The organism is Bradyrhizobium sp. ARR65, assembly GCF_000472385.1.
Taxonomy (GTDB): domain Bacteria; phylum Pseudomonadota; class Alphaproteobacteria; order Rhizobiales; family Xanthobacteraceae; genus Bradyrhizobium.
The window spans coordinates 57,672-115,342 of sequence record NZ_AWZU01000021.1; the positions used below are offsets into that span (position 1 = coordinate 57,672).

The following is a 57,671-nucleotide window of genomic DNA, read 5'->3' on the forward strand; positions in this document are numbered from 1 at the left end:
GAAACCGGAAGGAGAGCGGTTTACGCCGGAGGGCTTTTGGAAAACCGGGAATGATGACGCAGGACTTTCTGTCCGCAACAAATCCTTTCTCTACGACATCAATTGGAGGGGGACGGAGATCATCGACGCTGCCTCATACGCGGCGTACTACATCGTTAACACTCCGATCCGGCTGCGGGGGGAGCCCAACCAGCGAAGAGGCCTTGAACGCAACTCCCTGGTGGACACAATCTCTGACCTTGGAACTTTCTCCTATATCGAATATCCCTTCACAGGCGTGATCGCGCCCACGCGCACAAGTGACGCGCGGCACGCACTCACCGATCAGGCGACGTGGGGGTTCTTGAACAGCCAGAAGCTTTTCTGCGAATATTCTGCTGCCAATCCGATGTCCGCGCCCGGGGCTTGGGACCAACTGCGAAACTTGGCGGTGCAGCTCCCGAGCCACCTTTGTCGTTATGTCGAGGGCGGCCACTTCTTCTTCATCGGACGCGAAGGTGCCGCACAAACCGCATCGCATATTGCAGATCTGTGCAAGAAGCTTGAGGATTTGCAAGTCACGATTGCGCAGCTCCTGAGACAATAAGGGAGCTTTCGATAAGCGGAGGAATCCAAGAGTAGTTGATAGTTTTCGTTTTGAGAGGCAGAGCCTTTCCCGTTTGGAGAGTCCGCCGAGAAACGCAAACTCAGGGCCTTGGCGGAAAACAATGCGCTCGTCAAAAGGATCGCGTGAACCCTGAACCGAAGCGTCCCCTCGACAGGGACACGCCAAGCTCGGCATAGTCCTCACCGACGAAGGAGCGTGAGCCTTCATTGAACCCGCGGAGGACTTTCTACTCACGGATCAACCCTAACCTTCGCTAAGTCATGACGTCGATTCCGCCGAGGATGCGGGTCTCTGCGCCATCTAGATGAACCGTAATCTTCGGGGCGTGGAGAACTTCGAGGAAATTTTCGCAAGCGCGCGATCAAGGATGTACCTAGCTGGTCAATGGCTCCACAGCGCTCGCGCTGAGCTAGCCCCGACTATGGGACTCGTCGGCTCGGCGCGCAGGCATTGCGGCGCGAGCCGCGCCGCGGCAGATCGATGGTGTCGAACTGGCGATTTCGCTTGGATTTTATGTCGCTTCGGTTGAGCCGATCGGCAATTACGCGTTGCGCCTGTCGTTCTCCGAGGGAACATGACCGAGGCATCAATCCTTGGTCGTCTTTGCGCGAACCCGCCGATTTCGCCGATCTCACCGAAATCGGTCTCTTGCCCTGACCTCTGCCACCTATCTCGATCGTGGGTTTGGGCCGACGATGAGTTTCCTCAGTTACTCGGCTTCCGAGACCACCCACCGGTGTCGCAGCTTTCACGATGGCCTCCATTTCTCGCTAGTCGCCCGTTGTTGCCTGGCTTCACGGCAGGATTGTTCCGCCAGCGCGGCGGGGCGTACGGGCTTGAGCAAAGACTGCCTGTAAGCATCCGGATCATCCTCGTCATTGATGGGGGCTTCGAACGTAGCCACGGCTACGTAGTTCGCCTCGCGGGCTCCAAAGGAGGCCATTACACTGGCTTGATCAAGATGGTGGGGGCCCTCTGGCTCGATCAGTACCCACGCTTTCGCCAGATCGGCGCAGTTCTCAAGTCCGAGCGCTTCCACCGCGGCTGCGTTACTGCCAGGATATGGCACGACCGGCCATGGTTGACCATAATGCGCTGCGTTACTCTCCCATTGCCCGACCAGCCATGGTAGACCAAGCGCTCGCGCTTCGAGCACAAACAGCAGGCCCGGCGAGCTGCCTGAGAGATCGACCACCGGGGTACCGACTTCGAGACCGGCCGCGCGAGCTTGGGTTCTGGCCGTGGCGAGATAGTCGCGGAACGATTGCGAAACCACCAATTTTGCACCGCCCGGCATCGGGGTGACAGCGGTATAACCGCTCAGATTTTTCGTCTGACCCCACGGCCTGAGGATGGCAGCATTGATCACTGATGCAGTAAGCAACTGTGACAGCACCGTCAGGGGCAGTAGGGTGACGACGCTGCGTCCCTGTTGCGCAAGAGGACTCAGGAAGGCGACGACTGCGAGCATCCAGAACAAGGCGACCTTCGCACCGGCGAACCAGTAGTTGAGACCGGAGCCCAGCGCGAACACGTGCGGCAGCATCAAAAAGGTGAGCGCTAGTACGACGCTGGCTGGAGTTTGGGAGCGCAGAACCAATCCCTCACGATAGAACGTTGCGCCAAGGCATATGAAGACCGGAACTAGGAACAGGGTCGAGAGCTCGATGCTGATCGGATCGGCGCTGATCGGATCGACCCCCAAAAGCGCAATCACTATTGTTACAATCAACGCCGCGGCGATAGCAAGCGATGGGAGCAACTTGTGCGTAGACTCTATGAGAATGCTGAGCAGAAGGGCTATCGCCGCTAACAGAGCGATAGTGAGTTGCCCGCGATTGATGGCGAGATAATCGATCCGAAACATGAAAGATACCTCGTGCCGGGCACCCAACAGGACTTCCAAATCAGCACTGTTGATCATACGTGTCACCAGGCCGGTGATGCCGCCGTCGATCGCATAGGCGGTAACGATCAGCAGAGCGAGAGCGACGAGGGCTGCGCCGAGCATGGGCAGCAGCCACTTTCGGCGTAAAACAACGACATAGAACGCAACGAGGAGGGCACTGGCCGCAGCGGTGGTCGGCTTGGCCATGAAGCAGAACCAACCGCCAACGCCGACCAGGATCCACCCGATAACTTGGTAGTCGCGGCCTGGCCGATCTCCTAACAGCAAGCCAATCATTACCATCAAGAGCGATTGATATGCCAGTGTGTTGTAATTGGGGGTGCGCGCCGACAAGAGGTGAAAGGCAACTAATGCTAGGCTGGCGATCCCTGCCGACAGTACCGCCGCATGCGGCCAGCCCACTGTCCAAAGGCGCCGGATCACAAGAAAGCTGAGAATCCAGCCGAGCGCCATGGTGAGCGTAACGTTCTCCATGCGGAGCACTGCGATGTCGCCACCCGCCCACCGATATGGCCAGTGATAGACAAAGCCAAAGAGCGACGGCGGACTGTTGATTGCGTAGGCGAATGGGTTCGCGATGGAGTTAAGGTAGAAACCTTCGGAGCTGAGACGAAGACCGTAATTGCTGTAATATACCAGCCGTGCGAAAAGGATCGCGGTGGTTACGGCAGAGAGTGGCAGCAAAATCAGATCGAGCAAAACTGGCAACGTCCCTTTGCCAAAGCAGTTATCTTTTGACATAGGCCGGTCCTATCAGCTTCGTAGGCGAGGCTCATTTCTTTAGAAATAAACCTCGAGACACTTCTACGTGACCTGAACGCCGTAATCTCCTCTAAGATTTGATAGAGCACGCCGATCGAAGAGATGGACGTGAAGCCAAACGACCAAAGACGAGCTCCGTCTTGATCACAACGAAACCCACTCCTGGCATGGCTGGCATCGCCATGTCTCACTGGCTCTGCCTGCTCTCGCCATAATAGCCGTCATCTGCTCTCCCGGAAATCCGCTGGTCGATTCAGGAAATCAGGCGTAGCTGGTGATTCCGAGGGAAGTCGCCCCCTGAAACCGAAATGATGTCGCCCCTCATTCCGAGATAATCTCGCCCCCCTGTTCCGATCAATTGTCGCCCCCCGTTCCGAGATGATGTCGCCCCCTGGCGACGGATCCGGCGGGACCGCTGGCAGCGCGTAGAGTGCCTCCTTTTGCCTGAAAGGAAGGGGGCTTCATGCCGGCGGAGAGGGTAGCGATGCGGAAGGTGCGGGAGATTTTGCGGCTCAAGCTCGGCGTGGGGTTATCGCACAAGGCGATCGCACGGAGCCTTGGGATCGCACCTTCGACCGTGCGGTTGACGTTGGAGCGCGCCGGCGCTGCCGGGTTCTCCTGGCCGCTACCGGATGATGCGACCGATGCGATCCTGGAGGCGACGCTCTATGGCCGCGCCGGCACGAAGCAGGGCTATCGGCATCGCGCCGAGCCCGATTGGGCGGTGATCCATCGCGAGCTGAAGAAAAAGCACGTCACGCTCGCGATCCTCTGGGAGGAGTACATCGCCCAGAATCCAGACGGCTATCGCTACAGCCGTTATGTTGCGGCCAGATTTATGTTGTGCAAGGAGGGATAATTGCGGGGAGCGTGAGCGCTGTGGGCATTGTTCACGCAACATAATTTGACGTCTGGGTAGCGAGCCATTTGTCCAATGGAGGCTCGCTATGGATCAGACGATTTATTCCATCCCCTTGACCGTGCCCCAGCGTGATGACGCGCCATTCACCGACGAGCGGTACCGGTACCTTCGCCACTGTGCAGAAGCCGGCGCGACCGCAGCTTCTCTCAGAATCAAGCGGAACGAGCTGTTGCGGATTGCCGCATATCTCGGTCCAGACGCTTCGGAGGGCATCGATATCGAGGCGCTCCAACGGATCGCGACCGAGCGCCTGCGCCTGACGGGGGCTGTCACCGCAGCACGAAGAGTGGTCGACATCGGACGACCTTGGCTTCGATTTCTCGGTTGGTGGCGTGAACCAACCGTCGTGTTTCAGTACCAGAGCCAACTCGACCAGTATGTGACATGGATGCGCAATGAGCGCGGTTTCACGCCATCGACGGTGGAGCAATGGAGTCGGATGATCGGCAGGTTCCTACGCTGGTGTGATCAGACAAACCGGCAACTTAGGGACCTGCAGCCTGCGGACGTTGACGCCTATTTCGTAACCCAGGCGACGGGACGATGGTCCCGCGTTTCGGTGGCCAGCACAGCCTCTGCCTTGCGGGGATTTCTGCGCTATGCGGCAAAGCGGGGAATGTGTACGGACCGCTTAGCGGCCTCGATTTGCCGGCCTCGGCTCTATCGTCAGGAATCGCTGCCGTATGCCCCAGGTTGGTGCGACGTGCAGCGCATGTTGGCCGACGCCGAGACCGACAACTCCCGGGACATCCGTGATCGTGCGATCTTGCTGCTGCTTGCGGTCTACGGGATGCGCAGCGGCGAGGTGGCGGCATTGCGCCTCGATCAGATCGACTGGGCCGGTGGGATGCTCCGGCTTTTCCGCCTGAAGCGCCGCCAGCCGCAAATCTACCCGCTGGTCTCCTCTGCGGCTGAGGCGCTCGCCCGCTACATCGACACGGTGCGGCCGTCATCATCGTGCGCGGAAGTATTCCTCCGCATGCAAGCGCCTCGCCGGCCGCTGAAGGCAGGGAGCATCTATGATGTCGCCAACCGCAGATTTGTTGCACTTGGAATCAACGCTGCCCATCGCGGTGGCCATGCGTTGCGCCACGCTTGCGCCTCCCGGCTTCTGGCCGAAGGTCTGTCGATAAAGGAGATCGGGGACCATTTGGGACATCGCAGCGCGGCGTCAACCAGCATCTACGCCAAGGTGAACATGCAGGCGCTTCGCGAAGTCGGAGCGTTCGACCTGGGAGGCCTCCAATGATGCTGACCCATGTTGTCGACGCCTATCTGGCCAAGCAGCGATCACTGGGGGCGCGTTTCGAGTCCGCTGAGGTTCTGCTCCGCAGGTTCTGCCGAGCGATGGGCAATCGAGATATCGGCGAAGTCGCCCCAGAGGCAGTAGCCGAGTTCCTCCAAGGCAAAGGATCGCTCAGTGCCACCTGGATGCTGCGATATAGGGTTTTGAGCGGCCTTTATAGATTCGCCGTCAGTCGCGGGTACGTGGCATCCTCCCCACTGCCGACAACGTTTCCAAAGCTGCCGCCGCAACAAACGCCCTATGTTTATTCCACGGAAGAACTGCGCCGCTTATTGGACGCGACCTCGATTCTGACGGTTGGGCATAGCCCTCACGTGCCAGCTATGTACCGTACGCTCCTCTTGTTGCTGTACGGAAGTGGCATGCGCATTGGCGAAGCGCTTCGTTTGGTCTTGCAAGACGTGGATCTGACTGATCAGGTCATCACTGTCCGTGACACGAAGTTCTTCAAAACGCGCCTCGTGCCAATCGGACCAAAGCTCAACCAGGAACTGGTCGAGTACGTCGAGCGCCGTCGCCGGCTCCCTTTGCCGCGCGGGCAAGAATCTCCATTATTCACTACGCGCGGCAGTCGACCGTGGCACTATGTGCGGGTCATCTCCTGGTTTCAGCATGTCCGCCGAGCCGCCGGAATCAGTTGCCCTGTCGGCGAGCCTCGACCTCCACGGCTGCACGATATTCGCCACACAGCCGCGGTGCACCGGGTGATCGCATGGTATCGCTCCGGCCAGGAGGTGCAGCAACTGCTTCCGCAACTTGCAACCTACCTTGGCCACATCGATATCCGTTCAACCCAGCGCTATTTGCAGATGACGCCGGATCTCCTCCATGCGGCCAGCGAGCGCTTTGCTCTGTACGCGATCGAGGCCGACCATGAAGGATAAGAGCCTGCTTGGTCCGTGGATCCGGCGGTGTTTGCTGGAACATCTGGTCGCCGAGCGCAATCTTTCCCGCAACACCCAAGCCAGCTACCGCGACACGCTGACATTGTTGCTGCCGTTTGCCAGCAAGCAGGGAGGCTGCGCCATTGATCGCATGACCGTGGAAGAGTTGATGCCGGAGGTCGTCCGCAAGTTCCTGGACCACCTGGAGCGCGATCGCCAGTGCAGCGAGGTGACCCGCAACCAACGGCTGGCGACCATCCATTCACTGGCGCGCTTCATCGGCACGCGTTCACCGGTTCACCTCGCCTGGTGTTCCGAGATACGGGCGGTGCCATTCAAGAAGACGGCTAAGACCGCAATCGGATATCTCGAAAAGGCCGAGATGGACGCGTTGCTAAACCAACCTGATAGACGCACGAGTCTCGGCGTACGCGACCACGCCCTGCTGCTTTTCCCTATACAACAGCGGTGCTCGCGCCGATGAGGCAGCAAAATTGACGGTCGGCAATCTCCAACTGGGTGGGTCCCCGTCAGTGCGACTTCACGGCAGGGGAAACAAGGTCAGAATCTGTCCATTGTGGTCAACGACGGCAACTTCGTTGACTCGTCTTGTAGCCGACCGGAACAAAAGTGAAGCGGTCTTTCTCGGACGGACGAACCAGCCTTTGACGCGCTTCGGAATATACCGTCTCGTGACGCAATATGCCGCTATGGCAGGCGAAACGGTGCCGACGTTGGCGACGAAGCGCGTGAGCCCACATACGATTCGGCACACAACGGCCGTGCACCTGCTGCGCGCCGGCGTCGACATCAACACGATCCGGGCTTGGCTGGGCCACGTATCATTAGACACCACGCACATCTATGCTGAAGTCGACCTGGAGATGAAAGCAGAGGCGTTAGCCAGGGTCGACATCAGCAGCCTGAGGCCGCCGCCTCGGCAACCCTCTCTCCCGTCATTGATGGCATTCCTGAAGACCCTGTAGGCCGAAAGGTTACACTCTTATGTTGCGGAGCGAGCCGAGGAGGTTGGCGAAATCCTTGGCTCACTCTAGCAGCGACAACATAAATCTGGCCGCAACATAACGACTGATATGTAATCGTGAACATATCAGCCGATTCTGCGATCTCTACCGCAGCTGGGAGGGCCGGCTGTCGGTCACGATGCGTCAGAGCCATGCGGGTGGCGAGAAGCTGTTCGTGGATTACGCCGGCGACACCGTGCCGGTGATCGTCGATCGGCTTTCGGGCGAGACCCGGCCGGCGCAAATCTTCGTCGCGGTGATGGGCGCCTCAAGCTTCACTTACGCCAAGGCCGCCTGGACGCAGGGCCTCTGCGATTGGCTTTCCGCTCACGTCGGCGCGCTCGAGGCGATCGGCGGCGCCCCGAGGCTCCTGGTCCCCGACAATGCCAAGGTGGCGGTGATCAAGGCCTGTCACTTCGATCCTGTGGTCAACCGCAGCTATGCTGAGATGGCGGCCCACTATGACATGGCGGTTCTCCCGGCACGGCCGCGAAAGCCAAAGGACAAGGCCAAAGTGGAGGCCGCGGTGCTGATCGTCGAGCGCTGGCTTCTGGGCCGGCTGCGGCATCGTACTTTCTACAGCCTCGCCGAGTTGAACCAGGCCATCGCCGAGCTCCTCCATGATCTGAACGAGGTCCGACCCATCCGCCGGCTCGGAGTCACGCGGCGCCAACTGCTCGAGGAGTTGGACCGGCCCTTTCTGCGGCCGCTGCCCGCCGAGCCCTATGTCTTCGCCGAATGGCGGGCGCGCCGGGTCGGCATCGATTACCATGTCGACATCGACCACCACTTCTACTCCGTGCCGCATCGCTTCGCCCGCCAGCCGGTCGAGGCGAGGATCACCGCGCGGACGGTGGAAATCTTCTTCAAGGGCGAGCGCATCGCCGCGCATCAGCGCATGAGCGGCAACCGCAAGCACACGACCATCCCCGAGCACATGCCGTCGAGCCACAGGCGTTATGCCGACTGGACCGTTGCGCGAATCCGACGCGAGGCGGCGGCGATCGGTCCTTCAACTGCCGTCCTGTGCGATCTGATCCTGGAATATCGGCCGCATCCCGAACAAGGCTTCAGAGCCTGCCTCGGCATTGTCCGCCTGGCGCGGCCCTTCGGTGCCCAGCGCCTTGAAGCCGCGGCCACACGGGCGATCGAGATCGGCGCCAGGACCTACGGTTCGGTCAAATCCATCCTCGACAACAATCTTGATCGCCAGGCGCCGCGCCAGCGCGCCGCCGAGGAGCCGGCGATCCTTCATCCCAATATCCGCGGCGCGCGCTACTACAACTGAAGGACCTCCCCATGCTCACCCATCCCACGCTCGATCAGCTCGACCTCCTCGGCCTTGCCGGCATGGCCAGCGCCTTTACCGAGATCGAAGCCTCGGGCGAGGCCGCGGCCATGAGCCACGCCGAGTGGCTCGGGCTTCTGCTCGACCGAGAGATCACCCATCGCTATGACCGAAAGCTGCTGCGGCGGCTGCGCTATGCCCGTCTGCGTCACCAGGCCGCCATTGAAGACGTCGATTACCGCGCCGCGCGTGGCCTCGATCGCGGACTCTTCCAGAAGCTCGCCGAAGGCAGCTGGATCGACGCGCACGACAATCTGATCATCACCGGTCCAACCGAGCCCGCTTCATAATGCTCACCTGTTCATGTCGTTAGAGTTCCAGCACTTTTTGCAGCGGATCGCCAGACGGCGGACGCCGCAGACGCCGGGCGGTCGCAGCGCTCTTCACATCGGCACGTTCCAGATCGGCCGCCTTGATGATCCACGGTGCGCCCTTACAGAGCTGATTCGCCGCGAGCTGGTCATCCTTGATCAGGCGGCGCACCGTGGACGGGCTGACGGACAGGACTGCAGCGGCCTCGTCGAGCGTGACCTCGCCGCGCTCCCGTCGCTCGCCCTCTCGGTAGGTCGCAATCGCATTGTGACTGCGCAGGCTGCATACGCGTGACTGTGTCCAGCCGTTGCCGCGCCCTGTAGTCTTGCCGGCGCGATTGAGCACCGAAGCGATCGCCTTGTCCGGCATCTGTCGCGCCAGTACACGCACCAGATCGACAGTCTCGCCCGCCGCGCTCCAGCGATGTTGCCCTGTGCGGTTCTTCCTGACCTTGAGCGCGGAGTGGTCGCCGCCGTGCCAGCGTATCACGAGATCGAGCGCGTTGTCCTCGACGCGGACGATGATCTCATCAATCAGTGTTCGCACGATCCGCTTCCTGGTCTCCGGCGCCACACCCGGCCTGGTCCAGGCCAGCTGCAGATCGGCGCCGAGCGTCATCAGCCGCTCGCGATCGGCCGGCGTCAGTTCTGTCGCGGGTGAGGCCGTCAGCCCTTCCAGCTCGGTCTCCAGATTGCGGACGATGCCTAGCCGCTCGTTCCATCGCTTCTCCAACTCGGCGGCAACGAGGCGGTTGTCGGGATCGACGGCATCATATTGACGCCGCGCACGGCCGACCTCGTAGCGGGCCTGCTCGAGCGCCAGCTCCACCTGCCGCCGTTTGTCCTCGCTGGCACGGCTGCGCACCGCCTGCGCCGCGAGTGCAGCCTCGATTCCGAGCGGTTGCAGGCGCTCGATAACCTCGGTGCCGACTTCGCGATCGATCCGCATGCTGCCGAATGAGATGCAGCGATCGCCACCGTGATTAATGAAGCCGCCTTGGCAGTGATAGCGGCCGGTGTTGCCGTCCTTGCCGGAGTAGGCGACATGCAGCTTGCGCCCGCAATGGCCGCAGCGCAGCAGGCCGGCCAGCAGCGCCTCGCCCCGGCGTAATGCACCGCGGCTCATCGGGTTCTTGCCATTGGCATTGTCCGCGATCAAGCTGAGGTTCCTCTCGTAATCCACCCAGCTCAGATAACCCTCGTGGTGATTCGAGATCAATACCTCCCAGTCTTTGCGTTCCTTCTTGAAGCCGCGAACGACCTTCTTGCGGCCGGCCTCGATGCTGACGCGGCTGCCCGTGCGTCCGAATGCATAGGCGCCGGCGTAGATCGGGTTGGTCAGGATGTGCAGGACCGTGTTGTAAACTGGCGGCTTCCACTCGATCACGCGCCCTTCCGCACCGTAGGTGACGGCAGGCAACGGGATGCGCTCGTGCCTGAGCCACAGGTGCACCTGACGCACCGACTGCATCTCGGTAAACTTCGCGAACACGAGCGTGATGGCTTGCGCAATGCGCCGATCCGGATCCTTCGCGATGCTGTTGTTGCCGACCCGCACGTAGCCGATGGCAACCGTCATGAACAGTTCACCGCGGCGCGCTTTCTGCTTTAAGGCTTCCAGCGAGCGCTGTCGCAGCACCGACAGCTCCATCTCGCTCATGGTACCCTTCATGCCGAGCAGCAGGCGATCGTTGGGATGACGCGGATCGTAGACGCCGTCCTCGTCGGCAATCAGCGTACCCACGAGACCGCAGAACTCCAGTAATGTGTGCCAGTCACGGCCGTTGCGAGCCAGGCGCGACGCCTCAATCGAGACAACGGCGCCGACACGCCCGTCGCAGATGGCAGCCAGCAACTTCTCGAAGCCCGGCCGCGCAACGCCGCCGCCGGAGCGGCCAAGATCGTCGTCGATGATGACGACATCGCTCCAGCCGAGCTGCCGCGCCCGATCGGCAAGTCCATATTGACGGCGCTTGCTTTCCAGATTGTTGGCGACCTGATCGGCTGTCGACTGACGGATGTAGATGACGGCCTGACGGGCGAGGTGCTCAGGCGTGATCTTCATCAGCGACCTCCCTTGCCTTGTCGCCGGCCGCGTGCGTCGCGACGCCGTCGTCGGCGAGGGCCTCGACCAGCATGCGCTCGATCAGGTTGACAAGCAGAGGCTTCTGCGTGTTCGAAATGTCCGACATCTTTTGATCGACTTCGAACAGGTCTCGCTGCCGGCTCGGTCGTGGTCGCATGATCGCCTCCTTCGTGCGGGGCCGATTCCCCTTCAGACGAGGCTAGAAGCGCATCGAGCCGGACGCGCAGCTCGATGAGCCTATCGACAGATAAACAAGGGGAGCCGGTGACTGCTGGGGAGCGTGCTGTCTCCTCGCTCATCCATGCCGGGATCAGGGCGAGCGTGCCGTCGGGCTGAACCACGACCAGATGGTCCTCACCGGCGAAACGCTTGCGGTGCTCGACCTGCACCATCTGCCCGGCCCGTGGATGGAACGGATAGAAGATCCGCACCTCGAATGCCGGACACCCGGCATTGTGACGCTGATTCGACAGGCGTCGGCAAAAGCTGGCTCGCCTCGGCCTTGGGCCACAAGGCCTGCCGCGATGACCGCTCCGTTCTCTACCAGCGAGTACCGAAGCTCTTCGGTGATCTTCAATTGGCCCGCGGCGATGGCCGCTATGGTCGCCTCTTCCGCGCCCTAGCCGGCGTCCAGCTGCTCATCCTGGACGATTGGGGACTTGAGCCGCTCACCGCAGAGGCACGTCACGATCTGCTTGAGATTCTCGAAGAGCGCTACGCTCGCCGTTCCACCATCGTCACCAGCCAGTTGCCGGTCGATAAATGGCACGAGGTGATCGGCAATCCCACTTATGCCGATGCCGTCCTCGACCGTCTCGTCCACAACGCCCAGCGCGTCGAGCTTGCCGGCGAGTCCTTGCGCCGCAAGCGCCCCCAAAGATCAGCCGCGTCCAAGGCCGAACCGTAAGGGCTGTGGGTATGACGCTTGTCCTGGAGGACAAGCTTGGACAACGCTGCGCGTTGCCCACATACCCACAGCACAGCAGCAATCAAAGAGATCAGATCAACAGGACGATTGACGAAAGCCGGCTCAGCGCCAACAATCCCATCGCCAGCGGCACCGACCCAGGGGCGACATCATGTCGGAATCCCGGGGCGAGATTATCTCGGTACGCAGGGGCGACTTCCTCGGAATCCGCAGCGTAGCAACAAGGCTTGCCCAGCGACGCATCTCGCACGCACACATACTCGCTTGGTCCTCGCGGCGCACATCTCATCAAGTCAACGCCCGCAGAGCCCATCTCGAGAGAAAATTCCAACTGTAGTGATAGAAGCTGATAAAAAAAGTCTCGCGGTCTATTGTCTTAAACCAGGTCCACCCAGGGCAATCAGGCAGATCATGGTCTCCAAAGCCCCGTGAATGGAGCCGTCATCTACAAGAATGAGCTCGTAGCTTTCGCCGACCGCAGTGGCCGCACTAACACACCCACGCCAAATCGGGCTTTCAAACTCACCCCTCAAGTGTGGTAGGGGACGCCGCCTTTACGGTTTACTAATGCGGATCTATTCCTTGCAGCGCAAACTGTGCGCGATGCAGGTATCCTATGATTGATGAAACAAGCGTCTCCGATCATCGCCAAATCGGCAGCGAGTTTTCGGATATTGAGTTCGATGAAGACTTTCCGCCTGGCTATGAGCGACACTATTGGCATCGCGCTCGGACCGCCATTGTGAAGAGCTATGTCCACGCGTTTTGTGGTCCCCTCGATACGCTACTCGACATCGGCGCTGCTCGGGGGCATTACGTTAGCGTCCTGCGGAAAGCCGGGTTCGACGCGTACGGCTGCGATCTGGGCGACCCATGGGTTCACGAAGAGGCGAAACCGTTTGTCTTTCCGAAGACTGATTTCGCCGATATCGATAAGGAGCTGCGCGATCGAGTGACCACGGTTCTGCTCTTGGATGTGCTTGAGCACATCGAGCACCCTGCTACATTCATCGATGCAATTTTCGGTGCCCTTCCGGCTCTGTGTTCCCTGATCATTACGGTGCCAGCACGGCAAGAGCTGTGGTCGAACTATGATGAACATTACCGGCATTTCCTGCGCTACGATGTCACTGAACTTCGCAAATTGGCGCTCCGGACGCGCCTTTCGATCAAATCCTATAGGTACTTCTTTCACGGTTTATATGTGCCGGCCTTATTAATGAAGAAGCTGGGTATGAAGCGTGAGACTGCGTTTGGCGCGCCAAAAGCAACCTGGTTGCACGGACTGCTAGGAGCTGCATTTTGGATAGAAAGCCAACTTTTGCCGAAGAATATCTACGGCACATCACTGATCTGCGCTTGCGCCAAAGATCCTCCGATCTGAGAACGCAGGCGCGCCCATCGGCCGACTACAGATGTGTCGGTCACAAGACGACATGGCGCGACCAAGAGGTTGTCATAGCAGCACCCTATAGCGCTCCTAAGACCGACATTCTCGACAATGTGGAAAAACGGTTCGTTATCTTACTGGAATGATGCGACCGTCAACTCAGTGACAAAAGGGATGATGAGAAACCCATCGGTACCCAAGTGAGCCCTGATAACATTTCGAAGCTCGTTTAGGACGCTCTCCTCGCCGTGTCGCTCGATTGCCCGCTGCACGACGGTATTAGTGACGGCCAATTCCACAAATTCGTCCCCCGATAACGTGCTCTCCCATGTCCAAGTCATGAATTTGACGAAATGCACATCCTGGCGAGCTTCAAGTTCTTTCGCATAGTTTACGGGGCTGAAGCCACCATTCGCGTTGCCAAGGGTGCCACGCGTATATATCGGCAAAATCGATTCCAGGAACGTCTCGTACGAAGAAAGAAACTCGTTTCCGATATACCTTCGCTTGTTCATAAGGAGTCCAAGAACTCCATCTGACTTCAATACTCGCTTTGCTTCGCCGTAAAATAGCATCCTATTAAACCAATTGGCAGATGTGGCGGCGGTGACTAGGTCGCAGGTCGCATCGCCCAGTGGCAACTCTTCCGCCACTCCATCCATATAACGAACGTTCCCTGGGTCGTCCGAAGCAGCTTCGGCCACAACCCGCAACGGTACGGTCGGCTCGATTCCGATCACATCTCCACGCGGACCGACAAGCTTCGCGATCTGCCTCGTAAATATTCCCGTTCCGCAGCCGACATCTGCAATGCGATATAACTCCTCTCTCGACTGCGATCTGCCTCGGGCTATACAGTCCACGAGGTGCGTTATCGCATTGGCGTGATATCGCGGTCGCGAGCGGTCATATGTTTCTGCAACGAGGCCAAAATATTCGCGTTTTTCGCGAAACCGTTCAATGTTCGTCATCACTTCCTCTTCTCCATTCTCCGTCTGCGCGCTCCCCCGTTGGCTCGTGATCCGAATCGAGGATCGCTCCGCTCTATCCCTAAGTGCTGCGTACGTTCGTTGAGGCAGCCCTAGCGCCTCGGAGAGTTCTTCGGCGCTCGACTGTATTATGGAGGCCTCGGCGCCGGAGGCAAAACTTGGTGCATGCCACTCTGTGCTTGTGCGTGTTTGAACGGTCGACGTTTATGAGGAATAGGGACGTGCTTCTCTCATCTGGATCAACTACTAGCGCTGGTAGCTGACGGGAACGCAAACTGTTTGCATCCCGCTAGATGGCGCAAAGAGGCTGGCTGCCGCCTCGCCCCCCGGCGCAAGTGTTTCCCCGACGATCCCGCTTCTTCTTCTCACGCGGTCCAGTTGTGCAGTAGCTCCGCCCGCGACGGGCCGGAAGCCACTGAACTGCAACCGTAATAACTTCGAATTGTTGCTATCGGACGTATGTTCGCTCACTTGAACTTATGCGAAAAAATCACCAAGATTTTCTGTCAACCCAAACATCGTCCGCTACGTGGGGCGGCCGACACGCGTACGTGGCACTGCCAGCGTCATCGCATTCGGGCTGAAGCCAAGGCGCCCTTTAGGTACTGTGATCTGGTCGGGCGTTGGTTCGTCGTGTGCGTAGCTGGCGGGCATCCCAACAAACGAGTTCCGTAGAGGTGAGTGCATGCTCGGCACCGAACTCTGGATAATGACGATGCTCTTTGCTGCGGAGGGACGCTCTGTTCTCGGGCCATCTCCACCAACGCGCGCTCTGCATTTCCTGCCTCGGAACGTTATAGTTCATCGCAAAATACGGTAGCCTGCATCAAACTATTCGATGAACGTCATCCAACTGTAGCAATTCAGGTCTCTTAAGATGCGGGCAGCTAGTGAACGCGCCCAAACGAGATAGGCGATCTCGTTCCCGTGCTCCGCAAAGGGGCACGACATGTGAAGTCAAGGCCATGGCATCCCTATTCATTGACAGCATCCGAAAGAATTACGGGCCCACGTCGGTCTTGCGCGGTGTTTCGCTGTCGATAGCAGATGGTGAGTTCCTGACGCTGTTGGGGCCGTCGGGGTGTGGGAAGTCGACGTTGTTGCGTATTCTGGCGGGGCTCGAGGTGCAGGACGCGGGTTCGATTTCCATCGGCGGGCGCACCGTTGATGAACTGCGCCCGAAGCGGCGAGACGTCGCCATGGTGTTTCAGTCGTACGCGCTCTATCCGCATATGACAGTTGCTTCCAATATGGCGCTGCCACTTCGGATGCGCAGGCTCTCGGCGATCCAGAGGCTTCCTCTTCTCGGCCGTCTCCTGCCAGGCACCGCGCGGATCGCTGCCGAAGTTGATATAGAGGTCACCCGAACAGCTAATTCCCTCGGAATCGGTCACCTGCTAGCCCGCAAACCCGTGCAGCTCTCCGGGGGCCAGCGCCAGCGTGTAGCGGTCGCGCGTGCGATGGTGCGGCATCCGGCTGTTTTCCTGATGGACGAGCCGCTCTCCAATCTCGACGCTAAGCTGCGCGTGCAAATGCGCGCCGAGATCAAAGAATTGCACCAGCGACTAGGGTGCACTTTCGTCTATGTTACGCATGACCAGGCCGAGGCCATGACATTGTCGGATAGAGTGGCAGTGATGCTTGATGGCCAGTTGTTGCAGGTCGCTGCCCCGCAGGACATCTATGCCGATCCTGCCGACCGGCGCGTCGCCGAATTCATCGGTTCGCCCAAAATCAACATGCTGGATTGCGTGGTGCGCGAACGCGGCTCAATCGATGTGGCCGGGTCGACGCTTGCGATCGACGCCGAAGTGCTGCCCGGCGTACCTCTCACACTTGGCATTCGTCCGGAGGCTTTGCATCCCGCGGACCACGGTGGGCAGGGTGCGTTAACCGGCTCCGTCCTCTCGATTGAGCATATGGGGTCCGATCTCTTCGTCCATCTCGATTTGGCGGGTGTCGATGATCCGCTGATCGTCAGGCTACCGGCCGATCGAGCGTCTCATATCGCCCCCGGCCAGACTTTGCATGTTGGCGTCAGGCCAGATCGCGTGCTTCTCTTTGGCCGTGATGGGCAGCGTTTGCGCCGCGAAGTGGAGTCCGGCCGGGCATCGGTAACGCCGATCCGAGAGATCGCTCGATGAGCGAACCTCTTGCTCATTCCAGCGTCTCCGATAAGCGCTCCCGGACCGGTGGCGTTAGAACGTTCCCATCGCCAACCGCTTCACCGGCCCGCAGGCGGGCCTCCACGGAAGCTCTGGCGGCATGGACGCTCGCCGGGCCAGCAGTCTTCTTTCTCTTCGTCCTGTTCTTCCTACCGGGTATCGGCGTCTTCGTCATTGCGCTCACCGACTGGCAGTTCGGGGCGCGTTCTCTTTCCTTCGTTGGCTTTGCAAACTTTGGCGAGGTTTTCGCTGACGCTGGGTTCAGGGCCTCGCTGGTCAACACAATCACCTACGTTTTGATCATCGTGCCAGGCACAGTCGTTCTCGGTCTTTTGATCGCTCTCCTCATCGAGAGCGGGCGGAGCTTGCGCGCTTTCTATCGCGCCATCCACTTTCTACCTTTCATGGCGACGCTTACGGCCATGGCGGTCGCGTGGGAGGCCCTGCTGCATCCCACGATCGGTCTCGTCAACCTGACGCTTGTCGCCATCGGCCTGCCGACCGCCAACTGGCTGGGCGATGAGAATACGGCTCTCCCGGTGCTGGCCGTCATCGGTATCTGGCAGAACCTCGGCTACGCCATGGTGTTGTTTCTCGCCGGTCTCAAGAGCATCCCGCAGGATCTATACGATGCTGCCGATGTTGACGGCGCTGACATTTGGCTCGACCGGCTGCGCACCGTCACCTTGCCTATGCTCGGGCCAGTCTCTATGTTCGTTGTCATCGTCGTGGCGGTCAGAGCGTTCGAGTCCTTCGACACCGTGAAGGTGCTGACCCAGGGCGGCCCCGGCCACGCCTCCGAAGCGCTGCTCTACACGCTCTATCGGGAGAGCTTCGAGTATCTGCACGCCGGATATGGTGCTGCGATCGCTGTCGTTTTTCTCGCCATCGTGGTGACCCTTACGCTCGTTCAGGCCCGCGTCGTGGACAGAAAGGTGCATTACCAATGAGTGGCAGCAACTCTACCGTTCGCCTGGCGCCGGCCGCGGCCATTCTTCGACATACCGTGCTGCTCGTCTCCGGCGCGCTTGTTCTAGTGCCCTTCGTGTGGATGGTGTCGCTGTCGCTCAAGCCGCCAGGCGAGATCTTCCGCGCGTCCTTCTCCTTCTGGCCCGCGGAATTCCATGGCGTCGAGAACTATACCAATGCGCTGACCGAAGCGCCGCTGCCACGCTATATGGCCAATGGCTTGATCGTCTGCGCTCTGATCTTGGTATTGCAGATCCTCATCTGCGTCCCATGCGCTTATGCGCTCGCCAAGCTACGGTTTCCCGGCCGTGACCTGCTCTTCGGGATGGTGCTGGTTGGACTGCTGTTGCCACACCAGGTTCTCTCGCTGCCGCTATTCATCCTCGGCTACCAGCTCGGCATCCTCAACACCTATGCAGCACTTGTCTTCCCCTATGTCGTCTCGCCCTTCGGCATCTTCCTGTTCCGGCAGTTCTTCAAAACTATTCCCGACGATGTGGTGCACGCCGCTCGCCTTGACGGTCTCTCTGAACTCGCGATCGTCTGGAAGATCATGCTGCCGATCGCGCTGCCGGCCCTCATCGCCTTTTCTATTTTCTCGGTGGTCGGCCACTGGAACGACCTGTTCTGGCCGCTGATCGCGGTGCGCGACCAATCACTGATGCCGCCGCCGCTCGGCATCATGGCATTCAAGAACGAGGAAGCTGGCAGCGATTACGGGACATTAATGGCCGCCTCAACGCTGGTTGTAGCTCCGCTGCTCATAGCATTCCTGGCCGCACAGAAGTGGTTTCTCGAGGGAATGACGGGCGGTGCGGTGAAGTGACGCGGTTCCGATATTCGCGCCGAAACTTCCTGCCCGCTTCCGAACACATTTTGTATTCGGGCCTCTGGTTTGGGTTTCAGATGACGCGCTAAATGCCTTCCTGCAAGACAGCCAAGTCATCCATGTCGATATGTTGTCCAGTTCTAAGATGCCGAACTTCACTCATGCAATGGAACGTTAGATCATAGTACGGGGTTCGAAATACCTGATGTATTCGCGCCTCCGCCCCCGCGAGGACGGTGTGGTCATATTCGTTCGCGGAGGTGGGCATCGTGGCAGAATCAGTTATGGCCATCACGGGGCCGACGAGACGTGTTTGCTCGATTTCTGGTTAGCGCGGCAAAAACTTAGTTTGATCGCCTTATCTCATGCAGAGCGGCAGGATGTGATTGCCGGATGGAGTGTTGCCCGGGCCAAGCGTCAATCACATCTGCGCGGCTGTGTGCCGACGAAACATGCCTCCACACTGCTTCATCTCTCTCGCTGCAACCCTCCGCTGCCAGCGATGGTCGAGACACTTTTCGAACACGAGCGCCGAACGGTGGATGCCTTTTGGCAGCCAACCGATAGGTCTGATTTCAACGGCCTCTTGAGGAAAGAGCGCTGGTATCAGGATCAGAATGGACAATTGGTCGACCAGGGAAGCTATGAGCATTATTTGCAGGGTACTGGAATCGCGGTGCGCGGCGAGCCGCGTTCAAACGATGCCAACCGACCTTGGCAAGGCAGTTGAAGCGACGGCGACGTTCCAGTGGTCACCGCACTGTCCGATCTGCACCTGCATCACGCCGTATGGTAAGAGTGACGCTCACCATGCCATGCGACGTCGGGCTACGGGGAAGCATCCCGAGTCGGGCCATAACCTCGCGCATGCATCGCACCGATACTGTCACACGCTTGTCGAGGATCGATGGAATACGTTTCGGCGGACCCTCCATAGCATGCCGATGCGCCTTCAGCGACGTGCGTCAGGAGGGCATTTCATCTTTGTCGGGCGCACTACGCCGCGACAAACGGCCGAGCATATCCATGATCTCACCGGTTAGATGAAAGATATATTCAGGCAATTTCCATAAGTCGCTCCACAAAACGCATCATAACGGGCTCAAGCAATGTCGCTCAAACGTCGTGAGTTCCTTAGAATTGCATGCGCGCTCCCGCTCGTCTCTCTGGCTGAGCGCGCTTTCGCGCTTGATAGCCCAGCTGTTCAGGTCAGCGTTACGCCGTCGATCTTCAGGACAATGTTCGATCAACTGATAACTCGCTATGATCAAGTTCACCCTGCAATGAAGGCCGCGATCCGCGAAACGAACCCGGACCAGATTGCGCAAATGCAATCAACGCTTCGGCAAGCCCTGATCAACGACCTGCCGGATGTGTCCTTCCAGGGGTTTGCCTATCTCGCCACACTCAAGGAACAGGGCGTCATTCAACCAATCAAGGAGCTAGTCTCCGATAGCGGGCTTGCGGAACTCGGCATTTCAGGTCCAGTGGTGGAGGCCTGTCGTATCGGTCCGGACGCTTATGGGCTGGCTGTGGGGCTATCCTTCCCAGTGCTTTTCATCAATGCCACACTCGCCGAACGGGCGGGATTTGCTGAGAATGACATACCCACTGACTGGAATGGCATCATGGAGATGGTTCGCAAACTTGCGGCGCTTGGTTCGGACGTGCAGGGCGGATATTTCCAATACCAGGCAGATAGCAACTGGACGTGGGTTGCCCTTGTTGAAGCCGCCGGTGGCAGGATGCTGGATGATAACGGCGCGATCGCCTTCACAGGGGATGAGGGCAAGAGATCTCTCGAGATCCTGGCAGAGTTCGGCCGGGTCGGTCAGGCGCGCTACGATGTGAACCGGGAGCAGGCTCGCACGTTGTTCAATGGAGGGCAGCTTGGAATGATCCTTGATTCCAGCAGCAGTGCGGCGGCGTTTCACTCCGCTGTTGCGAGTAGGTTCAAGGTCATTGCCGTTCCGTTACCTGTGTCGCATCCTCGTGGTCGCATTCCCGCAGCAGGTGTCGCGGCCGTTCTTCACGCCAAGGATCCGCCGCGACGGTGGGCATCTTGGCAGTTCATGAAGTATTGCGCGGCGCCCGAAGGGCAAACAATTGTGGGCAAAACTACGGGTTACGTTCCGGCGAATAGAATCGCACTGGAGACCCCTGGAATGCTTGGGGAATGGTACGCTGGTCGGCCAATCTACAAAGCCGGTCTAGCCTCGGTCGCGTATGCAGCTCCGTGGTTCATCTTCCCCGGCAAGGATTCGGCACGGGTCAGTAACGAGATCACGGAGAGCCTCCGTCAGGTGGTTATGCTACAAAAGACACCGGAAGAGGCGATGCGGGACATCGTCAAGACTGTGAAGCGCTTCGTTCCTGGCGCGGGATAGTCACATCCCAAGACGCGTCATTTTTCTGGAACTCGATATTCAACTATTCGAGGTTCCATTGCCAGCGACCCATCTCCTATTCTTTGTGATATGAACGTGCAGAATGCATCTTTGATCGTGGACATGACGCGGTCGCTTCCGCCCGTCGCTCCCTCCTTCAACTCGGCGCTGGGTGTATCGCTTCGCGGCATCGCCAGCAGGTCCGATCTGGCTGGCTTATTGCGAGCCGCGACGCCGATCGGATCGAACCGCGACCGGGCCGCTGCAAGGATGTGGCTGGCGCCTCGGTACCCGGAACTTGGAGACGAGCGGCGCGTGATCGTCACGAACGGGACACAGAGCGCGCTCCTTCTCTTCCTCAGGATACATGCGCCCATCGGTAGCGTCATTCTCGCTGAGCACCTGAGCTACGGCGTCTTGTCCAACCTCGCGCGAGCCGCGGGTGTGAGGGTCCGCGGTGTTCCGCTTGACAGTGAAGGCATGATCCCGGACGAATTTGAGCGCCTTTGCCGAGAATCATCTCCGGTTGCGCTCTACTGCAATCCGACCGTCCACAATCCTACGACATCGACTCTTCCCGCCGAACGACGTGTCGCGATCGCAGCAATCGCCCGGAGATTCGGGGTAAAGATCTTCGAAGACGAACCGTTGGGGCTGCTTCATCCCGACGCTCCGTCGCCGATCGCAGCCCTCGTCCCAGAAGCGAGCTGGTACACAATGGGAATGACAAAGTGCTTGGCGCAAGGCATCCGCGTCGCCTTTTGCGTCATTCCCAAAGGCATCGACATTCCTATGGAGCTGGGGGATGTGGGCCGGCTTTCGTATTGGTTGCCGTCTCCCCTGTCGCTGGCCCTGGTCACCGAAATGATCGAGAACGGTCTGGCACAGACCATTCTCGGCGAGATCAGCCGCGAATGCCAGCGGCGGCAGGAACTCGCCTGCGATCTTCTCCGCAATTTCCCGATATTATGCCCGCCGAGGTCGATGCATCTGTGGTTACAGCTCCCGGCGCGCGCGACCGAAGAGCAGATCGTCCCCAAGCTCGCATCCCAAGGGGTATTGGTGCGCGGATCGGCTCAGTTCATCACCGAGGTGCAGGGCAAGGGAGTGAACGCGCTTCGCCTCTCGCTGAGCAGCCCTAGCTCGCTCGAATTAGTTTACAAGGGACTCAAGCTGATTGCCACTCTCATATCCTTTTAGCACCCGCGTTGACCGCGAGCACCTGGTGAGGTTGCACGATCAAGCTCGATGCCTTTTTGGGAATGGCCACGTCCAATTGCGTTATGCTACGTAGGCCAGCCAGTGACGACGAACGTCGCTACATAGCCATGCGTTGAGCTTGCGAACTTTGGTGGCACCGGTTCGACTGGACTTGCGCTCCTAGACTAACTCCTCGCAGGTGACGTTTGCCAAGTTATCAATCCATAGATAATATACGTCTGTTATCTAGGTCAATTACTAGCGTTGGTAGTTGATCGGACGAAATTGTTGCATCACGCCATAGGATGGCAGGACTTGCGGGTAAGCCCTAAAGTCTCGAAGACGCCCTCTTAGGGGTAGGCCGGCTGGCAAGCAGTCACATCAGAGCGTTCAAAGCGATGTTAGGACCGGCGGCGGCAGCAGCGAGAACAGAGTGCAAAAGCAAGCAACTTCCGGCTTGACATCATGGCCAGAAAAGCATCCGTCTAGAATCGTTCAAGCCTGCAGGGCGTGCACACTATTGGCTGAAGGTCACTCGTTTGCCGAGTCCGGACTTAGTATCGCCATAGAGCTCTCGATTTGCCCCGTTTAGTTTGGAGATCGCCGGCACGGCATTGGTCTCGTTAGCAAGAAGTCGCGCCAGGTGCTCTAAGCCTACGACCAGTTCCTGGTGAGTGTTTGGGCTCGTCAGAGCAACGCGCACCGCAGCAGGGATTGTTAATCGCTGGTCTGCTGGCGAAGCAGCAAAAATCTCAGCTGGCCGCACCTTTACACCCATTCGATCAGCTGCCGCCGTGAAGGACAATGCCGTTCCGAATTTTTCTACTGGAAGCCAGCTATGAAGGCCGCCAGCCTCGCTTCTGATCCCGTGCTTGCCTAGAATACTGACCGCGATCTGCCGCCGAATGTCTGCCTCGGTTCGGATTGCTCTGGCGACCCTTTGAATCTCGCCTGATTCGATCAGGGTAGTTGCAGCCTCAGCCGCGAGACCAGATGGGAACCAGAATGAATGGTTGGCTGCTGACGCGACGAGACGGTCTCGCTGGACTGCGTCGGGCGCTACAAGATAGGCGACCTTTAGGCCAAGGGCCACGCATTTGGACAGACTTTGAATGTACCAGACGACGTCAGGACCAATTGCGGCTAACGGACGAGGGCTCAAACCATGAAGTGCTCCTAGAACGTCATCCTCTATGATTACCACATTGTGGCGGCGGGCAATCGACACCAAAATTGCTCGTCTATCTTCGGGCATGACCGCGGTCGTAGGATTCTGAATGGTGGGGTTGCAGAAGATGGCTTTTGCGCGAGTGCGTCCAATTGCATGCTCAAGGTCACTTGGCAGTAGCCCAAGCTCATCGATTCGGACCGGCTCGATAGATATACCGAACCGCCGCGCTAATGGCTTGAGAACGGGATAAGTCAGCGCTTCTGTCAGCAGTACCGAGTTGGCACCAAGAACCTCATAGAAAATGAGGCCCAGCAAACTTTGAGTGCCGTTCCCAACTATCAAGCGGTCTTGCTCGATTCCGCTGTTTAGTCGTCTGGAAACCCATCGTGCTCCGGCAATTTGATCACGCTCATTCCCCCCGACGCGGTTATGGCGCACCATTTGACCAAGCTTGTTGGACGCAATCATTGTCGACAAGACCAGTCGCATACTCGCCTCCAGCTCAGGTGGGACTGGTGGGATCGCCCTCGTGAGGTCTACCATTTTGCTGGCTCCAGCGATGTTGCCAATCAATAGCGCTTGTCGTTACCGCGAGTGCCAAACTTCGCGCGAGCCGTGGGGCCGCGTGTCTACTCGCGCGGGGGAGTCGTCGTGTTGGTCTTTTCGATTCCTTCTTCAAAGGTCCGGTAATAGTTGCCTAGCCCGCCTCCAGGGACGAAAGCGAGGTTAGGCGATCTTTTCCAAGCGCCGCACCACGGAACACTTCCCTCGCTACAATCATGGCTGTACCTGCCTACGGGCTGCTGAAAAAGGAACGACCGGCTAAAGCCGCCGATGATGCTGCGCTGAAGATGCTGATTGCCAAATATGTTGCCGCGTTCGGCGATGGCACACGAATGGATGATACGTGAGCGACAGCAAGCAGTAAGAAGCAGATATTTGCAACACTCTCAAATCCTTGAGCAGGGATGAGTGGTTGGAGAAGGAATAAGAAGGCCAGTAGCGGCACATCGTATGACAGGGGCACGCCTAAGAAGCGCCCATCTACCGACCGGCCAAAATTCGCAAAGTAGCTAAGCCTAACAGCCCCCGCCACGAGTAAGGCGGTTGCGGTCACCAGGGCAAGAAGGGAGGCGTGACTCAACTGGATCACAATTGCTGAGGGTAAGACTGCTCCATAGATGATGTCGCCGAACCCGTCGAGGCTCTTTCCCATTTTCGCAACATCTGCGTCACGGTCCTTCATGCGAGCTGCCACGATCCCATCGAGGTGATCTGACAAGACAGCCCAGAGCGCCACTGCCACCGCCAGCTCAAGGTGCTCGGAGAGAGCGAGGAACAGGCTGACGGAAGAGCAAAGAAGACCTCCAGTAGTTATGGCGTTCGCCGGATCCCAAAGGTATTTTAGCACTGGACACCTCCACTTTGGTCGGGAGTTTATACGGCAGTGTCGAGAGCGCTTGTGAAAATGCGTTCGGCGATGCGCAGATCATCAGTACTATCGATTTCGTACCACCTGAGCTCGTCGCATCGCGCGGCTGCGAGCTGTAGGCCACGCCTTTCTATGAGATAGACAAGAAGCTCCTCTGTGTAGGCCTGCGTAGCTCCCGACCCAATCATATCGTCCAGCGCTGGAACGATCGTTGTCCTGAGGGTCGACGCTGAGAATCGCAGCAGATTCATTGTCTTGAAAAGTCTTGGGTCATTTGCGACAAGGTTTGCTGCGGTTTGCTTCATGCGAAAAGTCGAGATGAAGCCACTATCCGAGAATAGGACTGCCGACCCCTCCATCAGCTCATCGAAGCGAGCCACAGCAGCCACATCGGACGCCTGGTTAGCTATCAGGTAACACAATGCATTCGCCTCGAAGAAAACATCGCCCTCGAGAAGAAAGCAGTCTCCGGAAAGAAGCGCGTCGCGCGCCAGCCACAGGGAATAGGCGCTTCCGGTGCGCTCGAAGACGGACGACTCGACATAGTTTATTTCGAGCGCGCCGAAGCGGGTGCCGCAGGCATATTGAACGGCGTCCTTGCGGTAGCCGACAACGATAGTCACCTCTTCCACGCCGTCGGCTTCCAGATTGCGCAGAGCGTTGTAAAGGATCGGAGTGCCGTTGACCTCCACCAGCGGCTTCGGGCACAGATCGGTTAGGGGACGCAGGCGGGAGCCGATGCCGGCCGCGAGAATGACAGCTTTCTTGGGAGCATCGCCAGGCATGTCGTTCCTGTTCATTGTTGGGGCACCGCGTCTTCATTCCGAGCATTGAGGATATCGACCAGCCGCCTCAGGCTGAGTTCGAATTTCGGGTGGAAGTCCGTAGGAGAGACGAGCGAGTACGGGGTCCCGAAGGTACTGCTGGATAGCCGGCTTCGGCATGCGCGTCTTGTCGCCAGCTCTCGTTAAGGCACCGCTTACTAAAGTGGGTGGCAGCTGATGGGCTACAAGAGCAGCGAGGTTGTCGAGTGCGTCGTTCGGCTTGCCAGCACTTCGATTGACGCCTTTGGCCGGGTACTCAGTCAGATGCCACAGGCACGAGGCGATACCCGCTGCAAGGATGATGGCCTGGCTTGGAACATCGGACATGATGTTAACTGTATTCAATTACGGGCATTAGTTGACCCCAAGATTCAGCTCCACGTGTTCAGAGCTGCGGTTAGACCGTAAGCCTTTGTCGAGCAATTCGAGATCGGTGCCGTGGAGAGGCGGATACCGGCGGGTCCCCAAAGGCTCTGCCCGAGACTTTTGCGACGCCCGCATCCATCAGTAGTGCCTTAGCGACCTCATCCGCCGTGAATTCTCGGCCATTGAAGCGCGCATCGCAGGACTGTTCGACGGAGTCCTTGCGATAACCCACGACAATGGTGGCCTCGCGAATTCCGAGCTCAGAGAGCTGATGCAGCGCGTTATGGAGTATCGGGATTCCGCTCACCTTCACGAGCGGCTTCGGAATGGTTTCGGCGTATGGGCGCAGTCTTGAACCCATTCCCGCGGCCAGGATCACGGACTGTGTGGCGTTGTCCATTTTCAGATCTCCCAGCAAGAGTTAGGCCGCTACCTGCCTGCTCTTGAGGCCGTTCAGGGTGTTGACTACGCGCGTCAGTCCTAACTCCAGGAGGTCTGGTGGAGCACCGAATGAGAATCGCAGGCCGTTTGGGTCGCCGAAGACATCGCCGGCGACGCAGGCAACATTGCTCTCCTCTAGGAGTAGTTGTGCAATAGCCTCTCCCGATCGAAATGGGCTCCGAGCAGGCAGAACGGAGATAAGTCGACTGAGGTCGAGATAGAGGAAAAACGAACCCTTTGCGCCCGGCGCGGCTACATCCTGCAGACCGGACAGGATGAAAAGACCGGTGTTGCGAGCCATCGCAAGGCGCTGATGCATTCTCCTTTCAAAGCTACCATCGCCGTTTTGAAGATGGTGCAGGATCGCGTGCTGCGCGATCACGTTGGCATTGGATGTCGTATGGCTCTGCAGCTTCTTGGCCGCGGAGACGATCTCAGGTGGGGCTGCGAAATAGCCCAACCGCCAACCGGTAATCGCCAGCTCTTTGGAGAAAGCGTTGACCAGGATCGTTCGGGAACGTACGCCCGGATGCGCCTGCGTGATCGACTCGTGACCACCGCCAGTGAACACGAAGCTGGAGTAGCATTCGTCAGACACGATCCAGAGCTGGTAGTTTATTGCGAGATCACCAATAGCCTGCAGTGTCGTTCGATCATAAACCGCGCCGGTGGGATTGTTGGGCGAGTTGACAATAATGGCTTTCGTCTGCGGTGTAACCGCGGCGCGGATTGCGCCGATATCGGGAATGTACGTCGGTGGGCGGGCATCAACGAACACAGGTTTGGCACCGGCCATGAAAACCTGGGCCGGGAATGTCGGCCAGCAGGGGCGAATAATAACGACTTCATCGCCTGGATTGAGGACGGCCAGGGCAGCGTCGAGCAATCCCTGCTTTGCCCCCGTAGTGATAACAATGTCGTCCGTGTTCCAGCCGGTGCCTGTTTCTGTCGACAGCTTCGCAGCGATGGCCTCACGAAGCTGCGGCAAACCGATTGAATCCGTATAGCGGTTCACTCCGGCTCTAATCGCGGCCATCGCTCCGTCGCGCACCGATGATGGTGGCTTGGTGATGACTTCGCCGGCCGCCAGATCGATGATCCGGCGGCCGGCGGCCGCGGCTGCGTTGGCGACCTGACGGGCCGCTGCAGTGCCTGGGCTCGAAAGCAAAGACATCCGTTGCGCCAACATGTGCGCTCCTCGCGAACTAATTGTCGAGCTTGTGAGGTGGCTCGAGTCGTTTCGGCGCCGGTACGACCTTATTGAGGGCAATGCGGCCCAGAGCACCCGGGAGATGGAATCATAGCATTTCCGCAGGCGACGCGTCGGCTCGTCGATCGCGCCGTTGGTGAGACCAGACTGCAGTTAATCTTGCATGCGCGACACCTGCAGGTGAGGTTGGACTAACTCGGCGTTCGCTTGAGTGACAGTTTCCGTTATTTAGATCAATTACTAGCGTTGGTAGTTGACTGCAGCCCAAGTGGGCTGCCTACCCATAGCGTCCACGTAGAAACCACGGCTGGATTGACGGAAACTAATCGTCAGCCTGCCAACGCGACGTTGCATCAAGCTTGACCTTGCAGTCGCCTGCGCGTTGTGGACGCCGCGACGAGCACTAAGCCTTGAGGGGTACTAACCATAGTAGAGAACGTCGGCTGGCAACAGAGATCGGACACGAGTTGGATGTGGGGTTGTGCACCTTCAGAGCTGGTCTCAAGTAGCTCGGAGACGTTCTTAGGTTAATGGTGGCCTGTTTTATCGAACTGGAAACCCGGTCCGACGCGTCGCCATTGCGACATGGCCTGAGCGTCATTCTGCTTCGAGGTCATATCAGACACTACGACCCTTGCGTGAACCCTGCCTGTTAGACGCACCGTACTGAAGATTAGATAGGTACGGTTGCGTCATGTCGACGCGACAATTAGGTGAGCGGGAAGGAGGCCATGCGCTTCGGATCCAGGTGACGCCGGCCGCCCGCTCCCAGTTTCGGTGCAATCGAGCAATGGGTCCGGAGTTGCGAGGCCAGACCGTCCCAAACTGGGCAACGTGCAGTTATATAAGCCTGCGCCCCGCTCGCATCAGGCTACCGCGGCTCTGCTGTCTGACATGATTCCGTTGAGTGTAAGTTGTTGTTGAACCGCTTGCTTGTAGCTGAGCGGCTCTTGTTATCTGATCTTATCTGGATCTGCCCTCAGTGCGTCCGTCAGATAAGGAATTCTAACACTGGACCTTGCACTTAGCCTGAAGCTCATCGGGCAGGACCGAAGGCGCGCGCTCCGGTAAAAATCCGCTCCGCCGTGCGCAGATCGTCGATGCTGTCGATTTCATACCATCTGAGATCGTCGCAACGAGCCGCTGCGAGCTTTAGGCCACGCGTTTCCACTAAGTAGGCAAGAAGCTCCTCGGTGTACGCCCGCCTGGCTCCAGAAGCGATGATATCGTCCAGCGCTGGGACGATTGTCTCCTTAAGGGTCGACGCCGAGAGGCGTAACAGGTTCATCGTCTTGAATAGCCTTGGACCATCCAGGACAAGGTTCGCGGCGGTTTGCTTCATGCGGAAGGCCGAGATGAAGCCGCTATCCGACAACAGAACTGCGGACCCTTCCATCAGGTCGTTGAAGGGAGCGACCGCAACCATATCGGTCGCCTCTCCCAGCAGCAGGTAGCGCAACGCATCCGCCTCGAAAAAAACATCGCCCTCGAGAAGAAAGCAGTCGCCGGAAAGAAGTGCGTCGCGCGCCAGCCACAAAGAATATGCGCTGCCGGTACTGTCAAAGACCAACGACTCCACATATTTGATTTTGACATCCCCAAAGCGGCTGCCGCAGGCATATTGAATAGCGTCTTTCCGGTAACCGACGACGATCGTCGCCTCTTCGACCCCGACCGCTTGTAGATTACGAAGAGCGTTGTGAAGGATCGGAGTGCCGTTGACCTCCACGAGAGGCTTGGGCCGCAGATCGGTCAGCGGACGCAGGCGGGAACCCAAGCCAGCAGCGAGAATGACGGCCTTCCTGGTAGCATTGGCACGCATTTCATTGCCTTTCGTCGTCACGGTCTAAGTCGCCGTCATGTTTTTCGGAGTTGTGGAGTATGGGGGCTACGGCCGTCTGGATAACCGAACGAAAGAACGTAAAATGGCGCAATGTACAAGAGCGTCAGTAATAGCCGTCGCGCCATTGTGTGATATCTCCAGTGTCAGGAAGAGAACTAATGCGTCAATCGACATTGCCGAGGAGCGTGTGTCGATGGGCCGATTGTTGCGTGGCAGGACTTCGTCAAAAACGACTACGGTGAGTGAGAGGGCTGGTGGGATAGATCAGGGGAGGTGGAGATATCTGGCTTCTGCATGGGCGAGTTCGTCGTACCTCAACAATTCGAAGACCTCGTCAAGTGTCGCGATGTTTGGCTCAACGCCAGCAACGCCTTCCTCGGAAGCTATTCGGTCGCAAACATGCCGCATTGCCGCTATTGCGGCTCGCATGGAGTGGTTGGCCCAGATCACTGTGGAGATGCCGGCGTCACGGTATGCAGAGACTGGTGTTCGATAGTATTTCGTTGGAACGATCACGACAGGCAGGCAATTGTGCCAGGCACTCGCGAAAGAGAGGATCTCCTCCGCGGTGCTCTTGCGCGAGTGAATGAGGATCGCGTCGGCGCCCGCCGCGGCGTAAGCGCTGGCGCGTAGAATGGCTTCCTCCATTCCATAGCCGGCTATCAGGGCTTCGATCCGGGCGACCAGGACCAAGTCGTGCGCAACTGTGTCTTTCACCGCCCGCAGTCGGCCTGAGAACTCGTCGATATCGGCTAGGGAATGCCGATCGCCAACAAACGAGTTCATCTTCGGAAAACAGCTGTCTTCCAGCGCAATTCCGGCAGCGCCACGCTGATGGAGTTTGCGTGCCAGCAGGCGCGCATTGTTGAAATTACCGAAACCGCCATCGCCGTCAACGAGCACAGGCAATTCTGTCGAGTCCACTATGCGCTCGACCACGTCGACGAGTTGGGTCCAGGATGCTTCGTTGGCATCGCGGTAGCCGAGAGAGCTGGCAATAGACAGCCCCGACGCCCAGAGGCCTTTGAAGCCGGCGCGCTTGGCAATCGCGCCGGACAGCGCGTCGTGAGCTTCCATCAGGAAGGAGACGTCACTCGTGGAACAGATCTCATCGCGCAGTATTTGTGAAAGTGAGGGGCTTGCACATCGCTCAGGGACATTGGCGACAGCGGATTTCGGTTGATGTTGCATGCCGACTCCTTGCAGGTGCGTTTGACCTGTCGGGCGTTCGGCGCGTGCTTAGTCCAGTTCTCGATGACCAAGTCGCTCGGGCAATCCCGCAGCTCAATCGGCAGGTGACATGTTTCTGTCATCTTGATCAATCGCCAGCGTTGGTAGTTGACCGCGGCGCAATGCCTTTGTCTCTCTATGAAAGGACGCTGGAGTAGCTGATAGACTGTCAGCAATCGCAAGATATTTGACCGTTTGTTGGCAGAAAAGCAAATCGCGCAGGCGTTCGACAGCCAGCGAATCTCATCGGCCCGCGACGTCTGTGGTGCCGACCAAGGAACTGCACCAACGGCGTCACCTGCATCTATGTCATCCACGATCAGGTGGAGACGATGACGCGTTCCGATCGGGTGGCGGTCATGCTGGATGGCGAGCTCATCCAGGTCGCATCGCGACTGGAGATCTATACCGATCGTCATGATCGGCAGGTTGCGGAATTCGTCGGCTCCCCGAAGATCAACATGATCGGCGTGAACGCGCGCGACGGCGGGCTCGTCGAAATCGGAGGGCAGGTTGTGCCGCTTGAACTTGCTATGCGCTCGCCGGGCCCGGCGTGGTGCTCTTGCTTACGTTGGTCATTCTCCCCGTCGGCGGCGTGCTGTTCATCGCCTTCACCGACTGGCAATTTGGTGCAAAGACCCTGAGCCGCTTCCTTAGAGCTCCGTTCGATCGATTGTTTCAGGGAGCGCGCCGAGTCCTCGATCGAGGCAAGCCGCTTGAGCAACGCATCAGCTCAACGCGCACGTGACATGCCTCTGCTATCCGGATCAATTGCTAGCCTTGGTAGTTGCGCGGTGCAGCAAATTGCTGCATACCAGGATAAGGGGACCGGGGCTAAGGGCGGAAAGCCACAGGTAGTGTGTGGCGTTGGTGAAGGAAGTTCAACAACGAACGCGTTGGAGACCCGGCACAGTCCCATTAATCCGCCTGACGCGCTGTTCGACATCGATAATGCGAAGCATCGCGGCGCATCGAGCAGGCATGTTTGCGCTGCGGGGACCGGCGAGGCGACTTACGTTCGTGTCGCGCCTGACCAAGTTGAGGCGAGCAAGACCTGATCCGGGTAAGTCGCGCTTCTGATCGACTTCATGCGATGTCGTGCGTGCTGCAAACGACGGTGTCGCCTTTCTGACGTATGTCGAAATTGCGTCGATGCTTCATGCGGGGCAATCCTGCCCGATGTTCTCAAGCTCTTGTCCTCACGCCTGATTTCGCGGGCCCCGCAACTGGTACGGGACTTGCTGTTCTCATTCCAGGTTCTCGGACCTAGCGGAGTGTCGCATGCAGGCGATGTTGTGTATCAAGCACGCTTTTGTGCATGGCTGCGCACGACCCGTGGCCAACGGCTCCGCTCACAGGAGGACCGCGCACCATCAACTCCTACGATCTCTTCGTGCCGTGAGGCGTGTCGCGCGTGGGCGACCAGTGCGGGGGCGAGCTCACCATCCCCATGTTGGCTCCTGCGGACGCCGCCAAGCCCTTGCGAAATGCATCTACCGTTGCCGCCGCACCCGTCGTGCGGTTCTCGAATCGAGTCTTCGTGAGCGTGGGAACACTTCCGGCCGGCTCAGTGCCGAGGACGGCAATTCCCAAGATCGGTGACGAATATGTGGAGGCCGAAGCATGAATGTCGAATCTTCACTGTGTGTCGAGGACAAGCTGTTTGATTTCAGTTATCTCGTCGTTCGCGGTCCTCGACGTGTCAGGGTGCCTGCGCACAACAACGTCGCCGCAGCCACCATCTCTGGCGAAAGCCGGGCTCGTCTGCTGCCGCGAGCCAAGGGGCAGGCGCGAGCTAGACGTCACCCACGACGGCTGCATCGAAAGCCGCATGTAGCGCAAGTTTGGCGAGCCATTTTGTCGCAAGATGAAGCAATTGCTCGACGCTCGTGGCGTACTGTTCGAGTGGCGGTAGCCGCTGCTCCGGCGCTGCATGCTCGGCGCGGCATCTCGGTTCGGTTCACGCGTCCCTTTAGGCACCAGCTGGCGCATGTCAAGAATTTCGCAACCGGTTACTGCCGTTGAGCGAGAGTGTTCAGGCTGCATGACGAGTAGAGCCGAAGGCCTAGGTGAGCGGAATGGAGCGAGAAGTAGACGCTCAATCGAACGCCGCGGTACCGGCGTTTTCGACCGGCCCCGAGAAGGGCCACATGGACCTTTTCAGCTTCGTCGAATGCGCGTCGCGTACGCAATCAATTAAAGCGCTGTTCGACCTCCTTGTGAGCTGCGCGAGCGAGGAGGGCTTCAGTGAAGTCGCGTATGGAGCACTCACGTTTGCGGAGGCGCTTCGTTTACCGGAGTATCTACCGCCCGCACTGACCGTAAATTTCCCGCCTGAGTGGTGCCACCGCTATTTTGAACGCAAGTATCGTGTGATCGATCCGGTGGTCCGGCGGACGCCAATGGTTTCGGCGCCTTTTCTATGGGATGAACTCGCTAAGCAATGCCAATTGCAACCTGCCGAGCAGCGCGTACTAGACGAGGCCAGAGAAGCAGGTCTCAAGCATGGCATGAGCGTGCCATTGTTCGGGCCTCTCGGCAGAGTATCTGTCGTATCTTTTGCATCCCCGTTCGATGATGTCGATCCTCAAGATCGTATGAGGCATCTTAGCGCACTGGCTTGGCAATTTCACCACGCGTTTGCTGAGATCGCGCGGCCGAAAGAGAGTAGCCAGGATAGAAGCACGACCCTATCCGAGCGCGAAAAAGACTGCCTGCGCTGGGTCGCAGAGGGAAAATCGTCCTGGGAAATTGGCAAGATACTGAACGTCAGCGAAAACACTGTAAACTTTCATATGAAGAACGCGAGCCGAAAGCTCGGCGCCGCGAACCGCATGCATGCCGTCGTCAAGGCGATTCGTCTCAACCTCATTTGAAGCCTCCGCGGCGCCGGCTCTGCGGCGTGCTGGCTGGGAATTCGATGAGTTGCCGCAGGCTGCCCCGTAATACGTCACGCCGAATAAATGCTTGAATCTGACGCTGCGTCAGGTTGTAGCCTTCAAAACGGGACCAAACCGACGCAAGGCCTCGTCTCTGAAAGAGGAAAGCAAGCGCGAGCAGAGGACGCATCATTGCAATTTGTGTGGCGGAGAACGAGATGCCTTTAGACAAGACGCCGTTTGCGCGATTTCGGAACATTCGACCAGAGGGCTGCGGCCACCCCCATTGGGTAACCCTACCCAAGGCATGATGCATCTCCATGGACGCAGCTCAGGAGCTTTGAGGCTTCCGGGATGCGATACGTACTGCACCTCAAGATCGAACCACATATGATCCAGCTGACGCTCTAGTTGTCCGGTGGAGCGTAATTCCGGGCGCAACGCGCGCGAGCGGCCTTTCGTGTTTGTCACTTCTTGATCCATCAGCGAGAACTTGTGCCGATGAGAGCTATCGTGAAGAAGTTTGCAATGCCGGAGCGTCCCCTTGTGCGCAAGTTATGCTTGGCGTCAGCCGTGATATTGATGTCATCACAGGCTAACGCAGATGATGATTTGATGAACGTTGCTAGGCAGCTTTTCAAGCCGATTCCTTCAGTCGTGCCTGCCGTGAAGGACAACCCCATCACCCACGAGAAGATTGAACTCGGGAAGATGCTTTTCTTCGATCCACGGCTGTCTGCCAGCGAGATCATAAGCTGCAACAGCTGCCATAATCTTAGCACGGGCGGCGTCGATGCAGGGCCGACCTCCGTAGGTCACGGTTGGCAGCAGGGGCCACGTCGAGCACCGACCGTCTACAACGCGGTGTTCAATGTGGCACAATTTTGGGATGGGCGGGCCGCAGACCTCAAGGCGCAAGCCAAAGGGCCGGTGCAGGCGAGTGTCGAAATGAACGCGACACCGGATCATGTGATCAAAACGCTGAACTCGATGACAGACTACGTCTTTATGTTCCAGAAGGCGTTCCCGAACGAGGCGTCGCCAGTCACGTTCGACAACGTCGCCAAGAGCATTGAGGCATTTGAAGCGACCCTGATTACGCCTGCTGCTCCCTTTGATCAGTACCTCGAAGGCGATGTGAACGCTCTCGACGACCAGCAGAAGGCTGGATTGAAGCTATTCATCGAAAAAGGGTGCTCGTCCTGCCACAATGGAATCAATGTCGGTGGACAGGATTATTTCCCGTTCGGTGCAAGCGAAAGGCCGAGCACAGCCCTGCTTCCGACTGCCGACAAGGGCCGTTTCGCAGTTACAAAAGCGCCCACCGACGAATATGTGTTTCGCGCCGCACCGTTGCGCAATGTCGCCTTGCGAGCTCCGTATTTCCATTCAGGCCAGGTGTGGAGCCTTAAGCAGGCCGTTGCCGTGATGGCCCAAACGCAGCTCGGGGCAAAACTCAGCGATAAGGAAGTGGACGATATTGTCGCGTTCCTAGAGTCTCTGACCGGACAACTCCCTAAGATCGAATACCCGATATTGCCAACGCGTACGGATGCGACTCCGTACCCGTCCCTTGCCAAATAGGTGGAGCGTGACGTCCCTCATTGTGGCTTGGCAAGTGTTGAAGGACCGCAATCTCGGCGATAATGCGGATTAGAAAAGCGATCCTGGAGTTGCGACCATTAAGTTCGGGAGTTGAAGAGTGCGCCCTGAACACAACGCGCCTGGCTGGAATGCCCGCGAAAGCCCGAGAGCGGCGAGAGTTGAACCGGACTGTCGCTCCGGCGCCTCCGTGGTCGTTGCGTAGTGGTATGTGCCGGCATCGTGGCAGGCCCGCCATTCTCGTTTCGTGCGTCTTCGATTGGTGGTGGTCAGCTTGAACATGTCTAACTGGAAGCGTTCGGCTAGGGTTCTTACCCCAAGCAAACGCCTTCCCACGCGAGGTGGTACGTCGCATTGCGCGCTAGACGCATAGCTCGAAGGAAGGGCCGAGCACCGGGGCCGTTCTTCACCGCTTCGCCGCGAAGAACTCACTTTCAAAGACGAGGCCGAACCCATAATTGATCTGCGGAGCACATGCTTGAAATCTTGGCGGATGCATTCGGCGATCATCGCACCACCAGCCGTAGGAGAGTTGCATGGCGGGCCTGCAGCAGTAAGTCGTTGCACCAGAATTCAACAGACCGGTTCCGCTCAAACCTGGGGTCCGATGCTGCGGGTTTGTGTGATTGTTGTCGAGCGAAAGGGCGGTGCTGATATTGAGCACCTGAAATAGGCTGAGCTGCCTTGGTTCTCGATGTCGAACACCGCCTGCTATCTCTGCTCGGTAGCTAATTTACATAGCGGCGGCGCCACCCAACGCGCCATGGGAGCCTTTGGGGCGTAACGCCGGGGACATCCCAAGCAATTGTCGCTCGAGCCCGCGTAATTAACGCCGGAATAGTAGCCGCTTCGATCGTATTGGCCGGCCGCTAGGGGCGGTCAGTGCCGTGCTGCTTTGGAGCCGGACAGCGCGATCTGCGCGTAAATGCCCAGCGCCCCGCGCTCAAAGCGGCACGGTGCGCAGTCACGAGGAATGGGTTCTTCATTGTCAGTGTCCATCCCTTTGAGGCTAGGGCAAGCCATCATTCTTAACAACCTCGTCGATAATTGCGGTCGCTCCTGCCATCGGAGAGACGGCTCTGCCGTTGCGCCGGGTGTCGGCTTGCGAACACGATCAAAGCGAAACAAGCCTGAATGGGGCGTGGCGCGTGAATGTGATTACTTAAAGGGCGCTCTTGGAACGAGAATTAGTTGCGCCTTTAAGCAAGCCGAGTAGGCAACAGAAGCGATGGTTCAACTGACTTCGGGGACGGGAAAGTTGGCTGCCCGGTGGTTGAAATCAGGCGCGAAGTGGAAGGATGAACAAAGTCGATTGGCTATGGAGGGAGTGATACAGCGCTGCACGGTCCTCCGCGGAGACCGCATTAATCTGAAGCTCCGCTACAAGTGTTCTTCGATCGGCTCGCGAGCGGGCAAACAGGTCAGCAAGAACGCCGGGAGAGAAGGCTCGACCCTCTAATCGTCGCACTCGGCTCCATTTGGCTCGCGGGCCAATTGGCCTGCGTAGCACCCAAACGTAGCTTGGCAGAAACGAAACGGCAAGCAAGGGGCGATTGCGTGGCAGATGAACAGCCAAAAAAGCCCCGGCCGAAGCCGGGGCTTTCGATCCGCCGTTCGAACGTAAAGATCAATATTTCAGAACAACCGGGCTGAACCTATAGTTCAGCCGCGCGGTCACGAGATCGAAATCCTGGCTGATGCGGTCGGACGTAGACACACCACCAGAGGTGAAGGTCACGTTACCGGCCGGCATGAAGAGGTGATCGTACTCAACGCCGAGCGACCAGTTCGGGGCAAATCCGAATTCGAAGCCAGCGCCGACAGCGGCACCCCAACGGGTATTGTTGGTGCTCGCCAGCTGCGCGCCAGTGAGGGCGGAATTAATCTGAAACGTGTTGCCTGTAACGGCAGCACCGCCCTTCGCGTAGACGAGTATATTGTTGACGGCGTAGCCGATCTGTCCGGTGATCAACCCAAACGCATCAGTCTTGCTATGATTGATGTCGGCTGGGAAAGCGATGCTGAGATTGGATCCGCTGAAATCAGCCCAGTTTCCCTGGCCTTCGACGCCGAACACCACCGGGCCCGACTGCCAGCGATAACCGATCTGACTACCGATGGTCGCACCTGATGCGTCATGGGAGCCTTCGGGCGTGACGCCACCGAAATCCCAGGAGCTCCGGCCCCAACCCCAACCGCCGTTCACACCAAGATAGAAGCCGCTCCAGTCATAAAGTGCGGAGGCGACCGGTGCCGGCGGTGCCTTGGTGTAGACGGGTTGCGGAGCAAGATCCGCGGCGAATGCGGGCAATCCTGCGCCAAGCGCGACAATGCTCGCAGTGACAAACAACAACTTCTTCATTTCGACCTTTACTCACTGTCTAGCGCCCCAGCGCCAAGCCTCTCTTAACAGCGTCACCGCGAATTTCTGTAACTGCAGCGCAACATTCACGTCGAAAGAAATGATTGAACCTCACGCGGCGTTAGGTTGTGGAGTTGGCAAGGCGACGAAACGTAAACGACTGTCGCGTGTCGGATCCGACCCCGCGCATGTCTGTAACAGAGCAACGCGATGCTCAAATGGACGTGCACTGATAAAGGCGTCTCTTGGAGCAAGGCTGACGATGAAAGTCCGCGAATGCCTTTAGCTGATACATTTCTGTCTGTAGGCAAGCAGGCCATCTCCTCGAGTGCCGCCCGATCGAGCTGCCCCTCCAATCCATCACGAGCGCGTCTTTACGGAGCCCTGATGGAACGGCCGCTCGAGCACGAGGTCCGGCCTGGTCCGCTCCAGGACGGACAATGGTTCGTCACTGATGGATTGCGAGCGGGCGATCGGGGCATAATCGGAGGCTCTCAAAAGTTCGGCCCTGGCGATAACGTTGCTAGCATGGGCCGAAGAAACCGATCCAACGGATAGCGGACGATGATAAGCCTAGATGTAGCGAGCCCGGAGCATCTCCTGTTACGGCCCACCTTCTCCGTGTCTCGCGCGGTCGCGGGGCGGTATCCGGGGCCGCGACACCGAAGTTGAAGACGTCGTTGCAACCGCGCTTGCGCGAAACGTTCGTGCTCTGGTTGGAAGCAACCACTATGGCAATGCCGGCGCTGATTGCGTCAACCGCACAGAAGGGGGCGCGTCGGGCTAGATCTGATGTTGATTCTTTACGGGGCGGAGCACCGTTTGCCTCGCGGCAATCGATGGCCACGATGACGCGATCACCGCGATGCCTTCAGCGGCTTAGGGGAGCTGGGCTGCGTCAACTGTCCGGTCGCCAAGCTGAAACCGGCTGACGAGGGGATGATCAATCTCCGCTCGCCGCATTTCTTGAGCCACACTCGTTGGGAGCATCGCGGCCGGTTATCGCTCAGGCGGCAAGGCAACTCGTGTGGCGCTGCGAAGCCGAGCGTTGCCCCGCGACCGGAAGTCGTGCTCGCAGGTAGGGGCGAGCCACACACCTTCAGGATTAAAGGCGGAGCTATCCAAACAGGGCAGTGAGGACCGCTACGCCTGCGCTTGATTGTTGATTAGCCGACATCGGGGGAGGGGCAACATGCAGCCCCTAGTTCGACTCACCTGGTATCCCTATGTCTGGCACCCCGCGTGGCGAGCACGATCGCAAGTGCCGTGTGGTAGAAGCATCAATCATGCCGGGCAAACAGTCCGTGTCGTCTGTCGCAATCTTAGCGTCCCGAGCCGCCTTTGCTTCTATCAATTCGGCATATTTTCTGCGGCAGGCATCCTCCAGCTTTGCAAGCGCACTTCTCTTCTGAGCATATACCGCCTCCATCTGTCGAAGCTCCGCTTCGATTTGTGAAATCCTGTCCATGATGTGCCTTCTTAGGGGTGGATGCACGGCTATGCCGCACAAATGTTCATCTGGGCCGGAACCGGCAACCATGCTTGTTGGCTCGGAGCCTCCCGCAGCTTGGAATCCGGAGGGCATCGATTCACGGCTGGGTTGATCGTTTCGCAAAGTCCTGAATATGATCTAGCCGTCACGGAGAGCTCATTGCGCCTCGTTGCCGTGCCAGCGAGCATTTGGGGTCGGAAGCCAAATCGGTCACCACGATACACCGGAGCCCGGCAACGCCGAGTGCTTCGATGAGCTCCGCATTGGCAGCGGGCGGGCTTAACACCTGAACGGCCCAGAGATGCTCATTGGCGTGGCCCCTATTGCTTATCGATGCAGTCTCCAATCCTTGTCCTCGCGCAAACAAGATGATCGTCAAGAACTATGTGCAGCGCCGCCCGAAGCTGAGGGGGCACCGAAGCATCACTGTCGATCAATTCCCGAAACGTCTGAATGATGTGATCGACCTTCGCAATCGATAAGTCCGCCGTTTGTCGCCGCAAAGTGATCCGTCTCCCTTTGGCCGGTGCTCGTCGGCATCCGTATTTCTCCGACGAACCTGGACTACTCTTTTATCCGAAGTCGGCCGAAGAGCCGTCTAACCTCGAACACGATTGTCGACTTTCGGCGTGTTCGGACCATTGGCCAACCGTCCCAGGGTAAGGAGCTGGGCCTCCTGACGCACCTACTAGATCTGATTGTGAATTCTGTGGCGTTGCTCATTCTTCGACAGCATTCTGTTGTTGACCGTGCCGCACTCCATCGATCTCTTCGGCCGCGTCAGATGAGATCCTAGAGCCAAGACTGGTCTGGCTTGTTGCATCTGATTTCTGCACCGCTCTGGTGGGACGGGAGCAACCGCTGGGAAAGGTACTCGATCGGGCAGCCTCTTGAAGTCGTGCCCGGCGGAAAGCCGTGTCGATCCAAGAATTGCTGAATCGCAGGATTCTCGCGAAGTTCCTCAACAAGAGGTCACCATCTTCATCTGCGTCCATCGCGAGTGTCAGTCTGGCTTTTGAAGTGAAAGGTGCAACGAGTGAAGTGAGAGGTGCAACGAGCCGAGCGCGGGAGGGAAACACGGCGATGAGCCTAAGGCGCGATCGTCGCGCCAAGAGACTGTGCCATGGTAGAACGCTCCAACCCCTATAGGAGTTCCAGACGAGCTCCGGACTTGCGCGGCGTCAATGCCGAAGGCGTGTCCAAATGAGTTGACGAACCTGTCGTTCTGCTTGCTCGAAGTTGCCGAGATTGAAATGCGTTCGCCGATACGCAGCAGCCCGCTCTGCTCGCGCGAGCATACCACAGGGTCTTTCGCGCGCGTACATCTCATCGCGAGCTTGTCGGACAGCCTCGCGTACGGCGCGCCGTAGTTCTCCTTTGATTCCGACGATTGTGGTTGCGGTCGGTCGAAAATCCGTCAGAAGCTGCAGGGCGCGCGCCTTGATCTCATCAAAATAAGGACTGATGCGCACTGATAGCTCTCCTCTAGCCTTGATCGCATGATATTTCAAAGCTTCGATAGCCAGGTTCATGGCATCGGTGTGGCGATGTCACCTTTGTGGAAAACGCGGGGAGACTTTCCATTATGTATATCCAGCACATGTCATGTGGCTGGCTCCGATGACAAAGCTGTACGGGTATCTGACGTGAGACCGGCACCACGGAAGGTTATGTGCACCTGTTAGATGGCCGGCGTGACGAGACCAAAAAAGGTGGATCTCACATCATTACGGGCCAGGACATATGTGGTGAGTAGGGTCAGTAGATTGGATGCATCCGACGACATTTGATCCGTTGCACATCGCACGTGTCGGATCCTGATTGCGGCGCGTCGGTCGATGGCGCAGAGCTAACGCTTTGGGATGGCGGCGGGTGTCGGGATCTGCCTAAGGGTCTGCCGATCAAGTCCGCAGAGGGATCCGCGTGCGCGTACATCGCGGAAGCCGTGACGTGCATTGACCACGCTGTCCGACTGCCGTTCGCAAGCCAGCGGCGGGCCGTGGCGTCCGAAGGCGAGAAAAGAAGCTGTTCGTCGCCGGCCTTGGATGCGATCGATGCCATTTGCTGACCAGAAACTTTCCGACTTGCGCTGGCAGCTGCGGTAGAAGCGCCTCGCCAGCATGGCGTAGCCGCTGACGTGGGTTGGCCGAGGCAAGGTGCTTGCGACCCCGATCTCTCTCTCTCTCTCTCTCTCTGTCCAGACTGGTATATTCAATACCTCTTTCGAATAGCAGCGAGGCCGCCACGAGCTGTGACGGCTTCGCTGTAGGATGTTCCGCCGATGCCGTGAGCTCAGTGGCCTTTCACCAGCCTCCACTTCCGAACCACCGCCTCGCTGACATCCGCAGCATTCTCAGCACAGGCAATGTCATCGACTTTCACCGAGATCTTCCTACCTACAAGCGTACTCAGCTCAGCCGCTGCGTCGCCGATCGTAGTTAGCTGAAACGTTTCCGGTCCTGTCTCGAGACCGCATAAGCCATTCGGGGAGGGCAGCTGACGCGGTTCTGAAGTGATCTGGTAAGCCACGATCTTCTTACCGCTCTTTCGGTCAAGTACCTGCAGCACATCGAGTTCTCCAGCTAGGGCGTCGCCGATATTGATCGGTTTGCCTGCCTTGAGCTGTGGACGCCCTATGTCCTCGGCCCGGACGGTACCGTAACGAAAGCTGACCAGCAGAATGGATGCGAGAGCCAATCCCGCGGCAAGTCGGTATCTTATCATTCGAAAGTGTTCCGAAGTGGTGGTTAGAGAGTGTGCGCTTGCGCGAGATCGCAGCAGGCCCTCGAATTCAAATCCCGCCGGCAAGCAGGATTCTGTGGGCCGGGCGTCAAAGCCAGACCCACGTGCATTGCGATGGCGGTGATCTCAAGAGATCGATAGGCGGGTAGTTCTCTGGCTAAGAAGTCATGATCTCGGATTGGATGGCGGCGGCGGTGTACAGAGAAGCATCTATTGACAGATTTCCGAATGCGATCTGGCACAGGAGATAATTGGTTCCCGCCTCCTCCATATGATTGCGAAGCGTCTGGCGCACAGATGATGGCGTTCCGACGACGCACAACTCACTTTCGAGTGCACCCTCGAAGCTCAGCGGCAGGTTAGGTGGGGTCGGGATAGCATTCAGCTCGTAGAGGAATTTAAAGCTTTCCAGCCATCGCTCGTAAGCGCTTGCGGCGAGCCAATAGGCATCTGCGTCAGAGCTTGCAATCACGATCATGCGCAGCAATCCAAGAAAGGGCTGTTCGTCGCTGGCTTTAGGATCGGAGTCTTGATGCGCGCGGAACGCATCAGTAATTTTTTGGACAGCGGAGGAGGGGCCAAGACATGCCAGATTTGCGCGCCTTGTTGCAGCCCAAGCTGCAGTCTCCGGTCGATTGGTAGCGACCCAAGTCGACGGATAAGGACGCTGATGGGGCCCTAGCGTCAAGGGAACCCCGTTCAATTCGAAATACTGACCTTTATAAGACAGTGTGCCCCCTTTCATCGCACTCATGAGGATTTCACAGGCTTCTTCGTAGCGGCCCGGCGCAACGTCCGCAGTAATCCCGAAGTAGCCCCATTCAATTGGAGCGGAGCCACGCCCGAGGCCCAGCTCGACCCTGCCGGCGCTCAAATGGTCGAGCATGCAAACCTCTTCGAATGCACGGAGCGGATGATAGAGATTGAGGAGCATCACCAGCGGGCCAAGGCGAAGTTGACGCGTGCGCTGTGCGACGCTCGAGAGAAACAAGTTCGGGGAAGGACCTCTGCCATGCGGCGTACAGTGGTGTTCTGCCATATGATAGGCATAGAAACCGAGCCGATCATATGCCTCAGCCAGTACGAGGCGGTTGGCATACTGTCGGGCGACATCGCCCCCGTCCTCGTCTAGATGATCAAAGATGCCGCAGGTTATCTTTGAAGGAAGCGCCTTGTTCACTCATTCATCTCCATTGTGGTTTCAAATTTGTGGGAGCTAAGCCTGGTCGTGGTTTTTGCCGGCCAGCAAACGATCAGTGGACGCGGATGCGTGTTTGGCTCCGTCGGGCTGTCTCTGCTAGCTGATGCTCGTCAGGCTGGGAGCAAGCGCAGCTGATTGTGCGATATCACTCACAGCTGCAAGGAAGGCGTCCATTTGCGCCCTTGTGCCGATGCTGATGCGGATCCGATTTTCAAGTCCCTTATCAGGAAAGAAGGCGACAAGTATCTTGCGGTCTTCCAGAGCTGCTTGCCACCATCTGCCGTCTTGACCGGCGGGCACGCGGGCGAGCAGGAAATTCGCGTGAGAGGGCGTGACAGCAAAGCCCAGGTGAGACAAGGCGGTCGCAACTCGCTCTCTTTCATCCCTAATGTGTCTGTGGTTCTCCTCGTAAGCCTCGCGATGCGCAAGAACGCTGAGACCGACCGCATGACCAATCACGTTCATGCTGAAAACGTTTTGGATGTTGCGAAGCCTTCCGATAAGCTCAGGATGGCCTAAGCCGAACCCGACGCGGATGCCTGCGGCAGCGTAGCTTTTCGAAAATGTCCTCAAAATGAGGAGATTCGGATATCGGCCGACAAGGCGAAGGCCATTATCAGGTGCAAAGTCAACATAGGCCTCGTCCAACACGACGAGACGGTCAGATTCTGCAACAAGATGTTCGATATCTTTGACTGGAACGAAGGTCCCCGTCGGGTTGTTCGGATTGGCTAGCAGAATGAACTTGGCATTTCTCGCCGGACCATGAAGCAGCTCCTCTGTGGGTAAGGACTCGACGTCCAGGCACCCGATTTCAAGGAACTGGGCCCCCTGCACCAGGGCAAGTTTGCGATTGAATGTGAAGCCTGGCGAGACCATTGCCGCGCTGTCACCCGGGGCAAGGAAGGCTCGGTAAACGAGCCCGAGAAGCTCAGATGATCCGTTGCCGGCAATCACGTGATCGGTCGGCACACCGTAAGCAGCCGCCGCTGCTTCCCTCAAGCCAAGATTGTCATCCTCGGGATACAGGTATTGTCGCTCGAGGGCCGCAATTGCACCTTGCCTCACTATATCCGGTAGTGGAAACGGATTCTCGTTCGTGTTTAGCTTCACATAACTTCCATCCGGGGCCGGTTGGCCGGGAGGCAGAGTATTTAACTGGCTCGCGACAGGAGCTAGGGAAGAAAGCACACTCCGAAGTTTTGCGTCCGACATCGTTTTCTCCCTTTGGTCGACTAGCGCTAGTTGCAGTGGCTTTGAGTGACCCGCCTCGGTTCCTTTCGGTGCTTACGGTGGGCGGAGAGGCACGTTCAATCAGCGAGCAACAAAGGCGTCGAGCAAATCTCCCTACTGCCGCACATTGAACCGCCTCACCGTAACGGCAAGAGCCGGGAAGGTCTGAAACAGAACGATCGATCCTTGAGCGAGTGTCGCTTGCGTCCGGGCTTAAACGGTCAATTTATGGGGTGCTTATCGCCGTATCTTGCGTCGGCGGTGATGCCATTCCTGCGTTCGTCCAGGCACCAAATATCGGCCCGGAGAGGTCGCGTCTCACGCTCCGCAGTACGGCTATCGCTTGGCCGCGACCGTGCCGATAGACCTTCACCAAAGATCGATCAGAGTTCGAGATGAAACGCAACGTACCCGTAAAGTGTCGGCTGCGCAGTGCCGCAACATTTATACGGCGGCAGATTGGGCAGCTCTTGAGCGCGTGGCTAATAACTGGATCGGCTGGAGTGCCAGTCGCGATCTCGGGCTCAGCTTTTTCAATGTAGTTGTCCAGCTCGTTTTGTTCGGAAAGGCTGATGGATCCGGAGTCAGCTTTTAAGGAAAGCTCATACATCCGGTCCATCTCTGCATCGCGCTGTTGCCGCTTTCGCAAGTCTTCTTCACGTTCGGCCAGCAATTGCTGCTGCCGCTGACGCAGCTCCTGAAGTCCTTCATCTTTGCCGCTGTCCGAGGATTGCTTAATCGCTTCAGCAAGCGAAACCTGGCTTGCCTTATAGCGTCTGTCGCTCTCTTGGCGCTGCATCATCTCCTGGCTCAGCCCAGGAGCAAGCTCAGCCATCTCGTTGACCTTTGCCTCGCTGACATATGTCTCGTTTCCGTGGGCATCGACGTATATCAAACTGGTGTAGATGGTCGACGTCTCCGCAGTCCACATCGGAGGGTACGGTCCGTCGACGAAGCCGAACACGGTATCGTTCAAGGTCCCGCCACCGACATAATAGTTGACCAAGGTCTGCCGGAACTCGAGCTGGTGCTGCCTGACCGATGTATTCGAGCTGCCGTGATCGATAACATCTTCGATAAACAGCACGCCCGGCGTGCCCGGGTGCGACTCGATGTATTTCTTTGCGTATTCGCGCCTACGATCCTGAGATTGCTTAGTTTGGGGCGCCGGGCCATAGACGTCGAGCAGAAAGGCAAGCGTCGCGTTGGCATCATTCGGCTCAGCGTCGCCAGTCGCGTCCAAGCTGGTCTTTGCCGCTGCACAATCGGGGTTTACTGACCTTAGATGGGACGGACGGTCTGCAGCGCGCGTCGAGGTGACACCTGGGCTTGGACCATCGAGTGGTTGGACGATCGCTGGATCTAGCTCTCTGGTGGACGTCAATTGTCGCGTATCGGCGTGAGCTTGGGCGAGTGCAATTGCACCGCAAGCTGCGAGTATCTTCCGCATCAAAGCGCTCCTCGTTCCGGCGTATCACTCAGCTGACGGTGCGAAGAGGGCGACGATCGCATCAGTTCAAGGGGACGAAGGCCGTAGCGACGCTCGCCGCCGCTCAAGCAAAACGCCAGGCAAGAGTAGCCCAGAGGCAGTACCGACCGATCTGTCTCAACGGGCGTAAGCAGATCCTCAGAATCCTCAGGATCGGAGTACAGGGCAGCGAGCACTGCCCGGAAGCAGATAAACGAGAGCCCCGCAATTGCTGTCGCGAAGAGGACAAACGCGACAAACGCGCCAGCGTCAACGCTACGACGACGTTTCACAATTCAACCCCTTCCTTGATATGCATGCCACGGTGTTCCGATGCGACGAGCTGCTCTATTCGGCAGGTTCGACAACATGGTCGTACCAGCGGTAAACCAAAAAGCCAGGCGCCTCGTTGTCTCCCTTGCGATCGAAATGAACCCTGCCGATAACTGTTTCGATTGGCTGATCCCGCAGCTTGGCTGCAACTTGAGGACCCTCGAAGGTGCCGGCCCGCTTGACGGCTTCCGCCCATGCCTGAACCGCGGCATAAGCATAGAGAGTGTAGCCTTTCGCAGACCGGTTGGAGCCTTCCAGCCTTGCCACTGCGTCCGCTGCCTGGGCGTTCTTGGTGGCATCAGGCATGAAGGTAAACAGAGTGCCATTTGCAGCGTCGCCGGCGATGCTCCAAAACTCGCCCGTCATCAGAGCGTCGTTCGCCATGACGGTGATGCCGGCGCCTGCTTCTGCAGCCTGACGAACAATCAATCCAATCTCGGTGTAATAGCCGCCGATATAAGCGAGCTTAATTCCTTCGTGCTTCATCCGTGAGACCACCGCTGTGTAGTCCTTTTCGCCCGCAACATAGCTCTCCCTCATCGCCGCCTTTACACCTGCTTGCTCAAGACGCGACGCAACGACGTCGGCAATTCCTTTGCCAGCGGTGCTCTTATCATCAAGGACGGCGATCTTCGTCTCTGGATAGTGTCGCAGAATGTAGTCGGCCGCTACAACGCCTTGTTGGTCGTCCCGGCCGCAGGTCCGAAACACATTCTTCAGACCACGCTCCGTCAGGCGAGGATTGGTCGACCCAGGTGAGATTTGGATAACAGCGGCTTCCGGAATCGACGAAGCCGAGCAAAAGTGGCCAACGACCAATTTGACCTGATCCATGGTCAACCGATTCGCAACTGCAACGGCCTGCTTGGGATCGCAAGCGTCATCGGCGACCCGCAGTACGATGTTTGTGCCGCCAAGTACGCCGGAGGTATTTAAGGCATCTACAGCCGCGGCAGCGCCATCGCGCATCTGGGCGCCGAGCGCAGCAGTGGTGCCGGTCATTGGCCCAGCGACGGCGATCGTAATGTCAGCCGCAGGTGCGACGGAAGTGGAAGCAGAAGCGACAAACGCGCAAGCTGAAAGTGCAAAGACTCGAGAGAATGACATTGGGAGTGTCTCATCCTGACGTTGTTGCGTCGATCTTGCATCTTCCTGCATGAAATCGCTTAAGGACTACCAGGGCGGTGTTCATGAGGGCGGCTGAGCCTACCGTTTGGAACGCGATTTCCATGCGGGGAGGGCGCATCGGCGCCTCCTAAGAAGCGGAGTCGCAATTCGTTCAATGCTTCAGAAAGTCTCATGTCCGCCCCGTCGTGGTAGAAGGCTGAGCGAGGCTGGAGGAGTTGCCTGAGCGGGGCCGGTTCTCCAATGCGCTAAGCGCGAGATCGAGATACCGCATGAGGTTCGGATCCCAGCCTGCGAGAGTCCGGGGTGTGCTCAATCTGGTGAGAACCCTGAGAATGGTGGAGACGGTCGAGCCGACCCCGGCGATTTCAGTGATGAGCGCGCGAGCGTCAACCGCCACGGCGGTTGACCGTTCGCTGCAAGGCTGTTCGCCGCGCTCCATGCAATCGCGCAACCGGTCGCGTATCTGTCGCCAGCGCTCCTCTCGATCCTCGTCTAAATCGCATTCGCATTGCGGCGCCTGGTTGCGCTGCTCATCGCGCGACATTGCATGCAGTGTGGCGGGAAGCTGATCCACACTGACCTGTATTTCACCAGGCATCGTCATATTGCGCAAACGATCTCGCAACATGGTCGTGCGCGCCACCTGAAGCTCAATTTGCTCCAAATGCTTGTGCAACAGCTCAGTGAGCGACGTCCTGCCGTCCATCGCTCTGCGAATCTCTTCCAGCGAGAACCCAAGCTCACGCAGAGCACGGATCTGATACACGCGCTTGAGACTCTCGCGGTCGTACATCCGGTGACCACCGTCAGTGCGCTCAGACGCGGAAAGTAAGCGCATGTGCTCATAGTGATGCAGCGTGCGAACCGTTACGCCGGTCGCCTCTGCAAGTTCGCCAATGCGCCATCGACGCCTTCGTGGTGTAGCTTTGATCATGGTTTTCAAGTGTGAAGCCTACAACCTGACGTCACGTGAGATTCAAGCGATTTCAATGGTCTAGCTGAATCCTCACCATTTCGATGCGACTGAGGTGGGGTTTGTGGACGCCGCATGATCAAGCAGCAGACGCGATTGCATCCATCAAACTCCTCAATGACACCAGCCTCGCTTCGCCTCCGCCGGCCCGTTCGAGAACAAGCTTGGCGATTGCTGTGCGATTCTCGGAGGTCTGCATCGTTGGAGGCAGCATCGCGATTGCTTCATCAAAAATCCTTCCCAACATCGAAAGCTCTTCTGGATCGTAAACACCACTGCACTGCTGCAACATTCGCTCCGTGTTTATCGTTGCACTGGAGGGGCGCACGTGGCCACAGCGTTTGGCGGCGGTAGGGCAAAAATCAGACGGACCGGGGGCGTACAACTACGAAGATGCCTTGTCCGTTCCGGTGATGCCGTCATGCAACATAGTTCTCGCAGAACGGTTCGGAAGTGTCGCGCATATGATGTGCAGTAAATAAGCTGACGCGAGCCTTGTTATACGTGCGCCCGCCAGCGGCGCCGCTGTTTGTTTTCAGACAACCAATGTCCGACATCGCCCGGCCTGGATACATGTCGATGCGTGGTCTGATACAGGCTGGCGAGAAGCAGTCGTGGTATTATGTCGGCCACACGATGCTTCAGAGCGCGACGGCGCGACAATTTGTTAAACGGCCTTACAGCGAATCGCTCTCGTTGGATGATGGATAAGCCGGCTACTCATCACCGGGCGTGATGGCAGGCATTCACGCGGTCGATATGTGCGGCGCAAACCATAGATGGTTGGATGGTCGCAGTGGCAAGCTTCAGTGCGGATGCTGAGGAGGAGATCGGACGGCACAAAACAGTATGCGCTATGTGGTCATGATCGAATCAAGTGCTGTCCGTATAAGAGACGATGGTGAGTGCGTTGAGCAAGCTCCTCGCCTGGCCGCGTTTTTCTCAGCGCACTTCTGAGCAATTCGATTCGTTGGACGGTAGGATGCGTCGACATGTGAACATCCCTGCTGAACCGTTCGCGGGGAAGATCCGATTGGGGCGCTTCGCGGAGCTCGATCGCACGTGCTCTATTATCGTCCGCCAATTGGCGGAGTGAGTGTCCATCGCGCCAAGAGCGTCTAACGCGATCGATGAGGACTGAAGGGTCTGCGTAAGCACCCGGAAATTGCGCGCCGCGTGAAGGACCGAATTGGAGCGAGATCTGTTGGGAGCGTGTCATCGTGCACTCTCACGTCCATCAAAACGGCTCCCTTACCTAGGCGAGAAGAACAAAGGGCCCTGTTCTAGAAAACCGCCCGTGCGCCGATAAGAGCAAGCCAGCTCATTGTTTAAGAGGCGGGCAGTAGTGAGAGCGCGTGCCACAAATCGCAACTCCAAGCTGGTGCGAAGGGAGAACGAATCTCGGGCCGATTGGTTAACCACTCCGTGGTTGGTGCCGATGCCTCAGCCGCTTGGGAGCAGAGGGCAACGTCAGCGGCAGCGCGGATGGGGCTTGCTCACGCTGGTAACAAGGACCTGTAGGTAGACCGCGGCAGCAAGATTGTCGTGCAGCCACGCCGACGAGACTGGGCTCGCGAGCCGCCGGCGGTCGTGTAGGGCAGCATTGCGTTTGAACCGCCCCTCGCGGGCGAGACCGAGACGGACTCCGAAGAGCGAAAGGGTTACTGCATCAGAGTCCGCGCGACCCCGATGGTAGCGCGTTAGGTTTGGTGCTCGCTGTCGCGCACGGGAGCCATACGTGAGGCTTCCTGGACTAAGAGTTCGCGCATCCAGATGCTAGCCGGATCACTGTCGTGAAACGCGGGCCATTGAAGAGCTTCGGTGAATGCTGGAAATGGCAGAGAAATATCAGCTATCCGCAGGGGCATGGTTTGGTTGAAATGGTTAACGAGCCTCGAGGGTATGGTCGCTATACGGTCAGTCTCCGCGAGCAGGGGCGGGATCAGGCCAAAGCTCTGCACAACGATTTCGATTCGTCGCTTGAGGCCGCGCTCGAGCAAAAGTGTCTCTTCTATCGATGGGATTTGTGCACGTCCGAATCGCACTGCAACGTGTCCCATCGACATGTACCCCTCGAACGTAAGCTGGCGCGACAGTTGCTCGTTCGTCGGGCTGCCTACGCAGACGAGCCTCTCCTCGAACAAACGCGCCTTAGGGTGCGCGCTCGACATGAACAATTCCGGTAAGATAAGAAAATCGACCTCGCCGCGTCGGATAAGATCATCGGGCTCGTCGCCGAGTGCCAAAAATTCAAAACAGATCCCGGGAGCCTCCCGGGCAACGCGCTCCACGATGTTCCGAAAAAACACCATCGCCACGAAATCGGAAAGAAGAATCCTGAAGCGGCGATTCGATTCGGCCGGGTTGAAAACGTCCTTTGAAATGACAGATAGCTGGATGTGCAAAAGAGCTTCGCGAATGGGCCCGGCAAGGCTTTCCGCGCGCGGCGTCGGGACGAGTTCTCGCCCTCTCATGGTAAAGAGTTCATCCCCGAAATACGTGCGCAGTCGCCCAATGGCGGCACTCATCGCCGGTTGGCTGAGATTGATGCTGCGCGCTGCAGCCGTGACGTTACGCTCAGCCATCAGAGCGTCGAGTGCCACGAGAAGGTTTAGATCAAAGCCCTTAAAACGCATTCTGTACTTAAGAACCGGTGTTCGTGTGCATGATCTTAGCGAGCATTATCCACAGCCTCACTTTCTTCGACTTGGCTCGTTCAGCCTACGAGGGATTCGTTCTCGTACGCGGCCGAGCAGATCTGACGCCAAAACAGCAAGACGCCGCCTTGAAGTAGGGCCGGTGGCCCGCAGGTGGGAAAACCACTTGTTTTGATCTGAGGTGCGCACCGTGACGCCCAGCAGAACCGCCACAGCGCTATCGATGCCGAGTAGTGTTGATCTTCGTTGCATGCTTACAACCTGACGTAATGGGCGATTCAAGAGGGCCTTGCGGAGGAAGATATAAATCGTGGTTCAACGCCGAGTATAGTCTCGCCACAGCTGTGGCTGCCTATAGGCTGAGTTACTAGATTCTGTTTTGCGACGCTCGGGTTTCTCGGAGCGGCCCAGAGCCTGTGCGCGAAATCACTAGCGTGTAGTCCGAACAACGGACAAATGCGCTCGTGAACGGAGACTGAGCTGTGCTAAGTACAGTTGGCTGTGATCGGGGTGGAATTGGGACTGCCATATAAGTGCGGAAACAGGCTCGCGCGAGCGGCTGGGGAGCGCTCCCGCGGGAAGTCACAGAAAAGTCGATTGACCCGACAGACCAGCGCCCTCGAAAGACGCGACTATCTGACGCAACAAATGAGTTAAGCATGCTTAGCGCTGCTTGCGGCTTCGAGTGGTCTCCCGCGGACAATCCATGCGGGAGGCCTCCTCCAGAAATATTTGTCGCAGCCAAATGCTTGCCGGATCAGAGTTGTGAACCGCTGGCCATTGGACCGATTCCGTAAAGTCCGGAAGTGGCAGCGGTGGTTCGAGGATGCGCAGGGGAGTTGTCTTTGCAAAAAGCGTTGCCAGCCTTGATGGCATTGCCGCTATACGGTCCGTCCCCCACAGCATCGGCGGGATCATCGTAAAGCCCTGCACCGCAACGTCGGTGCGTATCTTCCAGCCGTGCTCAATGAACAGCCATTCCTCGAGGTTGGGCTTTATTGCCGATCCGAACCGGGCGACGACATGCCCCATCGACATGTAGTCGTCGAATGTGAGTTCGCCTGGCACGTGCTTGTTGTTGCAGCAGGTCACGCACACGAACCTGTCCTCGAACAGTGTCGCTTTAGGATGCAAGTTCGTCATGAACCGATCTGGGAAGAGCAGAAAGTCCACTTCGGCACGGCGAAGAAGTTCATCGGGCTCGTCGGCGAGTAGCAATTCGAAGCTGACGCCGGGAGCCTCCCGAGCGAGCCGGTCGACGACCTTTCTAAAGAAGACGACCGTCATGAAGTCGGAAAGAATGATTTTGAAAACACGAGTGGATTGCGCGGGGTCGAAGACATCGGGCGAAATGATGGAGAGCTGAATGTGCGCCAGCGCCTCCCTTATCGGGCCGGAAAGTCCTTCCGCACGTGCTGTTGGAACAAGCTCGCGCCCCCGCATCGTAAATAGCGTATCGCCGAAATAGTCGCGCAAGCGCGCAACCGCCGCGCTCATCGCCGGCTGGCTGAGGTTGATCCGTCGAGCTGCCGCAGTGAGATTGCGCTCGGTCATCAGAGCATCGAGCGCGACGAGTAGATTGAGATCCAGGCCCTTGAAACGCATGGTCCGTTCTTATCCATAGTGTGGATGTGTTTCATAAAAACAATCGATTTTACCAATTCTTCCGAATGCCGGATAGCAAACCTCAGTTTAGAAGTGGGGCATATCAAAATGGTTATCGAGCTTTGCTCTGACGTCGAGAGAGACTCTCTGCTGCGCGCTGGGCATCAATCGAGGCGCGTCTGCCTTGCTTTGATTTTCAAGGGCTTGGGTAAGCTGTTTCGCGAAGGTGTCGCGCGACGGATTCTGGCTAGCGTCGGCCAGAGCCAGCTGTTGGCAAACCTTCGTTTGATTTTGTCAAACCTTTCTATATTTCCCACTGTCCTGCGTACGATTGAGCAGACCATAAGCCTCGCTCTAGGGTCGCCGCAGATCGGAGGGCGCCAATTTCAGGTGCCGAATGCGTCTGCGGACCGATCAGTCAAAGCGGACCTCAATCAAGTCCAATCAAAGCGGCGAGGAAAGTCGATGCTGGATTTCGTGCGCGTGGCACACGCGCTCGACGTCATCTCCGTCGTGGAGAATGATCCTTCTGTGCGCGAGGTATTGATTAGCATGTTGTTTTCCATGGGCTACGTGGCAGAGCCATTCTGCACCGCAGATGAGTTCTTGAGGTCGAACACTCGTCCGTACACCTCGTGCTTGATTGCGGATTTGCAGCAGCTGAACGTGACGGGGGTCGAGCTCAGCGAACGTCTGGCTGGCTCGGGGACACCTATTCCCACCATTCTGCTTACGAACCATTCCTTCGATGAGAGCTGCACAGCGCCGCGGCTAGGCTGCATCTCCTATTACCTGAGCAAGCCCTACAGCGAACGTGAGCTGGGCGCGTGCATCAAATCCGCACTCAAGGGCCGGACGGCGGGTAGGAGCAAGGCATGAACATTGCCGTGTCCACTCCTTCGGTGGGTCCGTCCATGCGCTCGCAAGTACGCTGGAAAGCCACTTGGGAAAACGAGCTGCGCCTCGCCGATCACATCGAGCTATCCGACTTCTTCCGAAAGACGTACGGACCGACGGGCGCATTCAATGCAAAGCCATTCGAAGCCAATCGAAGCTGGGCTGGTGCGAGGCCCGAGATTCGGGTCATCGGTTACGACGCGCGTGGTATAGCCGCTCACGTTGGCATACTGCGCCGGTTCATCAAGGTCGGCGAGGTCGACGTGCTCGTGGCCGAGCTCGGATTGTATGGGGTGCGTCCGGACCTCGAGGGACTCGGAATTAGCCACGCAATGCGCGTCATGTTTCCGGTTCTGCAGCAGCTCGGTGTGCCCTTCGGGTTCGGCACGGTCCGGCATGCGCTCGAGAAGCATCTTACGAAGATGCTCGTCCGTCAGGGGTTGGCAAACATCCTCTCGGGGCTGCGCGTGCGGTCTACGCTTGCCGATATCTATCTAAATGTGCCGCCAACCCGGGTCGAGGACGTCCTCGTGGTGGTCATGCCCGTTGCTAAGTCGATGAGCGATTGGCCGACCGGGACTATGATTGATCGGAACGGGCCAGAGCTGTGACACATCTTCAGTTCTTGTCAGAGGTGCGCAGCGAAGGCCGCGACCGGATCGAAAGGCCGGGCGTCTATTTGACCTTCGATGACGGTCCTAATCCGCGCTTCACAGCGGATATTCTCGACGTCTTGGCTCAACACAAGGTCTCCGCCACATTCTTTGTGATCGGCGCGTATGCGCTCGATCAACCGAAACTGATCCAACGTATGGTCGCAGAAGGGCACGAGGTCGCAAACCACACGATGACCCATCCGGATCTGTCCCGATGCGATCCTGCAGAAGTCGAACAAGAGATCTTCGCGGCAAGCAGCGCGATCAGGATGGCCAACCCGCAGGTATGTCCGCGGTACATGCGGGCTCCGTACGGCATGTGGACCGAAGAGGTTCTCGCGGTCTCTGCCAGAGCGAGCCTAGCCGCTGTTCACTGGACCCTAGATACACGAGACTGGGCTCGTCCTGGCGTCGACGCAATTATCGATACCGTGCTGTCCTCGGTCCGGCCGGGTGTGATCGTGCTGTTGCACGATGGGTGTCCTCCGGAGGAGTTGAGTTCTAGCTCTGATGCCGCTCTGCGCGACCAGACCGTCTCTGCACTCTCTCGCCTGATTCCGCAATTGCATGAACGCGGATTTTCGATCCGTTCGCTTCCCAAACCTCACTAAACAAACTGGCTCCTTATGAACCTGCTCGCTACAACCAGCACTGTTGCTATCTCTTGCTATGCGCTGCTCTCGACTGTTTATCGAAGCGTACAGGCGCTCTATGCGCAACCCATAGAGCCACTCTTGGCGGACCGGTCGGTCGAGACTTACGTTTTGCCGAGCGTGGATGTCATCGTCCCCAGCTTCAACGAAGATCCGCGCACGCTGTCGGCGTGCCTTCGGTCCATAGCCGACCAGGATTACGCTGGAAAGCTGCGGGTCTATGTGATTGATGATGGCTCGGAAAACCTTGAAGCGGTCGTACCGGTGCACGACACCTACGCCAAAGACCCCAGGTTCAACTTCATTGTGCTCCCAAAGAATGCAGGAAAGCGCAAGGCGCAGATCGCGGCGATACGCCGTTCATCTGGAGATCTGGTGCTGAACGTCGACTCAGACACGATACTCGCCCCCGATGTGGTCACCAAGCTCGCATCGAAGATGCAAGATGCGAGCGTCGGCGCTGCCATGGGGCAGCTGACAGCAAGCAACCGGAGCGACACCTGGTTAACCAGGTTGATTGATATGGAGTACTGGTTGGCCTGCAACGAGGAGCGCGCGGCACAAGCTCGTTTTGGCGCGGTTATGTGCTGCTGCGGCCCCTGTGCAATGTACCGCCGATCGGCGCTCCTTTTGCTATTGGACCAGTACGAGACGCAATTCTTTCGAGGAAAGCCGAGCGACTTCGGTGAGGATCGCCACCTGACGATCCTCATGTTGAAAGCAGGGTTTCGAACGGAATACGTTCCTGAGGCGGTCGCGGCGACAGTCGTTCCGGACACCTTGGGGCCTTATCTGCGGCAACAACTCCGATGGGCACGGAGCACTTTCCGAGACACTTTTCTCGCATTGCGGCTGTTGCCTGGCCTCGACCGCTATCTCACGCTAGATGTGGTCGGGCAAAATCTTGGCCCCCTACTTCTCGCGCTGTCGTCGCTGACGGGCCTGGCGCAGATCTTGTTCACGCGTACCGTGCCGTGGTGGACCGGGCTGATGATCATATTGATGACGGCCGTCCGTTGCAGTGTGGCAGCTCTCCGTGCTCGTCAACTTCGGTTCCTGGCCTTCTCTCTGCATACACCCATCAACATCTTCCTGTTACTCCCCGTAAAGGCATATGCGCTGTGTACATTGAGCAACAGCGACTGGCTATCTCGTAAAGCGGTCCAATTGCCGGCAGATGGCGACAAACAGGTCGTTGACCGAAAAGCTGTTGATCGAGAAAGCATTCTGGAACGGGGGCAGCGTCCCGGATCACACCGCAGGATAGATCTTGCGCCCGGTCGTTCAAGGCGGGTCGGGTCGGAGACCCTCTGCCGTGGCGAGTCAACGGGACGCGCTGGCTGAGGAAGACGTCGTGAGTCTGGAAAAGCAATATCAAGCCTTGGAGCTGGAGTTAGCGGCGGATGATCCCTGGCGTCTCGACGGAAACCCGTTCGAGCGGGAGCGTCACACGCAAATGCTCCGCCTGTCGCTCTCGCAAGAGGGCATTACGAATGCCCTCGAGGTAGGCTGCGCCGCCGGCGCGTTCACTGAGAAGCTCGCGCCCCACGCTCAACGGCTGACCGTCGTGGATCTCATGCCGCGCGCGATCGGTCGGGCGTGCCAAAGGACGAAGAGGTGGTCCCACATCACGTGGATAGCCTCGGATATCCTAGAATTCTCAAGCGCAGAGTCGTTCGATCTGATCGTCGTTGCGGAGATTCTTTATTATCTCAGCGACGTCGAACAGATGCGCACAGCCATCCAAAATCTGGTTCGGATGCTTGCGCCAGGTGGGAGGGTAGTGTTCGGATCCGCCCGCGACGCCACCTGTCGGCGCTGGGGGCATGCCGCCGGCGCCGAGACAGTCATCGCAATCTTCAAAGAGACGCTGACCGAGATCGAACGGCTGCACTGCCAAGGCGCCTCGTCCAACGAAGACTGCTTGCTCGTGCTCTTCCGGAAAGAGGGACGAGCTTCAGACCAGTCCAACATCCGGCCCTAACATGGAGGCACTATGCGCGTTTGCGGTATCAAGCTGACCCATGATGGGGCGGTCGCTCTTGTCGAGGACGGACGCCTGGTCTTTTGCACCGAGCAGGAGAAGCGAGGCAATAATCCGCGCTATCAAACCATCGACAATCTCGACTGCGTCGTTGCCGCTTTGGCAGAGCACGGCCTTGCTCCGGAAGATGTTGATCAATTTGTGATCGACGGATGGGATGGGGAGGTCGAGTCGCAGTTCCGGCTTCTTAGCGGGACGGCTCCCGTCACTCTCAAGGGCGGGCCTTACGTCGAACGGCATCCTGAGGGTCTTCTCACCTCGCGCGACGGCTTAGGCCTCATGCTAAGCGGCCGGGACTTTCCGTATGCGAGTTATCCGCACGTGACTGGCCACGTCGCCTCTGCATACTGTACGAGCCCATTTGCAGAAGCGGGCGAGCCAGCGTTTTGCCTGGTATGGGACGGCTGCATCTTTCCACGTCTCTATCACGTGGACCGCCGCGGTGCGCGGTTCGTCGACTGTCTCTTTCCGGTGATAGGGCATGTCTATGCCGTCGCCGGCCATCACTTCGGGCCATATAAGCGCGACACCAGGACCAGCTGGGACTTAGGTGTTGCCGGCAAGCTGATGGCCTATATTGCACTGGGATACGCCAATGAAGACATCATAAAGGTGTTCGGCGAGCTATATCTGGAGCGCTTTGCAGGCGAGACCGAACAGGCGCGTCGTTACCGTGCGGAGATCAACTGCCCTGAGTTATCCCTTGCTGCGATGCACGACTTCTTCGACGCCAGCGCGCCCCTTTTGAAGGGCAAGCGGCCGGAAGATGTACTGGCATCACTTCATTGCTTCCTCGAGCGTCTTCTCGTCGAAGAGGTGATCGACGCTTTGCAGCGGCATACGGAGTTGGCCGGAGCGCGTAATCTGTGCATAGCCGGAGGCTGCGGTCTCAACATCAAATGGAACAGTGCACTCCGTGAGACCGGGCTGTTCGATGCTGTCTGGGTTCCGCCGTTTCCGAATGACAGCGGCTCGGCCATCGGTGCCGCTTGCGCGGGAATGGCTGCGCAGAAAGGCTTCGTGCCGCTCCAATGGTCGGTTTATAGCGGTCCCGCCCTGCTGCCCAGCGATGTGCCATCTGAATGGGAATCAACGCCGTGTAGCATGCGTGAACTTGCCAGTATCCTCGCAAGTAACAAGCCTGTGGTGTTCCTAGCCGGCAACGCCGAGCTCGGGCCAAGGGCATTGGGAGGCAGGAGCATTCTGGCGGCC

Annotated in this window: 43 protein-coding genes and 6 pseudogenes (2 of these 49 cut by a window edge); 26 read left to right on the top strand and 23 right to left on the bottom strand. The window is 58.1% G+C overall.

Annotated elements, in window-relative coordinates; genetic code table 11:
* A protein-coding gene (locus F758_RS49745; protein WP_157450111.1) for a hypothetical protein crosses the window boundary here: on the top strand, positions 1–586 show its 3' portion. The gene continues 575 nt to the left of window position 1, outside the view; the window shows 586 of its 1,161 coding nt (coding positions 576–1,161); its start codon lies beyond the left edge, outside the window; the stop codon is at positions 584–586.
* Positions 587–1,355: 769 nt separating this feature from the next.
* Here F758_RS49745 and F758_RS0122535 read toward each other — a convergent pair.
* On the bottom strand, positions 1,356–3,257 hold the full coding sequence (locus tag F758_RS0122535) for a hypothetical protein (protein WP_035722765.1): 1,902 nt from the start codon (positions 3,255–3,257) through the stop codon (positions 1,356–1,358).
* Between the two features lie 136 nt (positions 3,258–3,393).
* Here F758_RS0122535 and F758_RS49750 point away from each other — a divergent pair.
* The 8 genes and pseudogenes from F758_RS49750 to F758_RS0122565 form a co-directional block, all read left to right on the top strand.
* Positions 3,394–3,549 (top strand): annotated as a pseudogene (locus F758_RS49750) (IS701 family transposase); the annotation flags it as partial.
* A 213-nt stretch (positions 3,550–3,762) separates the two neighbouring features.
* A pseudogene (locus F758_RS0122540) lies at positions 3,763–4,101 on the top strand (sigma factor-like helix-turn-helix DNA-binding protein); the annotation flags it as partial.
* Positions 4,102–4,258: 157 nt separating this feature from the next.
* On the top strand, positions 4,259–5,449 hold the full coding sequence (locus F758_RS0122545) for a tyrosine-type recombinase/integrase (RefSeq protein WP_245286558.1): 1,191 nt from the start codon (positions 4,259–4,261) through the stop codon (positions 5,447–5,449).
* Positions 5,446–6,390: a tyrosine-type recombinase/integrase gene (locus F758_RS0122550; protein WP_024509997.1), complete on the top strand. Its 945-nt coding sequence runs from the start codon at positions 5,446–5,448 to the stop codon at positions 6,388–6,390. Before F758_RS0122545 ends, F758_RS0122550 begins: the two co-directional genes overlap by 4 nt.
* Positions 6,380–6,874 carry a tyrosine-type recombinase/integrase gene (locus tag F758_RS50905; protein WP_198026541.1) on the top strand — a complete coding sequence of 165 codons (495 nt, stop codon included), beginning with the start codon at positions 6,380–6,382 and terminating at the stop codon, positions 6,872–6,874. Before F758_RS0122550 ends, F758_RS50905 begins: the two co-directional genes overlap by 11 nt.
* 10 nt (positions 6,875–6,884) lie before the next feature.
* Positions 6,885–7,376 (top strand): tyrosine-type recombinase/integrase, encoded by a 492-nt coding sequence (locus tag F758_RS50910; protein WP_198026542.1) that lies wholly within the window; start codon positions 6,885–6,887, stop codon positions 7,374–7,376.
* A 127-nt stretch (positions 7,377–7,503) separates the two neighbouring features.
* A pseudogene (gene istA / locus F758_RS0122560) lies at positions 7,504–8,703 on the top strand (IS21 family transposase); the annotation flags it as partial.
* An 11-nt stretch (positions 8,704–8,714) separates the two neighbouring features.
* A pseudogene (locus F758_RS0122565) lies at positions 8,715–9,038 on the top strand (ATP-binding protein); the annotation flags it as partial.
* A gap of 34 nt (positions 9,039–9,072) precedes the next feature.
* On the opposite strand, the gene F758_RS0122570 reads toward F758_RS0122565, so the two are convergent.
* The 3 genes and pseudogenes from F758_RS0122570 to F758_RS53330 form a co-directional block, all read right to left on the bottom strand.
* Positions 9,073–11,139 carry a recombinase family protein gene (locus F758_RS0122570; RefSeq protein WP_245286554.1) on the bottom strand — a complete coding sequence of 689 codons (2,067 nt, stop codon included), beginning with the start codon at positions 11,137–11,139 and terminating at the stop codon, positions 9,073–9,075.
* Positions 11,123–11,317, bottom strand: coding sequence for a hypothetical protein (locus F758_RS0122575; protein ID WP_024510001.1), 195 nt, complete (start codon positions 11,315–11,317; stop codon positions 11,123–11,125). Before F758_RS0122575 ends, F758_RS0122570 begins: the two co-directional genes overlap by 17 nt.
* Before the next feature lie 61 nt (positions 11,318–11,378).
* Positions 11,379–11,591: pseudogene (locus tag F758_RS53330) on the bottom strand (DUF5372 family protein); the annotation flags it as partial.
* A 38-nt stretch (positions 11,592–11,629) separates the two neighbouring features.
* On the opposite strand from F758_RS53330, the pseudogene F758_RS44360 reads away from it, so the two are divergent.
* Together F758_RS44360 and F758_RS0122585 are read left to right on the top strand one after the other, a co-directional pair.
* Positions 11,630–12,067: pseudogene (locus F758_RS44360) on the top strand (ATP-binding protein); the annotation flags it as partial.
* 637 nt (positions 12,068–12,704) lie between these two features.
* Positions 12,705–13,472, top strand: a complete 768-nt coding sequence (locus tag F758_RS0122585) for a class I SAM-dependent methyltransferase (protein WP_024510002.1) — start codon at positions 12,705–12,707, stop codon at positions 13,470–13,472.
* A gap of 140 nt (positions 13,473–13,612) precedes the next feature.
* On the opposite strand, the gene F758_RS0122590 is transcribed toward F758_RS0122585, so the two are convergent.
* Complete coding sequence (locus tag F758_RS0122590; protein WP_084305585.1) at positions 13,613–14,449, bottom strand: class I SAM-dependent methyltransferase; 837 nt, start codon at positions 14,447–14,449, stop codon at positions 13,613–13,615.
* 983 nt (positions 14,450–15,432) lie between these two features.
* Here F758_RS0122590 and F758_RS0122595 point away from each other — a divergent pair.
* The 6 genes from F758_RS0122595 (at position 15,433) to F758_RS0122625 (ending at position 22,017) form a co-directional block, all read left to right on the top strand.
* Positions 15,433–16,611: an ABC transporter ATP-binding protein gene (locus F758_RS0122595; RefSeq protein WP_024510004.1), complete on the top strand. Its 1,179-nt coding sequence runs from the start codon at positions 15,433–15,435 to the stop codon at positions 16,609–16,611.
* Positions 16,608–17,582, top strand: a complete 975-nt coding sequence (locus F758_RS0122600) for a carbohydrate ABC transporter permease (protein ID WP_024510005.1) — start codon at positions 16,608–16,610, stop codon at positions 17,580–17,582. Before F758_RS0122595 ends, F758_RS0122600 begins: the two co-directional genes overlap by 4 nt.
* Entirely contained in the window at positions 17,579–18,427 is an 849-nt protein-coding gene (locus tag F758_RS0122605) for a carbohydrate ABC transporter permease (protein ID WP_024510006.1), read from the top strand. The genes F758_RS0122600 and F758_RS0122605 overlap by 4 nt, the downstream gene beginning before the upstream one ends.
* Positions 18,428–18,743: 316 nt before the next feature.
* Positions 18,744–19,160 carry a hypothetical protein gene (locus F758_RS49755; RefSeq protein ID WP_157450112.1) on the top strand — a complete coding sequence of 139 codons (417 nt, stop codon included), beginning with the start codon at positions 18,744–18,746 and terminating at the stop codon, positions 19,158–19,160.
* Between the two features lie 379 nt (positions 19,161–19,539).
* The gene (locus F758_RS0122620) at positions 19,540–20,817 is read left to right on the top strand and encodes an extracellular solute-binding protein (RefSeq protein WP_024510009.1); all 1,278 of its coding nucleotides are present in this window, start codon (positions 19,540–19,542) and stop codon (positions 20,815–20,817) included.
* A gap of 270 nt (positions 20,818–21,087) precedes the next feature.
* Positions 21,088–22,017 carry an aminotransferase class I/II-fold pyridoxal phosphate-dependent enzyme gene (locus F758_RS0122625; RefSeq protein WP_283805874.1) on the top strand — a complete coding sequence of 310 codons (930 nt, stop codon included), beginning with the start codon at positions 21,088–21,090 and terminating at the stop codon, positions 22,015–22,017.
* A gap of 517 nt (positions 22,018–22,534) precedes the next feature.
* Here F758_RS0122625 and F758_RS0122630 read toward each other — a convergent pair.
* The 7 genes from F758_RS0122630 to aepX form a co-directional block, all read right to left on the bottom strand.
* Positions 22,535–23,677: an aminotransferase-like domain-containing protein gene (locus F758_RS0122630; protein WP_198026544.1), complete on the bottom strand. Its 1,143-nt coding sequence runs from the start codon at positions 23,675–23,677 to the stop codon at positions 22,535–22,537.
* Between the two features lie 304 nt (positions 23,678–23,981).
* Positions 23,982–24,599 (bottom strand): CDP-alcohol phosphatidyltransferase family protein, encoded by a 618-nt coding sequence (locus tag F758_RS0122635; protein WP_024510012.1) that lies wholly within the window; start codon positions 24,597–24,599, stop codon positions 23,982–23,984.
* 26 nt (positions 24,600–24,625) lie between these two features.
* Positions 24,626–25,405, bottom strand: a complete 780-nt coding sequence (locus tag F758_RS0122640; protein ID WP_024510013.1) for a phosphocholine cytidylyltransferase family protein — start codon at positions 25,403–25,405, stop codon at positions 24,626–24,628.
* A gap of 436 nt (positions 25,406–25,841) precedes the next feature.
* Complete coding sequence (locus F758_RS0122645; protein WP_024510014.1) at positions 25,842–26,210, bottom strand: sugar phosphate nucleotidyltransferase; 369 nt, start codon at positions 26,208–26,210, stop codon at positions 25,842–25,844.
* A 21-nt stretch (positions 26,211–26,231) separates the two neighbouring features.
* Positions 26,232–27,440, bottom strand: a complete 1,209-nt coding sequence (locus F758_RS0122650) for a pyridoxal phosphate-dependent aminotransferase (protein ID WP_024510015.1) — start codon at positions 27,438–27,440, stop codon at positions 26,232–26,234.
* 1,057 nt (positions 27,441–28,497) lie between these two features.
* A complete protein-coding gene (locus F758_RS0122655; protein WP_024510016.1) occupies positions 28,498–29,283 on the bottom strand; it encodes a phosphocholine cytidylyltransferase family protein in 786 nt (261 codons plus the stop codon).
* Between the two features lie 285 nt (positions 29,284–29,568).
* On the bottom strand, positions 29,569–30,495 hold the full coding sequence (gene aepX, locus F758_RS0122660) for a phosphoenolpyruvate mutase (RefSeq protein ID WP_084305587.1): 927 nt from the start codon (positions 30,493–30,495) through the stop codon (positions 29,569–29,571).
* Between the two features lie 371 nt (positions 30,496–30,866).
* Here aepX and F758_RS51955 point away from each other — a divergent pair, with 371 nt between their 5' ends.
* The 3 genes from F758_RS51955 to F758_RS0122680 all read left to right on the top strand — a co-directional run bounded on the left by F758_RS51955 (position 30,867) and on the right by F758_RS0122680 (position 34,997).
* Positions 30,867–31,178: a hypothetical protein gene (locus F758_RS51955; protein WP_245286555.1), complete on the top strand. Its 312-nt coding sequence runs from the start codon at positions 30,867–30,869 to the stop codon at positions 31,176–31,178.
* A gap of 1,506 nt (positions 31,179–32,684) precedes the next feature.
* Positions 32,685–33,410 (top strand): helix-turn-helix transcriptional regulator, encoded by a 726-nt coding sequence (locus F758_RS0122675; RefSeq protein WP_024510020.1) that lies wholly within the window; start codon positions 32,685–32,687, stop codon positions 33,408–33,410.
* 531 nt (positions 33,411–33,941) lie between these two features.
* Positions 33,942–34,997 (top strand): cytochrome-c peroxidase, encoded by a 1,056-nt coding sequence (locus F758_RS0122680; RefSeq protein WP_084305597.1) that lies wholly within the window; start codon positions 33,942–33,944, stop codon positions 34,995–34,997.
* 1,645 nt (positions 34,998–36,642) lie between these two features.
* Here the strand turns inward: F758_RS0122680 and F758_RS0122690 are convergent.
* The 11 genes from F758_RS0122690 to F758_RS0122760 all read right to left on the bottom strand — a co-directional run bounded on the left by F758_RS0122690 (position 36,643) and on the right by F758_RS0122760 (position 52,209).
* On the bottom strand, positions 36,643–37,377 hold the full coding sequence (locus F758_RS0122690; RefSeq protein WP_024510023.1) for an outer membrane protein: 735 nt from the start codon (positions 37,375–37,377) through the stop codon (positions 36,643–36,645).
* A gap of 2,673 nt (positions 37,378–40,050) precedes the next feature.
* Complete coding sequence (locus F758_RS44365; protein ID WP_035722769.1) at positions 40,051–40,401, bottom strand: hypothetical protein; 351 nt, start codon at positions 40,399–40,401, stop codon at positions 40,051–40,053.
* A gap of 760 nt (positions 40,402–41,161) precedes the next feature.
* On the bottom strand, positions 41,162–41,593 hold the full coding sequence (locus F758_RS0122705; protein ID WP_024510024.1) for a hypothetical protein: 432 nt from the start codon (positions 41,591–41,593) through the stop codon (positions 41,162–41,164).
* A 175-nt stretch (positions 41,594–41,768) separates the two neighbouring features.
* Entirely contained in the window at positions 41,769–42,791 is a 1,023-nt protein-coding gene (locus F758_RS0122710; RefSeq protein ID WP_024510025.1) for an LLM class flavin-dependent oxidoreductase, read from the bottom strand.
* A 117-nt stretch (positions 42,792–42,908) separates the two neighbouring features.
* Positions 42,909–44,027, bottom strand: a complete 1,119-nt coding sequence (gene hisC / locus F758_RS0122715) for a histidinol-phosphate transaminase (protein WP_024510026.1) — start codon at positions 44,025–44,027, stop codon at positions 42,909–42,911.
* A gap of 244 nt (positions 44,028–44,271) precedes the next feature.
* Positions 44,272–45,288, bottom strand: a complete 1,017-nt coding sequence (locus F758_RS0122720) for a hypothetical protein (protein ID WP_024510027.1) — start codon at positions 45,286–45,288, stop codon at positions 44,272–44,274.
* Positions 45,289–45,861: 573 nt separating this feature from the next.
* Complete coding sequence (locus F758_RS0122725) at positions 45,862–46,848, bottom strand: branched-chain amino acid ABC transporter substrate-binding protein (RefSeq protein ID WP_245286556.1); 987 nt, start codon at positions 46,846–46,848, stop codon at positions 45,862–45,864.
* A gap of 295 nt (positions 46,849–47,143) precedes the next feature.
* Positions 47,144–47,908 (bottom strand): MerR family transcriptional regulator, encoded by a 765-nt coding sequence (locus F758_RS44370; protein WP_024510029.1) that lies wholly within the window; start codon positions 47,906–47,908, stop codon positions 47,144–47,146.
* 118 nt (positions 47,909–48,026) lie between these two features.
* Positions 48,027–48,239, bottom strand: coding sequence for a hypothetical protein (locus tag F758_RS0122735; protein WP_245286557.1), 213 nt, complete (start codon positions 48,237–48,239; stop codon positions 48,027–48,029).
* 1,408 nt (positions 48,240–49,647) lie between these two features.
* Positions 49,648–50,583, bottom strand: a complete 936-nt coding sequence (locus tag F758_RS0122750) for a LysR family transcriptional regulator (protein WP_024510032.1) — start codon at positions 50,581–50,583, stop codon at positions 49,648–49,650.
* 684 nt (positions 50,584–51,267) lie between these two features.
* Complete coding sequence (locus F758_RS0122760) at positions 51,268–52,209, bottom strand: LysR family transcriptional regulator (protein ID WP_024510033.1); 942 nt, start codon at positions 52,207–52,209, stop codon at positions 51,268–51,270.
* Between the two features lie 108 nt (positions 52,210–52,317).
* On the opposite strand from F758_RS0122760, the gene F758_RS48020 reads away from it, so the two are divergent.
* The 6 genes in view from F758_RS48020 to nodU are tightly spaced (at most 15 nt apart) and all read left to right on the top strand, a layout consistent with a single transcriptional unit that may run on beyond the window.
* Positions 52,318–53,088 carry a response regulator gene (locus tag F758_RS48020; RefSeq protein WP_198026545.1) on the top strand — a complete coding sequence of 257 codons (771 nt, stop codon included), beginning with the start codon at positions 52,318–52,320 and terminating at the stop codon, positions 53,086–53,088.
* The gene (locus F758_RS0122770) at positions 53,085–53,717 is read left to right on the top strand and encodes a NodA family N-acyltransferase (protein ID WP_024510035.1); all 633 of its coding nucleotides are present in this window, start codon (positions 53,085–53,087) and stop codon (positions 53,715–53,717) included. Before F758_RS48020 ends, F758_RS0122770 begins: the two co-directional genes overlap by 4 nt.
* Positions 53,714–54,373, top strand: a complete 660-nt coding sequence (nodB, locus tag F758_RS0122775) for a chitooligosaccharide deacetylase NodB (protein WP_024510036.1) — start codon at positions 53,714–53,716, stop codon at positions 54,371–54,373. Before F758_RS0122770 ends, nodB begins: the two co-directional genes overlap by 4 nt.
* Positions 54,374–54,388: 15 nt before the next feature.
* Positions 54,389–55,759 (top strand): chitooligosaccharide synthase NodC, encoded by a 1,371-nt coding sequence (nodC, locus tag F758_RS0122780; RefSeq protein WP_024510037.1) that lies wholly within the window; start codon positions 54,389–54,391, stop codon positions 55,757–55,759.
* Positions 55,731–56,399, top strand: coding sequence for a nodulation methyltransferase NodS (gene nodS, locus F758_RS0122785; RefSeq protein ID WP_502689169.1), 669 nt, complete (start codon positions 55,731–55,733; stop codon positions 56,397–56,399). Before nodC ends, nodS begins: the two co-directional genes overlap by 29 nt.
* Positions 56,400–56,411: 12 nt before the next feature.
* Positions 56,412–57,671, top strand: partial view of a nodulation protein NodU gene (nodU, locus tag F758_RS0122790; RefSeq protein ID WP_024510039.1) — the 5' portion only. It continues 450 nt past the right edge of the window; the window shows 1,260 of its 1,710 coding nt (coding positions 1–1,260); it begins with the start codon at positions 56,412–56,414; its stop codon lies off the right edge, out of view.

Coding starts and splice junctions, on each gene's coding strand:
- F758_RS0122535 (WP_035722765.1), bottom strand. CDS start 3,257: ATGTCAAAAGATAACTGCTTTGGCAAAGGGACGTTGCCAGTTTTGCTC.
- F758_RS0122550 (WP_024509997.1), top strand. CDS start 5,446: ATGATGCTGACCCATGTTGTCGACGCCTATCTGGCCAAGCAGCGATCA.
- F758_RS50905 (WP_198026541.1), top strand. CDS start 6,380: ATGAAGGATAAGAGCCTGCTTGGTCCGTGGATCCGGCGGTGTTTGCTG.
- F758_RS0122570 (WP_245286554.1), bottom strand. CDS start 11,139: ATGAAGATCACGCCTGAGCACCTCGCCCGTCAGGCCGTCATCTACATC.
- F758_RS0122575 (WP_024510001.1), bottom strand. CDS start 11,317: ATGCGACCACGACCGAGCCGGCAGCGAGACCTGTTCGAAGTCGATCAA.
- F758_RS0122585 (WP_024510002.1), top strand. CDS start 12,705: ATGATTGATGAAACAAGCGTCTCCGATCATCGCCAAATCGGCAGCGAG.
- F758_RS0122590 (WP_084305585.1), bottom strand. CDS start 14,449: ATGACGAACATTGAACGGTTTCGCGAAAAACGCGAATATTTTGGCCTC.
- F758_RS0122595 (WP_024510004.1), top strand. CDS start 15,433: ATGGCATCCCTATTCATTGACAGCATCCGAAAGAATTACGGGCCCACG.
- F758_RS0122600 (WP_024510005.1), top strand. CDS start 16,608: ATGAGCGAACCTCTTGCTCATTCCAGCGTCTCCGATAAGCGCTCCCGG.
- F758_RS0122605 (WP_024510006.1), top strand. CDS start 17,579: ATGAGTGGCAGCAACTCTACCGTTCGCCTGGCGCCGGCCGCGGCCATT.
- F758_RS0122620 (WP_024510009.1), top strand. CDS start 19,540: ATGTCGCTCAAACGTCGTGAGTTCCTTAGAATTGCATGCGCGCTCCCG.
- F758_RS0122625 (WP_283805874.1), top strand. CDS start 21,088: ATGTGGCTGGCGCCTCGGTACCCGGAACTTGGAGACGAGCGGCGCGTG.
- F758_RS0122630 (WP_198026544.1), bottom strand. CDS start 23,677: ATGCGACTGGTCTTGTCGACAATGATTGCGTCCAACAAGCTTGGTCAA.
- F758_RS0122640 (WP_024510013.1), bottom strand. CDS start 25,405: ATGCCTGGCGATGCTCCCAAGAAAGCTGTCATTCTCGCGGCCGGCATC.
- F758_RS0122645 (WP_024510014.1), bottom strand. CDS start 26,210: ATGGACAACGCCACACAGTCCGTGATCCTGGCCGCGGGAATGGGTTCA.
- F758_RS0122650 (WP_024510015.1), bottom strand. CDS start 27,440: ATGTTGGCGCAACGGATGTCTTTGCTTTCGAGCCCAGGCACTGCAGCG.
- F758_RS0122655 (WP_024510016.1), bottom strand. CDS start 29,283: ATGCGTGCCAATGCTACCAGGAAGGCCGTCATTCTCGCTGCTGGCTTG.
- aepX (WP_084305587.1), bottom strand. CDS start 30,495: ATGCAACATCAACCGAAATCCGCTGTCGCCAATGTCCCTGAGCGATGT.
- F758_RS51955 (WP_245286555.1), top strand. CDS start 30,867: ATGACGCGTTCCGATCGGGTGGCGGTCATGCTGGATGGCGAGCTCATC.
- F758_RS0122675 (WP_024510020.1), top strand. CDS start 32,685: ATGGACCTTTTCAGCTTCGTCGAATGCGCGTCGCGTACGCAATCAATT.
- F758_RS0122680 (WP_084305597.1), top strand. CDS start 33,942: ATGCCGGAGCGTCCCCTTGTGCGCAAGTTATGCTTGGCGTCAGCCGTG.
- F758_RS0122690 (WP_024510023.1), bottom strand. CDS start 37,377: ATGAAGAAGTTGTTGTTTGTCACTGCGAGCATTGTCGCGCTTGGCGCA.
- F758_RS44365 (WP_035722769.1), bottom strand. CDS start 40,401: ATGAACCTGGCTATCGAAGCTTTGAAATATCATGCGATCAAGGCTAGA.
- F758_RS0122705 (WP_024510024.1), bottom strand. CDS start 41,593: ATGATAAGATACCGACTTGCCGCGGGATTGGCTCTCGCATCCATTCTG.
- hisC (WP_024510026.1), bottom strand. CDS start 44,027: ATGTCGGACGCAAAACTTCGGAGTGTGCTTTCTTCCCTAGCTCCTGTC.
- F758_RS0122725 (WP_245286556.1), bottom strand. CDS start 46,848: ATGACCGGCACCACTGCTGCGCTCGGCGCCCAGATGCGCGATGGCGCT.
- F758_RS44370 (WP_024510029.1), bottom strand. CDS start 47,908: ATGATCAAAGCTACACCACGAAGGCGTCGATGGCGCATTGGCGAACTT.
- F758_RS0122735 (WP_245286557.1), bottom strand. CDS start 48,239: ATGTTGCAGCAGTGCAGTGGTGTTTACGATCCAGAAGAGCTTTCGATG.
- F758_RS0122750 (WP_024510032.1), bottom strand. CDS start 50,583: ATGCGTTTTAAGGGCTTTGATCTAAACCTTCTCGTGGCACTCGACGCT.
- F758_RS0122760 (WP_024510033.1), bottom strand. CDS start 52,209: ATGCGTTTCAAGGGCCTGGATCTCAATCTACTCGTCGCGCTCGATGCT.
- F758_RS48020 (WP_198026545.1), top strand. CDS start 52,318: ATGGTTATCGAGCTTTGCTCTGACGTCGAGAGAGACTCTCTGCTGCGC.
- F758_RS0122770 (WP_024510035.1), top strand. CDS start 53,085: ATGAACATTGCCGTGTCCACTCCTTCGGTGGGTCCGTCCATGCGCTCG.
- nodC (WP_024510037.1), top strand. CDS start 54,389: ATGAACCTGCTCGCTACAACCAGCACTGTTGCTATCTCTTGCTATGCG.